This is a genomic window from Hymenobacter coalescens (genome assembly GCF_054783195.1).
Genome location: NZ_BAAGRA010000019.1, coordinates 228881 through 284988 on the forward strand (window position 1 = coordinate 228881; position 56108 = coordinate 284988).

Below are 56108 nucleotides of genomic sequence, written 5' to 3' on the forward strand. Positions count from 1 at the left end.
GCCTGATGCGCCAGCGTCTGCGTCAGGCCCGTACCCAGGGCCGATCCGGCGTTGCGTTCGACCAGATCATGCAGGACGTGCTGCGCGAGTACGACCTGCAGGACGCCTTTGGCCGGCGCCCCTCGCTGCTGTACCGGCTGCTGTCCATTGCGCGCTCGGCCATGCTGGTGCGCCGGGATTTTGCCTCCTTCGAGCCCTTCGTGCGCCGCTGCTACCACCTGATGGAGAAGCGCCACGGCTTCCAGCCCGCGCACCGCGAGTACCAGCTCGGGCTGCTGTACATGATTGCGCACGCGCTGTACCGCAACCGCCGCTTTACGGAATCGGTGCAGTACCTGGAGCAGCTGCACCAGCTCATGAGCACCGGCCCGCGCAGCCACCACAACGAATTCTTCCCCAAGTACACGTTCCTGCTGGCCGCCAACCTGGCCTTTCTGCGGCGCAACACGGAAAGCATCCGGCTGCTGGAGGAGCTGCTGCGCACCCACTCGCTCACGCCCAACGACCAGCTGACGGCCCGCCTCGGGCTGGGCTTCCACTATTTCGCCGAAGGCCAGTACCAGCGCACGGCCCATACCCTGATGGCCATCGGCCGCACCGACCACTGGTGCGAGGAAAAGATGGGTGTGGAGTGGCTGCTCAACAAAAACCTGGGCGAGCTGCTCACGCAATTGGAAATGGGTAACACCGACGTGGCCACGCACCGCCTGCGGGCCGTGGAGCGCCTCGTGCGCGACCGGTTCGGCAACGATGGCGGCGCCTACCGCTACGTGCTGAGCTACCTGGCCCTGGTGCGCGACATCCTCGACGACCCCGCCGCCGCGAGCCGGCCGGCCTTCGCGGCCCGGGTAGCCGAAATGCCGCGCTTTCTGCCCCTGGAGCGCGAAGACCTGCAGGCCATGAGCTTTTACGCTTGGCTGCGCGCCCGCATGGTGGGCCGGCCCTACTACGACGAGCTGGTGGAGCTGGCCGCCGCGCCGCCCGTAGCAACGCCAATTGTTGCGTAAGCAAAAAGCCCGCTCCGGTAACCGGAGCGGGCTTTTTGCTTACGCGGCCCGAAGGCCGGGAAACTACTGCTTGGGCGTTTCTTCCACTACGCCGTTGGCGGGCTGGTCTTTCACCACAGCCGTGTCGCCCTTCTCCGGGGTCGCAACTTCGGCGGCAGCGTTATCGGCGGCGCCTTCTACGGCGTTGCCAGCGGCATCCACGTTGGCAGCGGCGTCGTTAGCAGCGCTTTCAGTGGTGGCTTCGGCGTTTTCCTGGGTTTTCTCGCTGCACGAGGTGGTGGCGAAAGCGGCGAAGGCGGCCACGGCCAGCAGGGTTTTGAAGGTCATTTTCATGGTCGTAGGTTGTTTTGGTGGATTGAACGACCTTTAATGCCGAAACCGGGCCGAGGTAACCCAAGGGCACCTAACGCGGGCCCGGCGCCGCGCGTACAGGGGCGCTGGCCGGGTGTCGGCCCGCTTGCTACTTCACGCGTGATGCTTATGATTTTGGACCGCCTGTTGCCCATCGCCCTCCTGATGAGTTGCCTGGCTGCCTCTGCGGCGGCCCAAACGGCCAACGACGGATTTCTGCGCCGCAACGGCTCTACGTACATTCTGCGCCACGGCCAGCTGCGCCCGCTCACCCGCGAAGCGCACCTGCCGAACGGCCGCACCGTCACCCCCGATGGCTTCGTGCTGCAAGCCGATGGGCGTCGCGTGGCACTGGTGGAGGGCCAGGGCTGCGATTTGCGCGGCAACCCCGTTGGTAGCCAGCAAGGGGCCGGGGGAACTTGGGCCCTGGCGGCGCGGCCTGCGGTCCGTCCGGGCGAAGTACAGCGGGCGGAGCAAGTGCTACGCCTGTCGCCCGGACAACGCAAAAAGTGGTACCGTTTCTTCAAAAAGCGCGGCCGCAAGCACGACGATTGAGCAGCGGGGACTGTGCCGGTAGGCGCCCAGCCGTGAAGTGCCGGAGCGGGCTGGCCAGCGCCGACGACTACTTCAATCCACCGGCTGACCGTCGGTGCCGATGTAAAAACTGCGGCCGTTCTGACGCACGCGGGCTTGGCCATCGGCAAAGTCCGTGGCTTGCTCGTAGCGGCCAAAGGGCTCTGTGTCGGTGCGTGTGGTGTCCGTTAGGTAGTCGGGCGTGATAAAGGTATAGGCGTCGTTTTTGCGCACCCGGGCCAAGCCATTGCGAAACGGATACGCCTCCTGAAACAAGCGCGGCCGGGCGGGCACGCCCGCATCGGGGCCGCTGATGTAGAACCAGCCGCGCCGGTCGAGCACCGCCGCATAGCCCTCGGCGAAGTCGTAGGCGTTGTAGAAATAGTGACTGAACTCCTGCCCGGCCTCGTCAATAAACGTGTACAGGTCGCCGATGCGCACGCGGGCGTAGCCCTCCGCGTAAGGGTTGAGAGCATCGTAGGCGGGAGGTACCACTTCCTGCCCTGCGTCGTCCACGAAGCCGAACGCGCCGTCGCGCTCCACCACGGCGCGCGCGTTCTGAAAGGGCTGTACCGACGTGTATTGGGCCTTCACCACCGGTTCCCCGTCGCGGGCAAATCCCCAGCGTCCGTCTGCTTCATAAGGTTCCGGCGGGCGTTCCTGGAACACCTGGGTACTCAGCCACAGCATGGCGCCTAGCGCCAGCACACCCCCTAGCGCCAGCCACCCCCAATGGTCTGTAGCCGGCAGGGCACGGCGCCACCGCTCCCGCCCGCGGGGCCAATTGGCCAGCTGCACCTGGCGCCACCACTGCTGCAGCCGCGCTGATAAGGGCTGAGCAGGCGGGGGCGGTTCGGTGGTGCTGGTGGATGGCGCGGCGGGTGGTGCCGCGGCGTGGCGCGGCGCGGAGGCGTGCGGGCTCACGGCGGGGGGCAGGTCGGCGGCACCCTGAAGGCGCTGGATCAGTTGCTCCAGGGTGTTAATTTTCGCGTCCAGGTCCTGGTTGCGGCGTTGCCATTCCTGTTGGGCCGCTCGCAGGCTGGCGTCCTCGGCCGCCTTGGCGCGGCTTTCGGCGGCCAAGCGCGCCTGTAAGTCGGCGGCGTTGGGGGCGGCTTGCTGCTGGGCTTGGGCCAGTTCGGTCCGCAGCTGCGCCATGCTTTGCTCCCGGGCGGATTCGCGGGCTTCGATGGCCTGAATCTGCTCGGCAAGCTGTTGCTGCAAGGCCGCTTGCTCGGCCTCCAGCGCGTGTTTGCGGTCTTCGCCCCGGGCTGCCAGCTCGTAAGTATCGGGCGGCAGTTCGTCCAGGTCGTCGGCGCCCAGCCAGCGCCACAGCTGCCGGGCCGTGTTCTGCACTACCGAACCCAGGCTGGCCGGGGCCTCGTCGTCGGCGAGGCCGGAGGAGGGCGCGGGGTGGGGCAGGGCGGCCGGCAGGGCCTCGGCCAATTGCCGAATGTCGGCCGCCGTCAGTTCAATCTCGGGCGTGGCCAGCTGGGCCACGCGCCGTGGCAGGCGCGCCACGTCGGGCAGCAGCTGCAGTTGCCGGGCCTCCGGGGCGGCGGCCATGCTGGCCTCCACATCGGCATCGAAGCGGAGGGGGCCACCCGCCATCCACAGCCCGGTCACGAAGTGCGGATTGACGGCTTCGGGTGGCAACAGGGGACCTAGCAGCTGCAGCGCGGCGCCGCACTGCGCTTGGAATGTTTGGTAAGGGTTGACGGCGTGGTCGGCCGTTGTCACGGGGCGGCCATCGAGCAGCCAGGGTTGGCTGATAAAGGCCGGAATCCGCAACTGTCCACCTGCACCGGGCTGAAAGAGCAGCAGCGTCAGGCTGTGCGGGCGTACCAGTACGGCGTCGAGCGGCGCACTGCCCCGCAGCGGCAGATTGCCGGCCAGCAGCGCGGGGGCTTCAGCAGGTAAACCGGCGCTCAATGACTGGCGAACGGCATCGAACAAGGCCTGCCGGCTGGCATCGGCAAAAGGAGCAGGAAGGAAAACGTGCAGCATCAAGCGGCAAAAGCGGCGCCCGAAGTCGGCAGCCGGTAGTGGTTTCGGCGTAAAGCGTAGCCGGGCACAAAGGTGAGGAATCGGCGGGAGTGTATACGTACGCAGCGGGCGGGTGCGTTGGGACCAGTGGGGCGAGAACAGATTGGAGGCGGGGGCAAGCTGGTAAGGGCTTGTTTCAATGGTTGTTGAGGCGGCGAAAAATAAAATCAAGCCACGGGCGGCGCACGAAGGCCTGGTGGAGAACTTTCGTTCCGACCGCGCTTCGCGGGGCGCACCAAGACGTTCCCAAGGTCGTAGGGGCAAAATCCAACTACGCACTGCGCTGGTCGCTCCGAAGAATGGGCTGCTCGTGCGCAAGGCGAAAAAGCAGGCTGGGCTGGCGTAAGGCCGCCGCCGACCGGCAACGTGAGGAGTTGGGCCACGGGGCCCTCGGCGGCCACCGGCGTGGCCGCCTCAACTTTTTCACTGCCGCCGAAGTATAGCCCAAGAAGCTACCGCCTTTTCGCCTGACCTTTTCGCCTTTTTCCATGGATTCGCTTACGCCCACCCCTGCACACACGCCCGAGTTTCAGCTGCCGTTGGAAGTAACCGATGGCCAGCACTCCGCGCTGATCGACGACACGCTGGCCCTGCTGGGCGACGGCGTCCCGAACGCCGCAAACCAGTACGGCCTGACCGAAATTGACCGTTGGGCCGAGGTGCTGCGCGCCAGTGAAAAGCCGGGCCTGGCCAAAATCATCAAGGAGCTGCAGAACCTGCGCGAGCAGCTGACCAACCCGGAAAGCGAAGCCCATGACGTGGCCGAAACCCTGGCTCTGCTGGGCGCCGAAACCAGCAAAGTGGCCGATGAGGCCTCGGCTGGCTACGGCCCGCCGCTGGCGCAGCTGGGCAAGCTGCTCATCAAGCTCAGCTCTTCGTTGTCGCGCTAGCATTCAGCATCTTACCCCGCAGCGCAGGGTTGCCCGCCGCGGCCGGAAGCTTCCGGCCGCGGCGGGCAACGTATTTTTGCGGCCATGGCAGCTTCCTCTTCGCCCGATCTGACGCTCTACGACCCGTTTGCCCGCATGCAGCTGGTTGCTCCCCATTGTTTTCTGTGCGGCACGGCCCTAGATCCTGCCCTCAACCACGTACCGGTCTTTGCGCCGTGGCTGCTGGAGCGCTACGGGCTGGCCGCCAAGCCTATTCAGCTACTCGACCAGAGCACCAGCACCTTCGGCGAGCTGACCATTCCCTGCTGCCCGCGCTGCCAGCACACGCATATCGAGCCCTTGGAAGAACGGGTGGCGGTGGCTACGGCCGCCGACCCCGCCGGCCTGCGGGAGCTGGACGACCAAACGCTTTTTCTGTGGCTGGGCAAGATGTTCTACGGCATCTTTGTCAACGAGCTGGCGCGTGAGCAGGAGCCGCTCATCAAGCCCCGCTACCCACTGGCCGAGAACCGTACGCTGTTTAGCCGTTTCCGCTCGTTTTTCCAGGTGCTGCAGGCCCTGCGCGTGCCCATGGAGTACGACGACTTCACGCCCGCCTCGGTCTTTGTGCTGGAAGTAAACGTCGGCCCCGACGAGCCGGCCTTCGCGTACGACGATGACTTGGCCACCATGATGTTCAGCATTCGGCTGGGCAACGTGGTAGTTATCAGCTGCTTGCTCGACAACGACATGCTGCGCCACGTGATGCAGCGCGTGTACGACGACGCCCGCACCCGGCCGCTGCACCCGGTGCAGCTGGCTGAGTTCAAAGCCCGGGTGTACTACGGAGCCTACCTCATCAGCGCCATTCCCGAGTACTTCCCCCGCCCCGTAAAGCCCGGCGACGAGGTGCTCGTCATGGATACATTCCTCGACGACGTGACTGGCTCGATCTTCAACCCCTGGGAGAACATGGCTTACGCTCAAACCCTGGAAGAATTGTGGCTGCCCTGGCAGATCAGCCTGCGGGAAATCCTGCAGGATCCGCGCCAGCCGTTGAGCTACCTCTACGACGCCGACGGCCAACCCCGCACGCTGACGCAGTTTCCAAGTAACCTCAGTGGTTAGGCCTTATTCCTCAAAAGCCCGCCCACCCGTCCGTGTCCAAGTGGGGCACGGGAGAGTGGACGGGCTTCTGAGGAATAAGGCAGGCGCTCAGGTGGATAGCAGCAGCAAAACGCCCGCGGCAAGCAGGTGCGACGCAGAGACTGCGCCGCAGGCAGGGCTGATGCGGGCTGCCGTTGGGTGCAGTCGGAAGGCAATGCGGGGCCCTTCAGCCTTCACTTAGGCTGGTTAGAGCGTCGCAAAAACAGGGCGCACGGCAGCAGGCTTCGGGGCCAGGCGAAGCCGGAGGGAACAGCAAAAAACGAGTAGGCAGGCTTAGGCAGACGAAAAGCCGCCAAGCAACCGGGAAAGAGGCCAGCGAAGTATGCTTAGCCGGCTTGCCACTCCGGCTTCGGGGCTTCACGCTCCGGCACCGGGGTAATGCGGACGTCGGTCCAGCGTCCGTAAAAATCTTCGTGTTTGCCCACGAGCAAGTCGATGCCGTGCTTAAAGCGCCGGTTCATCGTGTCGTGGATAATGTACGTGCCGTCGAGCTCGGCGGAAATGCCGCGGACCCGAACAGAGTCGCCGAAGGCGAAAGGGCCGCCCCACTTTGTCAGCAGGTCGCGCGACAGCGCAATCCACCGGGTTTTGCTTGAAGCGTGCGGGGGGATGCGCGAGTTGTCGGCCGTTACCAGCGGCTCGTCATCCGTTTGGCGGGCATCAGCCATGTAAATCGTGGCCGTGACGCGGTAAGTAGGTAGCTTCTTGGGTGGATGATAGGCTACCGGGGCTGGCGAAGGTTTCACTGTCACCACACGCGGCGCCAGATGCGCGGTGGGCAAGTGCCGGGGAACAAGGGGTTGGGCGGGAAGGAAAAGGTACAGCAGAAAAAGGGCGATAGACATGTCGTTTGGGTTCGTGCACTCCCGCTTTCACCTGGGGAGGTTAAGGTCCGACCGCCGCACGGCCGGGAATCATATGAATGAAGAAGAGGCGAATTGCTCTTGCTTGCCAGAGTCCGAGTTGGTGAAGATATTCATTTGATTTGCTTTAATCATAATTATTGGTGTTAAAATTATATAAATAGCCCTCGGGCGTAGACAAGCGGCCTGCAGGGGTCGTCTAAACGGCTGCCTTTTGGGAAAGGTTCAAATCGGGTGCAGGGGTAGGCAGTCGAACGCGCAGACCTCTGGATGCGTAGGTGCTGGAAATCTTGGTTTTCAGCATTACCAATCCGCTTTTATTTCACTGCCAAATACCCACTAATGATGAGCTTCATTTTCCTGCGCTCCTCGCTCATTGCCGGCTCAGCCGTCATCATACTCGGCAGCTGCAACGCCGATAAGGGGAATGCCTCCACGGACGGAACGCCGGCCGATTCGTCCGCTGCCGCAACGCAGATGCCCACGGCGCCGGCCAATTCGCCCCTGCAGTTGGTAGGCGAGCTGCGCGAGCCGCAGTTTGTGGGCGTGGCCGTGCTGCCCGACAACCGCGTGCTGCTCGTGTCACCGCGTTGGGACTACAACCCAGTAAATCCCATTGCCATTCTCGGCCCCGGTAACTCCGTCAAGCCATACCCCGATGCGGGCTGGTGCACGTGGAACGACTCGGTACGCAACGAGCCCGAAAAGCACTGGATCTGCCCGCAGGCCGCCACCGTGGACAAAAGCGGCATGCTGTGGGTGCTCGACCCGGCTGCGCCCGGATTGAAATACACCGTGCCCGGCGGGCCAAAGCTGGTCAAGATCGACCCCAAGACCAACCAGGTGGTGCAAACCATTCGCTTTGATCAGACGGTGGCGCCGCGCAAGTCTTACCTGAACGATGTGCGCATCGACCTGGATAACAACTACGCCTACATCACCGAATCCAGCCAGGGCGGTCTGGTAGTGGTAGACCTGAAAACGCAAAAGGCCCGGCGGGTACTCACCAACCATCCGTCGGTGAAGGCGGAGGACATTCGGCTGAACGTGGAGGGCAACCCCATGCTCGACCCCACGGACAAGCCCGCCAAACTGCACTCCGATGGTATTGCCCTCAGCCGCGACAACCAGCACCTCTACTACCACGCCGTCACGGGCTATACCCTGTACCGCATCCCGACGGCAGCGCTGCGCAACCCAGGGCTGAGCGAAGCCCAACTGGGGCAGCAGGTCGAAAACTTGGGCAAAACGCCAGCTGCCGACGGTCTGGAAATTGATGCGGCGGGCAATGTGTACATCACGGCCATTGAGCAAAACGCGGTGGTCCGTCGCACCCCCGATGGAAAAATGGAGGAACTGGCGAAGGACCCCCGACTGCAATGGCCGGACACCTACTTCCTGACGCCGGATAACACGCTGTACGTGACGGCCTCCGCCATTCACAAAACTCCTACGTGGAACAAGGGAGTGGGCAAGCAAAACCAACCGTACCGGCTCTTCAAGATGAAGCTTCCCCAGTAACAGCCCACAGCGTTGGCAACTCGAGGCCCGCTCAACTTTGAGCGGGCCTTTGCGTTAGCTTAAGTTTTACTTTGGATGGCTGTACTTCTTACAAGGGGGCGCGGGCGATAGGTGATTTGCGTTCATGTTGAAAGTGAGCGATATTTGTGCATGCGAATATGAATTTGTGCTTGCTTTTACAAGCCTTACATTTGTTTTCCCACCATATCCGTTCTCATGGACGCATATTCATATATCGCCAACGCACACGGCGACTACATCGACCAGTTGTACCAGGCCTATAAGGCCGACCCGGAATCGGTAGATTTCGGCTGGCGCAAGTTTTTCGAAGGCTTCGACTTCTCGCAGACTTACCCAGAAGACGGGGCCGAACAGGCTACCGGTACCGGCGTGCTGACCAAATCCGCCTCCACGCTGGGCACGACGGCCATCAGCTCGTCGGATTCAGTATCGGCCGATAAGGAAACGGCGGTGCGCAACCTCATCCACGCCTACCGCAGCCGCGGCCACCTGGTGGCCCGCACCAACCCGGTGCGCGAGCGGAAGGACCGGAAAGCCCGCCTGACCCTCTCGGACTTCGGCCTGAGCGACGCCGACCTCGACACGACCTTTAAGAACGGCGAGCTGCTAGGCCTCGGCGCCTCGGCCAAGCTGCGCGACATCATCGACGCGCTGCAGAAGATATACACTCGGACCATTGGTTTCGAGTACATGTACATCCGCGACCCGCAGGTGCTCGACTGGTTCCGCACCAAGGTGGAGAAGGACTCACTGAGCTTCAACCCCGGCGTGGAGTACAAAAAGCGCATTCTGAGCAAGCTCAACGAAGCGGTGGTGTTTGAGAACTTCCTGCACACGAAGTTCTTGGGCCAGAAGCGCTTCTCGCTGGAAGGCGGCGAAACCACCATTCCCGCGCTGGACGCCATCATTCAGAAGGGCGCCGAGCTGGGCGTGGAGGAAGTCATGATCGGCATGGCTCACCGCGGCCGTCTGAACGTGCTGGCCAACATCATGGGCAAAACCTACGAGCAGATCTTCTCGGAATTCGAGGGCACGGCCGTGCCGGACCTGACCATGGGCGACGGCGACGTGAAGTACCACATGGGCTACAGCTCGGAGGTGGACGCGGCCGGCGGCAAAAAGGTGAACCTGAAGCTGGCCCCGAACCCCTCGCACCTGGAGGCAGTGAACCCGGTGGTGGAAGGCTTCGTGCGCGCCAAGCTGGACCACCAGTACAACGGCGACTTCAAGAAGATCATGCCCATCCTGATTCACGGCGACGCGGCCGTGGCCGGTCAGGGCATCGGCTACGAAGTCACGCAGATGTCGCAGCTGGAAGGCTACAAGTCGGGCGGTACCCTGCACTTTGTCATCAACAACCAGGTGGGCTTCACCACCGATTTCGAAGACGCCCGCTCGTCGATTTACTCGACGGACCTGGCCAAAATCATTGATGCACCGGTGGTGCACGTGAACGGCGACGACCCCGAGGCCGTCGTGTTTGCGGTGCAGCTGGCTACCGAGTACCGTCAGCAGTTCCACGCCGATATCTTCATTGATATGGTGTGCTACCGCCGCCACGGCCACAACGAGTCGGACGAGCCGAAATTCACCCAGCCGGCGCTGTATAACCTGATCAGCAAGCACCAGAACCCGCGCGAGGTGTACAACGCCACCCTGGTGCAGCGCGGCGACGTGGACGCCAAGCTGGCCGAGCAGATGGACCGCGAATTCCGCGACCTGCTGCAGGCCCGCCTGGATCTGGTGAAACAGCAGCCGCTGCCTTATAAGTACCAGCCGCTGGAAAACGAGTGGCGCAGCCTGCGTCGCTCCACCAACGAGGACTTTAACCAGTCGCCCGAAACCGGCATCAGCGAGGACGTGGTGCAGAAAGTGGCCAAGGCCCTGACCACGATTCCGGAAGGCTTCAAGCCCATCAAGCAGATCGAGAACCTGCTGAAGGAGCGCAACAAGATGTTCTTCGAGTCGCGGGTGCTCAACTGGGCCGCCGGCGAACAGCTGGCCTACGGCTCGCTGCTGCTCGAAAACCACATCGTGCGCGTGAGCGGGCAGGACGTGCAGCGCGGTACCTTCTCGCACCGCCACGCCGTATTGCACGACGCCGTGACCTCGGCGCCCTACACCCCGCTTAACCACATCGAGGGCGGGCAGCCGGAGGAGCTACGCATCTACAACTCGCTGCTGAGCGAGTACGCGGTGCTCGGCTTCGAATTCGGCTACGCCATGGCCAACCCCACGGCGCTGGTTATCTGGGAAGCGCAGTTCGGCGACTTCGCCAACGGCGCCCAGACGATGATTGACCAGTTCATTTCGTCGTCGGAAAGCAAGTGGCAGCGCATGAACGGGCTGGTGATGCAGCTGCCCCACGGCTACGAAGGCCAGGGCCCCGAGCACTCCAACGCCCGCCCGGAGCGCTTCCTGCAGCTGGCGGCCGAAAACAACATGGTGGTGGCCAACATCACCACGCCCGCCAACTTCTTCCACCTGCTGCGTCGGCAGCTGGTGTGGTCGTTCCGCAAGCCCTGCGTGGTGATGTCGCCCAAGTCCCTGCTGCGCCACCCGCTGTGCGTGTCGCCGGTAGAGGAATTCACCTCGGGTAATTTCCGCGAAGTGCTCGGCGACACCTACGCCGAAGCCAAGAAGGTGAAGCGCGTGCTGCTGTGCTCGGGCAAGGTGTACTTCGACCTGCTCGAAGAGCAAACCAAGTCGGAGCGCAAGGACGTCGCCATCATTCGCTTGGAGCAACTGCACCCGTTCCCGCAGCAGCAACTGCAGGCCGAGCTCAGCAAGTACCCGAAAGCCGAGCTGATCTGGGTGCAGGAAGAGCCCGAGAACATGGGCTACTGGAACTACATGCTCCGCTTCATGCGCCGCGAGCTGGGCGACGTGGTGGCCCGCAAGCCTTCGGCTTCGCCCGCTACCGGCTACAACAAAGTGCACGTGCAGGAACAGAAGCAGATTGTGGCCCGGGCTTTCCAGAAGCCGCAGGAAGCTGTGGCTGCCCAGAACATCAAGGCCACGGCCGAAACGGCCAAGAAAGACGTACCGGACTAGTAGGGCAGTGGTAGCGCGGGCTTCAGTCCGCGCTACACGCTACCTTCCGCTTCGGCTTTCTAACTTTCCCTTCTCCATCGACATCATTCCCACCAGCTAGTACATGGCTCTGGAAATCAAAATACCCGCCGTCGGCGAATCCATCACGGAAGTGACCATCGCCAAGTGGCTCAAAAAAGACGGCGAAGCCGTTAAGCGCGACGAAGTCATTGCCGAGCTGGAATCGGACAAGGCCACCTTTGAGCTGCCCGCCGAAGGCGACGGCACCCTGAAGATTCGCGTAGCCGAGGGCGAAACCATCGGCATCGGCACCGTCATTGCCGAAATCGGCGGCGACGGCGCAGCTGCGCCGGCAGCTCTTGCCCCCGCGACGGCCCCGGCCAGTGCACCGGCGGCGGCTGATCCGATTACGGCCGGCCAGGAAAACCCGCAGGCCAGCAACCAGTCGGGCTACGGTGGCTCGCAGGCCGGCTCGGCCAACACCCCGACGGCGGCTACGCCCGCTGCCACTCCGGCCGCTGCACCCGCCGCCGGCGGTGCAACCAAGGAAATGAAGATTCCGGCCGTGGGCGAATCCATCACGGAAGTGACGGTGGCCAAATGGCTGAAGCCCGACGGCGCTCAGGTGGCCCAAGACGAGGTCATTGCCGAGCTGGAATCGGACAAAGCGACGTTTGAGCTGCCCTCAGAAGCTGCCGGCATTCTGCGCCACGTGGCCAAGGAAGGCGAAACCATCGGCATCGGCGCTGTTATTGCCCGCATCGAAGGCGCGGGCGCCGGGGCGCCGGCTGCTGCTCCTGCAGCGGCTCCGGCCCAGGCGGCGGCGCCGGCCGCGCCGGCGGCCACCAGCAGCTCGGCTAGCTACGCGTCGGGCGTGCCTTCGCCGGCCGCTGGCAAGATTCTCGACGAGAAAGGCATCAACGCCGCGGGCGTGCAGGGCACGGGCCGCGACGGCCGCATCACCAAGGAAGACGCGCTGAAGGCGCAGCCGCAGGCCGCTGCTCCGGCCGCTCAGCCCGCCGCGGCTCCGGCTGCCCCGGCTCCGCAGGCAGCTCCGGCCGTGGCCGGCGGCAACCGCAACCAGCGCCGGGAGCGGATGTCGAACCTGCGCAAGACGGTGTCGCGCCGCCTGGTGGCGGTGAAAAACGAGACGGCCATGCTCACCACCTTCAACGAGGTGAACATGCAGCCCATCATGGACCTGCGCAATAAGTTCAAGGACAAGTTCAAGGAGAAGAAAGGCGTGGGCTTGGGCTTCATGTCCTTCTTCACCAAGGCCGTGTGCGTGGCCCTGCAGGAGTGGCCGGCCGTGAATGCGCAGATCGATGGCACGGACATCGTGTACAACGACTTCTGCGACATCAGCATCGCCGTATCGGCCCCGAAAGGGCTGGTAGTGCCGGTGATTCGCAACGCCGAGCAGCTCAGCTTCGACGGCATCGAGAAGGAAATTGCCCGCCTCGCCGGCCTGGCCCGCGACAACAAGCTCACCATCGAGCAGATGACCGGCGGCACGTTTACCATCACCAACGGCGGCGTGTTCGGCTCGATGATGAGCACGCCCATCATCAACGCCCCGCAGTCGGCCATCCTGGGCATGCACAACATCGTGCAGCGCCCCATCGCCGAAAACGGGCAGGTGGTGATTCGCCCGATGATGTACCTGGCGCTGAGCTACGACCACCGCATCATCGACGGCCGCGAGTCGGTGTCGTTCCTGGTGCGCGTGAAGGAGCTGCTCGAAGACCCGATGCGCCTGCTGCTGGGCGTGTAAACGTCAAATCTAGCTGCCGCGTAACGCCGCGTCTCCCGTTTGAGGAGCGCGGCGTTTGCTTTTACAGCTGCATTTTTAACTGCCGGATATCAATGGCAAACATGCAATACTAAAAAATAACATTAGGCTGATGATGTGCTGATCTTGAGCTTGGGTTATAATTAAAGAACTAATGATGCTGGCTTTGGGGCACGGTACTGAATATTCCTAAAATGGGAAATAAAACCGCTAGGATTTAATTGAATTTATATAAACTATTGTAGGTACTCAATTCAACTAGTCTGATACACATGAAACAACTCACTACCCCCCCCCCATCTTTTCACTACTGCTGGCAGTAACGCTAGGCTGCAGCGCGTTGGCAGCGCAGGCCCAAAGCACCGGTGTGGGCACCGGCATCGGTAAAGTCCGCATTGGTGTGGCTTATGATAACAGCGCCACGCCCATGGTTATGTACGGCACCGGCTACGTAGGCTTCAACCTGGAAGCGCAGCAAGTCGGCTCTACCTGGCAGTGGGTGTCGGACACGGACACCGGCAACAACGGTGCGTCGCTGATTTACGGCGACGTGGGCGGCGGCATGCGCTTCCTGACCATTCCCTCGGCTGGTCCCGTGAGCAATGGCCAGGCCATTACTAGCCGCAACTTGGTCGATAACTACACCCGCATGACCATCCGCAACGACGGGCGGGTGATGATAGGCGGGCAGCAACCCGACCAAAGCCTCCACGCCGATTACAAGTTGGCCGTAGCGGGCAAGCTGGTCAGCCAATCATTGTACGTGACCCGGCCTACTACCTGGAGCGACTTCGTGTTCGCGCCTACCTACCGGCTCCGCCCCCTGGCGGAGGTAGCCGACTATATCGGCTGCTACCGGCACCTGCCCGACGTGCCCAGTGCCGAGCAGGTGCAACGCGCCGGCTACGACGTGAACGAGATGAACGCGGCCCTGCTGCGAAAAGTGGAGGAGCTGACGCTGTATATGCTGCAACTCAACGAGAAGATAGCGGTCCTGGAGGTGCAGGCCAACTCCACCAAAACCGGGAAGTAGGCCATGCAACGTCTCGTGTTTTTTTTGCTCAGTTGCTGGCTGCTGCTGGGCAATGTAGCTAGGGTGTGGGCGCAGGCACCAGCGGTGCAGTGTACCTCCTCGACTAGTTTCCCTCCGACTAACTACCAAGGTTGGGATTGGGAAATCGGCCCGTTCCAACCAGATTATTGTAGCACTTGGGCAGCGTATACACGAAGTCCAGGGGTTAATGGGTATAGTAAACAAGCTATGGGGGCGCCTTGGGTAGATCCAGGCTCACAAACGTTGGTAGCCATTGGCGAGAAATCGGACTATAAGCGGGCGGATGGCTGGGAACTGGTGCGGCTGGACTTTGGGGGGAACTACGGAACGGAAATGCCAAATTTTATCCTGTACAACAAGTACACGGGTGTTCTGCGGGTATTCGCGTATCTGAACGAAAGCCAGACGTTTTCCAAGGTCATCATGACCATGACCGGGGTGGCGGGCAGCCAGTCCGGCGGGCAGGTATCGGCGGCGGCGGGGCTGGGCCAGCCGCTGGTGAAGGGTGCCGACCAGTACCTGGCGCAAAATCAGGGCGAAGACCTGACCACTTATATCTGTGGCTTTGGCGGCTCCAAAGGGTGGATTATGGGCGAGTTTGCCATGCTATTCGACCCGCACCACACCGACCCTAAGTTTTACGAGAGCAAGCTGGAGTTTAAGATATACGGCATCGTCAGCTCCACACTGGAGCTAAGCGGCGACTTCCGCTTTGTCACCAAGCCGCAGGAAGGCTTTGGCTTCGCGGGTCCGGCCAGCCAGCTCGATGCCTCGCCGGGCAGCGGGGCTAAGCAATTTATTGCCACGGGCAGCAAGTTCCTGGGCAAGTTCAACAGCATAGCCGACCAGGTACTGGCGCTTAACCAAAAGGCTAACGAGGTGGTAGCCAACATCAGCCCCCAAACGCCTGCCGTGCCACTACGCGGCGTGCGTGCCGTAGCGGGCCTCATCAGCGGGGCCACGGGCGGCAGCGAAAAAGGCGGGGGCCTGAAGACCCTATTCGGCGTGGCCAGCCAGGCCGGCGGGCTGTTCAGCATGCTGGGCTCCGTGGCGGCCGTGCTCTGGCCCGACGCCCCGGGCAGCACGGCCCCGGCCCCGGCCCCGCCCACCGTCTCGACGGGCAGCATCCGTCTTACGGGCAGCATTTCCACTTCCACGCTGCTGGGCCAGGCCGTGTACGTGCAGGTGCCGGGCACACCGCACAACTTCAACGGCAGCACCAACGCCAACGTGCGCATGACGCAGCCCTACTACGACTGCCCGATGGGCCTGTTTAATCTGCGAGCCACGCCTCAGATTGACCGCATCGACTACCCGCGGGCCGCTAGGCACAACGGGCCGCGCGGCGCGGTGCCGGAGCAGCAGTACAGCTCATACTCAATAACGGCGGATTTGCAGCCGGTCGTCAATCAGCTGTCGGGGGCGCAGGTGGTATCCATGCGGGCGGCCATCATGCAGAAGGTGAGCCACTACACCCTGGCGGAGGCGTGGCCGGCCAGCCGCTACAACCTGATGTACGCCCAGGTGGCGGCCGGTAATCTGATAGCTGAACCCTACGACGTGGGACCGACGAGCAGCGAGAAAGACAACCTTTACCTTGTGCACACACCGTTCGTCAACGTGGGCTGCTTCCGGGGCATGGCTTTCAATGCCCCCACCGACAGCCTCGACAAGTACCCCGCGTTTGTGCGCGTCATCGTGGAATTGCGCCGGGCTGGGGCCCCGGCCGGCGCCGCGCCTATCATCTTCGTGCAGGACTACGCCATTCGCACGGCCAGCTCCTCGTATCAAAACCGCAGCTACCTGGACGTGGCCGACTATACTCCTTACTGGTTTGGTACCTCTACGCTGGAGCCCCTGGACAAAAGTTATACGGGCGTGGTGTTCAATCCGTATAGCCAGTACTTCAGCGCCCCCAGCGCCCTGAGCTTCGACGGCAGCTCGTCGCTGCGGATGGACGTGGTACGCAACGGCGGCACCCAGGGCTATGGCGGGGGCAGCGGGGGCTTCGCGGCCGGGCTGTCCATCGGTTTTCAGGGTACGCTGGACGTACCCGAGGGCATGAATGTGGAAATGATAACCGAGCGGGAGCGGGGCGCTTACTGCGCCGCGCCCAACCTGGCGGCGCAGGCCGTAGGCAGTTGCAACAACTACAATCCCTGGGCCACGCCCACCCGGCCAGCGCCCGGCGCCCCGCCCAGCGGGCCGCTGTCACCGCCGGAAACAGGCACGGTGCAGCTGACGCTGACGCCCAACCCGGCTACCGGCCGCACCACCGCCCAACTGGCCAGCCCTATGGCCAAACTACCGATAGAGCAGGCGTACTTGCTGGATATGCAGGGCAGGCAGCTGTGGCAGCACGCCGCAACGGCGAAAACCGGCCAGCAGGTCGAAATTCCGCTGCGCGGCTTACCGACCGGCTTGTATTTGGTTAAAGTCGTAGCGGGGCAGCGGCAGTACGTGAGCAAGCTGCAGGTGTACTAAATTCAGATCAGACGATGAAACGCACACTATTCTTTCTGCTAAGCTGCTGGGCGGCAGTGCAACCCGCCAAGGCCCAGGAATTCCGCTGGGTGCAAACCGGCCTCAACGGCACCAGCCCCAACATCCAAAACTACAGCGCGACGGCGGCCATTGCCCTGGGCAATGGCCGCCTAGCGGCGGCCGGTTACTTCCACGAGGAAATGACCTTCACTGGGCAGCCAACAATGGTGGGCATATACCAGCCCCGTACGGCCTTTGCTGGTTCCTGGCAGACGGACGGTACAGCTAACTGGGTACAGCCCGCCCTGAGCACGCGCTTTGGGGAGGCTCAAGCAACGGGCGTAGATGCGGCTGGCAATAGCTACGTGGCCTATTTAGCCACAGGGGATATCAGCTTTGGGGCAACCCAGGTGCCAGTGAGTGGTAGCGGACGGAGCACCGCCACAGTCTTGGTTAAGTTTTCCTCTACTGGGCAGGTGCTCTGGACGCGCAAGTTAGAAGCCAGCTATAGCGGCGCCACAGACCCAACTGTTCTGATTAGCAGCTTAGCCGTTACTGCTAATGGCGGCTGTGTGCTGGGCGGACAGCTATACGGGACATTGGCCTTGGGTGGGCAGCCTACTTTGATAAACAATGCTGCTTATGGACGGCCGATGGGCATTTATCTGCGCATCGAGGCAAACGGTAACTACACATGGGCCCGCGCAATAACCGGTATGGGCTCCGAGGTAAAGGCCGTGGCGTTGGATGCCGCTGACGACTTATGGATAAGCGGGGCCTGTAGTGGCAATACTGATTTTGGAAATGGGGTGATTATAATGCCAGCAAATTATAGCGGTTTCGTCGCCCGTTGCTCGCCTCAGGGTTTAGCTGATTGGGCCCGGGCTGTGGGGGCCTCAACTGATTCTTTCGGAGAGACGGTAAGTGTGGCGCCCGATGCGGCCGGCAACGTATTCGTTTGTGGGCGGTTTGGCAATAAAGGCGGCGACAACCAGAACCATACGGGCGTGTTCGGGCCGCTCACGCTCAGCACCACCGGCAACAGCGGCTACTCCGACAGTTACGTAGCCAAGTACGACGCCCAGGGCGGCTTCCAGTGGGTGCGCACGCTACGCGGGGCCGATACCGAATGGGCGCGGGCTGTGGCCGTGAACCAGCGCGGGGAGGTGTACCTGAGCGGCGCGGCCTACGGCGGCGTGCAGTTCGAAACGACCACGCTGACGGCCAACACCTTCGGCTACCAGGGCTACGTGGCCAAGTACAGCGCCACCGGCGACCTGCGCTGGCTGCAGGGCTACGGAGGCTCGGGCACGCCCTTCGGCGGCAGCAACCTGTACGCCGGCCTGGGCCTGGCCACCGACGGGGCGGGCCACCTTTACGTGGCCGGGGCGTTCATGGGCAACACCTACTTCGGCAACTTCTACGAGTCGGGTCCCAATCAGGGCGTGAACTACCCCTACATAGCGGCCCTGGACGACCTGGAAGTGGTAACGGCCACCGCACCGGTCCGGCCCGATCTGGTGTCGCTGGCAGCTTACCCCAACCCGAGCACCGGGCAGGTGCAGCTGCGCTGGCCAGCCGCGCCGCGCCCGCTGCCGCTGATGGTGCTCGACGCGCTGGGCCGCACCGTGCACACGGCCACGCTGCCGACTGCCACGACCACGGCCACGCTGCAACTCGGTCACCTGCCCAAGGGCGTGTACGTGCTGCGCCTGACCAACGGCGCTCAGGTGATGACGCGCCGGCTGGTGCTTCAGTAAGCCCTGGAGCAGATGACCGGCGGCACGTTTACCATCACCAACGGCGGCGTGTTCGGCTCGATGATGAGCACGCCCATCATCAACGCCCCGCAGTCGGCCATCCTGGGCATGCACAACATCGTGCAGCGCCCCATCGCCGAAAACGGGCAGGTGGTTATCCGCCCGATGATGTACCTGGCGCTGAGCTACGACCACCGCATCATCGACGGCCGCGAGTCGGTGTCGTTCCTGGTGCGCGTGAAGGAGCTGCTGGAGGACCCGATGCGCCTGCTGCTGGGCGTGTAAACGGCCTAGCCGTACAAGCGAAAAGCCGCGCTTCCCAGGTGGGAGGCGCGGCTTTTTTGGTTGGGCTGCAAGACAAAAGCATTGCCGCAGGCGAAATGGCGGCGTATGCCGCCGCTGGGCTAGCGTTCCAGGCGAGCGGCCAGGCTCAGCACCCGGCCGGCTACTTCATCGGCTTTAGGTCCGGCGAAGGTTTCGCGCACGGCCGCGTTGAAGAGGGTGAGCCAGCGCTGGCAGCGTGGACCTTCGGTGGGCAGACCGAGGTTTTTGGGCAGGGCCTGCGCTTTTTCCTGCACCGAGCCCAGAAGCGTGGTGCTCCAGTAGCTGTACAGCGTGAAGAGGTGCTGGGGCCAGTGCAGGCGGGCCGTGGCGTTGAACGCCGGGCCGAGCACCTCATCCTGGTTGACCTTCTCGCAGAAGTTGTCTACGAGCGTTTTGACGTCGGCTTCCCGAACGATGTCGGTGAGGGCGGAGGCAGGAGCAGTTTTCATAGAACAAAGACGCTGGGGCACGGGATACGCTAGCCAGGCAGGCTAGGTTGGGCTAAGGTAGCGCAAACGTTTGCGCGAACCAATGACAGTTGTCAGTAGAGCTTGAAAATCAGTGTTTATTCCTATGAAAAAAATATACGAATCCGGGAAAATGCCCAGCCGCCGGGAAACCCGCATCCAAGTGGAGTGCCGGGGTGGTCAGCCGACGGTTGGGCACTCGTGCTACCGCACTCTGGTCAGGCGCAGCTCGTCCAGCATGGCTTGGTTGACTTCGCCGTGCATGTTCTCGTTGGCCGGTTCCAGGCTTAGCGTAAACGTGTATGTGCCCGGGCTCAGCGTGACCAGCACGGGGTTGGTGTAGCCCCAGTCCGACCACTCATCGACGCCGCGCTGCGGCAGCACCACCGTGCCCAGGGTGCGGCTGCCGGCGCTGAGGGTCCGAATCGCGCACTTGTTCGAGGTGTTGATGGGGCCGTTGCCGTTGGCGTAGCGAAAATCCACCGCGTAAAGACCGGCCGTGGGCACCTGCACGCGCAAGCTCACGCGGCGGTTGCGCGTCTGGCTGATTTCGACGAAGCCTTTGCCCGCGTAGCCCTTGTACGGCAGCTTGGCGGCCGGCGCGAAGGCCTCCACCTGCACGCTGCGCCGGAACCGGGCGGCTCCCACCGGCAGCGGCTCGCTCGCAAAGCTCTCGTAACCTGCGGCGTCCACGGCCACCACCTGGTACTCGGCGTACACAGGGGCGGTGGGCACGGCAAACTCCGGCTCGGTGGTGCGGCCCATGAATTCGCCGTTGCGCAGCACCTGATACGCCTGGGCGCCCTCCACCGCCGCCCAGCGCAGGCGGCCGTCGGCGAAGCGCACGGCGGGCGTCATCGGGGCCACGTGGTGCGGTACCTTGCGCTGCGGGGCGGCGGGCGGCGCTTCGTTCGTCAGCTCGATGCGGATGGTGTGCCGGCCGCCGAGCATGGCGGGCACGGTGGCCTCGGGCAGGGGCTGCCCGTCGAGGGTGATGCTGCGGATGGTGCGTCCGTAGCCCGTCAGCTCGATGTCGAGCAGGGCCTCGCGGTAGCGGAAGCCGGTGAGCCGACGCGTGCCCTGCAACGCCTGCGGCACGAAGGGCCGGAACGTGAGCCCGTCGGGCTGCCAGTCCATGCCGAACAGGCCCTTGTACACCAGCCCCAGCGTGCCCGAAAGGCTCCAAAGCATCACCGAGCTGTTGACCTGCGTGCCGGCGAAGTCGCCGTTGGAGGCCACGAAGTTCTCCTTGTTGGTCAGGAACAGCGCGGCCGGCCGGCTCACGGCGGCCAGGCTTTCCATGAAGGCGGCTTCGTTGCCGACTTTGGCGGCTGCCAGTCCCCAGTAGCTCTGCACGAAGGGCCACACGGCGTTGTTGTGGTAGGGCGGAATGCCCGGCGTCTGCGGGTACACGCACGGAATGCCGTAGTCCATCACGGGCGTGCTGGCCACCACCGTGCGGCTGCGCTCCGTGTCGGCCACGCCGAACAGCACGCTCAGCGCCTCGCCCAGCGCCTCGCTGCGCGGCGACAGCACCGAGGCCAGCCGGCCGTAGCGAAACTGCCCGTAGTAGCCCTTGTCGGGCTGCCAGAGGTAGTCGTTCATGCCCTGGCGGATGGCGGCCGCCTGCTTGCGGTGGCGGCCGGCCAGGTCGTAGTCGTTCAGCTGCTCGGCCATCATGGCCAGCACCTGGTTGGCCTGGTAGTGCACGGCGTTGGTGCCCAGGTTCTGCGACTGGTAGATATCAACTGGCTGCATCCACTTGGGGTAGGTCTGCTCGCGCCAATCCAGAAACGACGACTCGCCGCGCACCAGCCCGGTCAACGGGTCGTAGGCGTTCAGCAAATCGTCTTCGATGGACTTGCGGATGATGGGGCGCACCTGCCACAGCCACTGCCGGTCGCCGGTGTTCTTGTAGATTTCCCAGGCGGCCACGGCCCAGATCAGGCGGTCGGTGGAAACGGGGTACGCCCCGCCGGTGCCGGTGTCCTGGATGATGCGCCCGTCGGCCGTCACCTTGCGCAGCAGGCTGTTCTTGGCCACTTCGGGCTGCAGCGCCGCCTGCGCCAGGATGATGCTGTAGCTGATGTCGCGCGTCCAGACGCCGGCCCATTCCTGTCCGGTGCGGAAGGTGCTGTCGGGCTCCACGGCGCGCTTGGCTTCCTCCAGCGCCAGGTTGTAGAGCGCGTCGAGCAGCGGATAATCCGACTGGTACTGCGGCAGCCCCGACACGTCGAGGCTGGCTTTCCAGGCGTGGGCGGTGGTTTTGGCGTCGGAGTGGGCGTTGAGCGTGACGGTGGTTTCGTAGATGCCGTCGCCGTCCGGGTCGCGCAGCTCCAGCCCCGGCTTGCTCACGAGGTTGTCGAAGTCCCAGCTCAGCGGCGCGGTGTTGCCGGCCACCAGCACGTGCTTCAGGTCCTGCTGGTAGAGGCGCTGCCCGTTGTAGAGCTGGTAGTAGCCCTGCTGCTTGAAGGCGGCCAGCACCGGGCGCAGGTCCAGGCGAATCTTCAGCGGGGTGTTCGGCGCCAGGTACGTATCGGGCGGTACCGGCGTCGGGTCCACGTACTGCTTCCCAAACACGATGGGCGGCGTTTCGAGCTGGCCGCCGCCGGGGCGGGGCACGGCCACGAACACGTGGTCCTGGCCGGGCTGCATCTCGTTGTCCTTGCCGTTGAGGCTGAACTTAAAGCTCACCTGCGGGCTCTGAAACGCATTGGCCGGGCTCTGGTAGTTCGAGGTCAGTTCCGTACGCGAGAGGGCCCGCGCCACGTGCCGGCCCTGCACCACGGAGTCGCGGTAGAGCGTGTAGGCGGCCGACTGCCACACCGGGGCAGCCGGGGTCGGCGGGCCGGCCACCGGGGTTTGAGTCGTTGATTTAGGCATTTGACAGGAGCCGGCCAGCAGCAGCGGCGCAAGCAGCAGGCCCAGCGGGGAAGAGGGGCGACACTTCATAAGCAATGACACAAAAAGCCGCCGTGAAACTACGCGAAAGGGCTGGTTTCGGCTGATCAGGCAGCGGCGGAGCCCAAGGGCGTCACCCGCCGCTCCCGAATACCCGTAAGCTTTCCAATATCCATTCACTCTGCTTTTTCGCTATGGCCTCCTCCCCCTTCTGGCAAACCCTCGGCCTCGGTGCCGTCGCCGGCATGCGCAGCATGACGGCCCCCGCCCTGCTCAGCAGCGCCCTGCGCGCCCACCCCTCCGGCCGGTTGGCTCATTCCTCGTTTAGCTGGCTGCAATCGAAAGGGGCGGCCCGCAGCCTGAAGCTGCTGGCCGGCGCCGAAATGGCCAGCGACAAGCTGCCCGGAATGCCCGACCGCACCGTGCTGCCCGTGCTGACGGGCCGGGCGCTGTCGGGCGCGCTGGTGGGGGCGGTGCTCTACAAAACCAACCGCGGCAGCCTGTTCCAAGGCGCTGCCGTGGGCAGCCTCGGGGCCGTGGCCGGCTCGTTTGCCGCGCTGTACCTGCGCAAGCTCGCCTCGCGGCGCACTCCGCTGAAAGAGCCCTGGGCCGGGTTTGTGGAGGATGCCCTGACCGTGGTCACCGGCAAAGCCCTGCTTAGCGGCCACCAGCCGGGGCACTAAGCCGGCCTTGGTTTCCGGTCAATATCAACGGCCCGTGCGAGGAAGCGCTGCTTCGCCGCACGGGCCGTTGGGGTAACATAAGGCACTAGCAACAGGATAAAAACCGCTGGGGCGGGTATCAGCCGGCCACGGCGTAGCCGCCGGGGGCCGTGCGCCGCAGCTCGTGCGGGAAGTAGGTGCAGTAGCGCAGCGGCGAGTCGCGCAGCTCCTCGATGGCGTCGGGCGCCGCAAACCACAATTCCCGGAAATCGTCCCGGCGGACGATGTCGGCCAGCGCATCCGTGGGCACCTGCCCGAAGCTGCGGGCGTGGCGCAGGCAGTTCTTCACCAGGCCCGTGCGGCTGATGCACACCCGGCCGTTGTAGTAGGGGTTGTGCCGCTGGGCTTCGGCGAAAAACTGCGTGTTGACCACGTAGCGCGGCTCGGGCGGGGCCGCCGCGCCCGGGCGCCACGGCGTGTAGCTCAGGGCCGGGAGGTCGGCGTCGGGGCCGGTGTGCGGGGCCGAGTGGCAGATGATGCGGCTGAGCTTGGGGTGCGCCGCGTGCAGGGCGCGCAGCTCGGCGGCCGATACGGCGGCCGTGTATTCCAGCAGCACCGTTACGGCGCGCAGCGTGGTGCCGGCGAGGCTGTCGGCCAGCCGGGCCAGGCGCGCCGGCGTGGCGTGGGTGAGCCGCAGCTCCAGGTGGCGGCAGCGCAGCGCGTCGAGCTGGGCGGCCACCGTAGCGAAATCGTAGTGGCGGAAATCGTGCTCCACCACGGCGCTGGTCAGCTCGTCGGGGCAGTGGTGCTCCAACCGCAGCTTGGGAAAGGCCGCCTTGTTGTCGGTGAAAAAGCCCAACTCCTTGCGCTGCAGAAACGCCATGTATTGCCCGAAGCTGGCCGCGTCGTAAGCGTAGGCAGCCTGCACGTCGGCGTAGGGCTGCTGGTCGAGGGCGGCGAGGATGTCGTACAGCACGTTCGGGATGAACGTGACTTGGGCGTTGTGCAGGTCGTAGATGGCGCTACGGTCGCGGCCGCGCACCGGCACCTGGTGGGCGTAAAGCTGAAAGTGCATAGCGAGGAGAGAAGTAGGGGCGAGGAAAGCGGCCGGGCCGGGCTCTAGGAACGCAGGGCGGGCCCGGCCGGGGCCGGCGCGGGCCGGACCGGTTCGGCGGCGGGGGCCTCGTAGCTGAGCAGCAGCGCGTAGTCGAGGTCCGACACGGGCTTGTAGAGCTCCTGCTGCCGGTAGTGGCCCGACTGGTGCTGGCGGCTGTCGCTGAACCGGACGCCGGCGCCCAGCTCGGCCACCTGCGTCACCGCGCTGCGCCGCATGTAGCGGAAGTGCACCGGCAGTGGCCGCAGCTGCTCCGCCGAGAAGATGTAATCAGGCATGGGGCCGAAGAGGAAAGGTGAAAGGGAAGGACGAAAAGCGCTCAGGCCAGGTAGCCCGCCGCGGCTGGCTCGGGCTGCTCGGCGGCCAGCGTGGCGGCGTGGTCGTGCTCCACCAGCCAGCGGGCAATTTTCTGCTCCAGCTGGTAGTGGCAGCGGTAGGAGGGCGAGAGGTACTGGCCCACCGGGTTGACTTCGATGAACACGTACTCGCCGGCGTGGGTGCGGATCAAATCGAGGGAGCCGGTGCGCAGGCGGGCGGCGCGCATGAAGGAGGCCACGCGCAAGGCCACATCGGCGGGCAGCTGGTAGGGCACCACGTGCGTCTGCGGGCTGGCGTACACCAGCTTCACGTCGGCGTAGGGCTGATCGGGGCCGGGAGCGGCCGGCGGGGTGAGAATGGCGGTGGCGTAGCACTGCCCGTCGAGGTAAAACACGCGCAGCTCGTAGGCGGCGTCCACCTGCTGCTGAAACAGCGTCGGGAAAAATGTGTCGGGCAGCTCGGCCACCAGCTGCTCGCTCACGCGGGTAGTGAAGGCCGTGTAGGCGTCGCCCTGCTCCAGGTAGTAGCCGCAGAAGTCGATGGGTTTGGTGATGAGCCGGCCGCCGGTTTCGGCCAGCAGGGCCAGCAGCTGGGTCTTGGTGGTGAGCACCTGCGAGCGGGGCGTGGCCAGGCCGCTGCGCTGGGCCAGCTGCAGCAGCAGTAGCTTGTTTTTGGCCTGCTGCATGGCGCCATAGTCGGGCAGCCAGAGCTTGTCGTGCAGCACCCCGAAGAGAAACTGCGCCAGGTGGGTGGTTTCGTTTTTGATGTCGCCAGCCACCTGCCCGCCGTGCGCGCCCAGCCGCTGCAGCGCCGCCCGGTCGAAGGGGTCGAAGAAGCGGCGGTACCACACCACGTGCACCTGTTCGCGCAGGCTCACGCCGTCGACCACGATGTCGCCGCGGTTCACGTCGATAACCCAGTTGCGGGGCGTTTCGACCAGGTCGCGGCTGCTGATTTTCAAAAAGGGGGCGCCGTAGGCCAGCAGCCAGTCGAGCACCGGCTCGGTGCCCTGTTCGTGGTCGGCGTGGGAGAGAACGAGAATCATGAGGCGAAGAGCGGCGGCAAGTGCATGAACCTAGACCGCGTCGGCGGCCGCTACGACCACCTGCCGGCGCCACAAATCCTGGAACAGCGGGGCGGCGGCGAAGCGCTGCTGCACCTCGGCGGGCAGGCCCGCGAGCTGGCCCAGCAGGGCCGCCAGCTTGTCGGAAATGCCGAAGGTCTGGTAGGTGGCCAGGTCGAAGAGCTGCGGGGCGTCGGCGTGCCAGAAGAGGCCGTAGCGCGCTGTGTTGAAGGCCAGCCGGGCGGGCAGCGCGGCGGGGAGGGCCACCGGGGCGTACTCCTCCCGCAGGGCCGGCAGGTCCACGAAGTGGTTCATGTACAGCCAGCCTTCCCACTGCTCGGGGAAGCGGCGCAGCACCGGCTCGAACAGCTCAAAGATGTGCCGGGTGGTGGCCACGGCAAATTCCTCGCGCGGCAGCGCCGACTCGGTCGGCACGACGGGCGGGTAGAAGCGGGTTTCGAACGCGTCGTCGGCGTGGCGGAAGGAGAGCAGCGGCACGATGGGCGCCTTGGTGACGTGGGCCAGAAAGGCAATGCCCTTGCGGGCGTACAGCTGCCGGGCCAGGAACGGAATGCGGGTGAGCTTTTCGTCCTGGCGGTCCATGCCGCCCACGCCGGTGTTGCCGTCGATGTAAAACAGCAAGCTGCGGCCCGACTTCACCTCCCGGATCATCTGCAGCCCGATACTCGGCGACTCCGCGTTCAGGATGCGCATGCTGCCGCCGCTGTAGGCCTCGTTCTGGGCCGACAGGTCCTGAAACTTGTCGCCCTGCTGCTGCAGCGTCACCTCATCGACCACCAGCGTGTAGTGCACGTTGTGGCGCAGCAGGAAGTGGTGGATGGCGCGGTAAGAGCCCAGGTGGAAGGTGCAGAACACCCGCGGGCGGGTGTGCACGTCGGCCAGGAAGGACGTGTCGCCGGTGTACTCCGTGAGAAAGTGCACCTGCTCCTCGTGCTCGTCCATGGCGGCCCAGTCGCGGTAGCCGAGCACCCGCTCGTAGAACGCGGCGTCGGAGCCGGGGTACTCGGGCAGGTAGTTGCGGCGGTTGGCCGCGCACAGCAGGTAGCCGTGGGTGGGCGTGCCGTGCGGGGCTTGGCTGCGGGCGCCGGCGGCCCGCTCCTGCGAGCGGGTCCGCGTGGCGGCCACCCGCGCCAGGTAGCCGGCGCGGCGGGTCGCATCGGCCGTTTCGGGTTGCGCGTCGAGCAGGAGGTCGGCGGCCGGCGAGGAAAGCGTAGCAGTTGTCATAGCGCAGAAGGGCTGGGAAGGCGTTAACGAACGAAATTGAGCAGGTTCAGCAGCAGGTTGGCGGCCACCTGCAGGGTAATGCCGGAGGGGTCGCGCTGCGGGTTGACTTCCACGAAATCGAGGCCGACCACCCGCGCGTCGCCGAGCAGGCGCTGCAGCAGGGCGCAGGTTTGGGGGTAGGAGAGGCCGCCCACCACCGGCGTGGCGGTGCCCGGCGCCACCTGCGGGTCCAGGAAGTCGATGTCGAAGGTGAGGTACACCGGCAGGCCGGGCTCCAGCACGGCGGCCGTCGAGTCGGCCAGCAGGCCGGGCAGCTCATCGGCCCAGAAGATGTGCTGCTTGGGGTGCTTGTGGGGGCGCGTGTTCACCAGCCCGCGGATGCCCAGCTGCGACACGCGCCGCAGCCCGTCGAGCTGCAGGCAGCGCGTCATGAAGTTGCCGTGGTGCGGGGCCGAGGCCGGGTCGTGAAACGCCGCTGACTCGTTGGTTTGGTAAGCGTCGATGTGGGCATCGAAGTGCAGCACCTGGAAGGCGGGAAACTGCTCGCTGCAGGCCAGGATGAGCGGCCAGGAAATGGAATGGTCGCCGCCGAGGAAGAAGGGCACGTGGCCGCGGCCCAGCAGCTGCCGCGCCGCCTGCGCAATGCGCCGGTGCACCGTGTCGCGGCTTTCGCCGGGGCCCACGTACAGGTCGCCCCAGTCGCGGTAGCGGCCCGTCTCCAGGCCGCGGCGCAGGCGCTCGAAGTCGGTGTCGGCGCTCAGGAAGCGGAAGTCGATGGCATCGATCTGCTTGGTGAGCGTGGCGTGCTGCCGGCCCAGCTGGTGGCGCAGGTGCAGCGGAAAGTGGCGGCAGTTGTTGTCGTCGGCGTTGCCGCCGCCGTACGGAATGCCGCAGAACACCACCAACGATTCCGCGGCGGGCGCGGTGGGCTCGTAGGCAGCCAGCCCAAACAGCGGGTTTTTCACCGGATGCACCACGAAGGTTTCATCGGCCTCCGGGGGCACCAGCATGCGGTGCTGCTCCAGGAAGGCAAAGGTGGTCAGCACTTCCTCGCGGCGGTAGCGCAGGCTCATCGCGTCGATGGCTTCCTCGCGCAGGCGCGGCTGCCGCAGCGAGTCCAGCAGCTGGTACACGTCGCGGGCCACCACGTACTTCTTGCCGATGAGCCGGTGGGTGATTTCCACCCGGCCGTTGGGCTGGGGCTGGAAGTCGAGGCAACGGGAGGTTTTCAGGGTAGTACTCATAGCAGCGCAGAAAATCGGGGAGAAAAAAGCCGGCGGCGGGCACAAGGCTGGCAGGTGCTCCGAAGATGGACGACCCGGCGCCCCGGACCCGGCGGTTTCTGTTGAATTCAGGGAAAAACGGGTTTAATCGGGCGAAATCAGCCCTGAGCGGATGGGTGACGGGTGTGGGTTGTTGGTTGTCAGTTGTCGGGACCTTACGGGCCCCTCGGGGCACGCCCCTCCCCAAAAGCGAGGGGGAGCCGGACGAATTTGACATCAGCTGATTTCCCTCACGCGGCACCAGCCCTACCGACAACCAACACCTGACAACTCACAACCATCACCCCAGGCGGCGGCGCACCCAGGCGGGTCCGGCCAGCAGCACCAGCGCCAGCCACGCCAGGCTGATCCACTCGTGCGGGGCCAGCGCGGCGGGCACCAGCAGGGCCGGGCCGTCGGCCGCGAAGGTGCGCCAGGTGAGCAGCGGCGCCCCGTAGGGCAGCAAGTCGGCGTGGGCGATGCGCAGCACCGTGAGGGCCAGCACCGTGCCGGCCAGCCCCACGGCCACGGGCACCACGAAGGAGCGCCACGCGAGGCTCACCACGTACTGCACCGCCAGGATGCCCGCCGTGCCGGCGTAAATGCGCAGCAGCGCCGTGCCCACCGCGGCCAGCGGGGCCGCGTGCAGCTGAAAGCCCAGCTCGGGCCGCAGCAGGCCCAGCAGCCAGCCCGTGAGCAGCAGCAGCCCCGCGTGCAGGGCCTGCGCCAGCAGGCTCAGCCCGAGCAGCACCAGCAGCTTGCCCACGAACAGCGTGCGGCGCGGCACGGGCTGCGTCAGCACGTGCTTCCAGGCGGCGGCGCGGTGCTCCACGTGCACCACCAGGCTGGTGAGCAGCACCACAAACAGCGGCAGCAGCAGGGTGGCCTCGGTGCGCCAGGCGTTGTGCAGGTAGGGCACCCAGGGGCTTTGGCCGGCTTCCAGCAGCGTGGCGCCGCGGAAGAAAAACACCAGAAAGATGATGAGCACCGGCACCACGGCCAGCCCCAGCGCGAGGCGCAGCGCAGCCGTGCCGCGTAGTTTCAGAACTTCCGCCGCCAGCGTGCCGAGCAGCTGACCCGGCCAGGAAGTGGGGGCGAAGGAGAGGGGGCGGGCGTTCATGCGCGGGCGGTGGTCAGGTGCAAAAAGGTTTCTTCCAGGCTGGGCTGGCGGCAGGCAATCTGGTACAGGGGCTGGCCGGCGGCCACCAGCTGCCGGGCCAGCGCCGCCACGCGCTCGGGCGAGCGGAAGGGCAGCCGCAGCGTGCCGCTGCCCGTCACGTGGGCGTCGTGCAGCTCGGCGGGCAGCAGCTGCCGGCAGGCGGCCGCGTCCTGGGTTTCGATGACGATGTGGGCCTGATCGGCCTGGCGGGTCTGCAGCTCGGCCAGGCTGCCCTGGAAGCGCAGCTCGCCCTGCTGAATGACGCCTACGTGTGAGGCCACGCGCTCAATCTCGCTGAGCAGGTGACTGGAAATCAGGATGGTTTTGCCGTGCGCCCGCTGCAGCGTAAGCAGCAGCTCGCGCAGCTCAATGATGCCGTTCGGGTCGAGGCCGTTGGTGGGCTCGTCGAGCAGGAGCAGCTCGGGGTCGGGCAGCAGGGCCAGCGCGATGCCCAGGCGCTGGCGCATGCCCAGCGAGTATTGGCGGGCCGGGCGGTGGGCGTCGGCCGTGAGGCCCACCAGCGCCAGCACCTCGGCGGTGCGGTGGCGGGGCAGGCGGCGCAGGCGGCGCGTCACTTCCAGGTTGTCGTGGCCGCTGAGGTGGTCGTACAGCGAGGGGCTTTCGATCAGGGCCCCGACGCGGCTCAGGGCCGCTTCGCGCTGGCGGGCCAGGTCGTGGCCGAAGAGGCGCACGCTGCCGGCCGGGGCGGGCAGCAGGCCCAACAGCAGGCGCAGGGTAGTGCTTTTGCCGGCGCCGTTCGGCCCCAGAAAGCCGTAGATGCTGCCGGATGGCACCTGCAGGCTTACGTCGCGCAGGATGCGGGTGGGGCCAAACTGGAAGGCAAGTTGCCGGGTCTCGATTAGTAAATCAGCGGAGGCGGACATGGCAAGGCGAGGCCGGGCCAGCCGCAAAAGCGCGGCCGGCAGGTGAAACAAGGTGATACAGCGAGGGGCGAAGCAGCGGGCGGCCGGCAAGGGGCGCGGCCCGGTTCGGGAAAGTCGGTAGGAGCGGCTCAGGCCGTGGCCAGGGCCGGGACCGGCGCGGCGGCTTCCTCGTCCAGGGCGGTGAGGCGGGCCTGCTTGCGGCGGTAGTTGCGGTAGTTGCGCCAGAAGGAGTACACGGTCATGTAGAGCATGAAGCCGTAGAAGCCGAAGGTTTTCAGCAGGAAAAAGGAGTTGTCCCAGGTCAGCAGGTTGTGCGGGAAGTCGGCGTGGCCGAACAGGGCGGTGAGCCGGGGCACGAGGGTGTAGGTGCTGTAGCCGTAAAACAGCCGCAGGAAGTAGAAAAACAGCCCGTAGTTGGCCACCGAGTACGTGAGCAGCGGCAGGTCTTTGGGAAACGAGAAGGTGGTGGGCACGGCGCGGTTTTCGGGCGCCACCAGGCCCAGCAGGCGCCAGGGGTAGAGCACCGAGCGCGACATCAGGTTGGGCACGTCGAAGAAGTCGGAGTACACCCAGTAGCCGTCGTTGCGCAGGAAGGGATTGAGCGAGTACAGCACCACGAACACGTTCATGCTGATGATGGTACCCACGAGCGTGCGCAGCAGCCCGAGGTGGGCCGGCACGAGGTAGAACACCCCGATCATGAGCACGCAGAACAGGAGCTGGAAGTACACGCCCGCCAGGTTAATCATGATGCGCGGCCGCTTGCCCAGCGTCCACACGTTGGTTACGTCGGCGAAGAACACCGGAAACAGCAGGTAGAAGCCAAAGCCGATGGCCTTGGGCGCTACCCCGAAGCGGGCGGCGGCCGAGGCGTGGCCCAGCTCGTGGCAGAAGATGCCGAGCACCAGCCCGATGTAGGCACCGATGATGCACAGGAGCGTTTCCTGCGACACCAGCCGGAGCACAAACGTGCCCCAGGTATGCACGAAGGCCGCCGTCAGGAGCCCGGTGAGCAGCAGCAGGCCCACCATCAGCGGCGGGCGGAACAGGCCGCGCAGCGGCTGGCAGAGGCGCAGCAGCGTGGTTTCGCCCACCAGGTCAAACTTGGTGTGCAGGTAGCTGGTACGCTTCACCTGCAACTCGGCCGGCACGGCCAGGTACTTGCGCAGCACCAGGTCCACCTCGGCTTCCTGCAGCGGCACGGGGCCACGCTGGCGGTAGTCGGCGCAGATGGCGGCCAGGCTCTCGCCGCGCTGCAGCCGCCCGATCACGCCGTAGAGCAGCTCGCCCACCAGGTATACCCGGCCGGCAGCCAGCAGCAGAAAGCGGTTGTCGGGGGTGTGTTGCAGCTCGGCCGTGGCCAGCACGGGGTACGCTTCGGTGGGAGCAGCGGCAAAAGAAGGCGTCATGGGACGACAGGAGTGAAGGCGTAGAAAATAAAAAAGGCCGCAGGCAGCGCCCGCCGCCGACAAGCCGGTTGGTCCGGGCGGGCCGCCACTGGGGCGGCCCACCCGGAACCAAGGGGTGGCTTACAGCTCCACGTCGCAACGCTCGCAGGCAGCAGCGGCGGCAGCGGCGGTGGCCAGCTCCAGGCGCTCCTCCAGCTCGAGGACGAACAGGCCTTCGGTCAGCTCCGGCTGGTTGGCTACTACTGCGGTTTCGGCGGGGGTGTTGATGTTGTTCATGATGGTTGGAATGGTTGAGATAAGAAAATGGGGAGAGGTGCCTACTCGGTTGACGGGTTTTCGGCGCGGCCCGGGTGAAGCGGCCCGTTGCAGCGGGCCAGCAGTGGCGAAGGCAACGGCCGAATTAGTCGGTCACGTCGCAGCGGCGGCAGCTCTCGGCCGCCTCTACGGCTACAGTGGCCAGCTCCAGGCGCTCTTCGAGTTCGAGAACGAACAGGCCTTCGGCCAGGTCCGACTGGTGCAGCGACTCGGACTGGATGCCCGATTGGTCTTGTGCAGGGTACATAGTGGTAAGGAAGAAGAGAAGGTGCCTACTCGGTTGCGGGTTTTCAGCGTCGCCCGGGCCTTGAGGGCCAGTGAGGGAAGTGGGCTGGGCTTACAGCTCCACGTCGCAACGGTCGCAGGCGGCGGCGGCGGCGGCGGCCGTGGCCAGCTCCAGGCGCTCCTCCAGCTCGAGGACGAACAGGCCTTCGGTCAGCTCCGGCTGGTTGGCTACTACTGCGGTTTCGGCGGGGGTGTTGATGTTGTTCATAATGGTACTTTGGTGATTTTGGATTGCCTACTCGGTTGGCGGGTTTTCGGCGTGGCCCGTGTTTGTTTCTGAAGCAAAGGAGGGGGGTTTAGCAGCGACTCGCAATAGGAATATGTTCTCAAATTGCTGATAATCAATTTATTTGATTGTTGATAATGCGCTGACTAAAGGGCAAGCGGCGCCAGCACTGGCTAACGGTCAGGCTGATTAAATAATGGTGTTTTTTTAAGAGGTTTCGATGCGGGACGGGCCGGCGGGCAGGGGCGTGGGCGCCCCGGGCAGCGCCGGCCATGGGCAGGCCGACGCTGGGAAAAGCCGGTGTCGAAACGAAGGGCGGGCCCGGAAGATCGGGCGGGCCCGCTCGGCGACGGAAGGCCGAGGGAGGCGCCACGGCAGGGCGCACGGAGCCGGGCCGGGTCGAAAACCGACGCCCGAGGCAAGGAAAAGTCAGGAAAGCAGGCGCTGCCCGGGGGCTACGCCGGCCTTAGCAAACCGGCGGCGTCTGCGTCGGGTCCAGGCACTTAATCACGGCTACCTCGACGGTCGAGAATTCCAGGCGTTCTTCCAGTTCCAGGATGAACAGGCTGCTGGCAGCGTCGACTTGGGCCGTAGAGGTAGCGGTACTGAAGGAGGCGTCGAGGTGTTGCATAATGGTATTTTGGTGGTGGTGGTGGGCCTACTCGGTTAGGGGTTTTCGGCGTCGCCCCGGCGTTGATTTCTGAATTAAAGGACCGAAAATTCGGCGGATAATGCAATAGGAATTTGTTCCTAATTTGCTGTTTTATAGCCTATAATGCGGATAAAAGGGCCGGATGGTCGCGCAGCGCCAGGGCTACGGTCAGCAGGTCGCGGCCGCTGGCCATGGCCAGCTTGCGGGTGATGTTGGTTTTATGATTTTTTATAGTGTGGGTGCTCACGAAGAGCTGCTCGGCCATCTGGCCGCTGCTCAGGCCGCGGCCGATCAGGGCCAGCACTTTGCGCTCCTGGGCGCTGAGCACCGCCAGCGGATCGGGGGCGGTGGTGGCCGGAGCCGGGTGGGCGGGGGCGGCGGAAGCGGCGTGGCCGCCTTCGAGCACGGCCACGCAGCGCAGCAGCGCTTCCAGACCATCGGCGCGGGTGAGGTAGGCGTGCAGCGCGGTGGGTGCTTCGCCGGCGTCGGTGTAGGCGACGGTCTTGGTGGGCAGGTTGTGCTCGTAGATGCACTGCAGGGCGCAGGCTCCCTGGGCACTGACGCGGCCGGTGCGCAGAATCACCAGGTCGGGGCGCTGGTGCAGCAGCTGGGCGCGGATTTCGTGTTCCTCCTGACCGATATCGAGCACCGCATAGTTTTGCTGGGCCAGAAAGTACGTGGAGGCGTCCCGGAAAAATTCATCATCAGTAATGACGGCAACGGTGCTGATTTTTTTCATGACACGAAGCGGGAGAAGAGAGCAGTGAAAGCGTAAGCATTGGGGCGAGGTAAGCCGAGGCGCCGGTGGGGCGCGGGAAACACGAGGGAAGGCGGGCGGCGGGGCGGCTTAGCCCTCCAGCCACTTGCGGAACTCGGGCGTCTGGGCCGTGCTGGTCACCAGGGCCGTGTCGCTGTGCTTCATTTTCACCGAGAGGCGGTTGTTGAAGTACGGCTCCACTTTCTCGACGAACTGGATGTTGACCAGCTCGGAGCGGTTGATGCGGAAGAAGCGCCCCGGGTCGAGCTGGCGTTCCAGTTCGGTGAGGGTGCCCGTGAGCGGGTAGCGCATGGCCTGCTTGTCGGTGGCAAACACCACCCCTTCGTCGGCCTGCAGAAACATCACGTCGTCGACGGAGAGGATGTAGAGGCTGTTGCGCATGCGCACCGAGAAGCGCTGCTTGTAGGAGCGGTTGTTGTGCTGCAGGGCCCGGCTGAGCTCCTGCACCACGCTTTCGTGCAGGCCGCCGGCCGGCGCGGCCGCGGCGCTGGTCTGGGCAAAGCTCGTGCGCAGGGCGTCGTACTTGTCCAGGGTAATCTTGAACTGCGCCCCGTCGAAGGGCTTGAGCAGGTAGGCAATGCCGTTGACGCGGAAGGCCTGCAGCAGAAACTGGTCGTAGGCGGTGATGAAGATGATGGGGCAGGTGATGCGCACCTGGCTGTAGAGCGTGAACACGTTGCCGTCGAGCAGCTCGATGTCGGAGAAGACCAGGTCGGGCATCGGGTTCTGCCGAAACCAGTCGAGGGCCTTTTCCACGCTCTTGAGCACGGCCACCACCTGCGCGTCGGGGGCGTAGTCGCGCAGGAACTGGGTGGTTTGGCGGGCCGACCACTCTTCGTCTTCGATGATCAGAACATTCATGGCAGCGGGGGGCAAGCGGGACGGGAAGAAAGCGGGAAGCGGCGCAGCGAAGCTAGTTCCACTCCTTGATGACGGGCACCAGCACTTCGAAGAAACCGTCCTTGTAAATCTGCATTTCCTTGTTCGAGAGGATTTTGTAGCGCTCCTTCAGGTTCAGCAGCCCGGTGCCGGTCGACTCCACCGGCGTGAGTTTGGGCCGGATGCGGTTGCTCACCGACACCGTTTCGTCGCCCACGCTGATGACGATGGCCAGCGGGTTGTCCTCGTCGCCGCGGTTGTGCTTGATGGCGTTTTCCACCAGGATCTGCAGCGTCGCCGGCACCACGAAGCGGCCGTCCAGGCTGGCCTCGGTGAGCATCACCTTGTGGAAGCTGTAGGCCTGCCCGAAGCGGTGGTGGAGCAGGTAGATGTACTCATCCACGAACTTGAGCTCCTCGGCCAAGGACACGAAGTCGTCGTCCTTGTGGCGGATCAGGTAGCGGTACAGGGCCGAAAAGCAGCTGAGGTAGTGGCTGGCAATCTGCTTGTCTTGCTGGATGAGCGCGTAGAGGATGTTGAGGTTGTTGAAGAGGAAGTGCGGGTCGATCTGCGCCTTCAGGTTCTTCAGCTCGCTTTCCGTCTGGGCCTTGTGCGCCAGCAGCAGGCGGCGCTGCATGTCGAAGTAGCCCTTGCCCACCAGCATGATGCCGAGCACGCCGTAGCTCTGCCCGTGGCGGATGATGCTGCTGATGAACTGCGCCGGCGTCCACACGATGGTTTCGCCCAGGATCAGCCCGTAGCCGACTTTGTAGAGCCCGCCGCTCAGCAGCAGGAAGGTCGGAATCAGCAGCAGGGCCAGCAGGCGGGTGCGCTGCTCCATCACCAGCGGCAGGAACACGAACACGATGAAGTACACCGCCGCCGTGTCGAGCACGATGTTGTAGCCCATGGCCACCACGGCCCGCAGCCAGCCGAATTCGACCACGTAGCTGGGGAATATCACCAGCAGGGCTACCAGCCAGTAGGTGGCCACCACCAGGATGTCGGAACGGAGCGGACGGGTCAGAAAGGTTTTCATCGTCATCGGGGCGCGGCACACCGCGCTGGTAAGTTACTCTTTGTCGGACTTCACGCGGCCGCGCTCTTCATCCAGGCCGGTGGCGCGCTTGCGGGCGGCCTGCAGGCGCTGGTTGCCGAACTTGTAGCTGAAGCTGGCACGCACCTGCTGCGTTTCGCTCTGGGTGAAGAAGCGGATGTTCATGTCTTGGTAGCGCACCGTGCCGCGCTGCTTGTTGGTGAAGAGCACGTCGGAGGCCGAGAGGCGCAGCTGGGCTTGGTCTTTCCAGAACGACTTCTGCAGGCCCACCGTGGCCGAGCCGAAGGGGCGGAAGGCAATCAGCCCGTTCAGGCCGGCCGAGTGGTAGTAGCCCGACAGCTCCAGCAGCACGCCCTGGGGCAGGCGCACCTTGCTTTGCAGGTACACCATCGTCGAGAGCTTGCCGCGGCGGTACTCGCCGCCGAGGTACTGGCTGCGGTACTGGTTGTAGAACACGTTGGTGCCCCCGAAGCCGCTCACGCGCTTGCCCAGGCTGAGGGGGAAGTTCAGCGTGGCGCTGTAGTTGTCGAGGTGGCCCAGGTTGGTGGTGGTCGAGTACAGCACGTCGCCGCGCTGGGCCGTCACCAGGCTGATGGCGTTGTTGGTGCGGTTGTAGGCCAGTTGGAGCACGGGCTGCTTCTGGTAGGTCACGGCGGCCTTGTAGGCGTTGGTGAACTGCGGCCGCAGGAAGGGGTTGCCGTACTGCTGGGTGTAGGGGTCCAGGTACACCACGCTCGGGTTCAGGTCCTGGTAGCTGGGGCGGTCGATGCGGCGGCCGTAGCTCAGGTTCACGCCGAGTTTCTGGGTCAGCGGCTTCTCCACCGAGAGGCTCGGAAACAGCTGCAGGTAGCTGCGGCGCACGGTGCTGTCGAGGGCCAGGGAGCGGGCCACCGAGTGGGTGTGCTCGGCGCGCAGGCCGGCCTGCACCTGCAGGCCCGCCACGGCCTTGTCGAGGCTCACGTAGGCGGCCGAAATGCGCTCCTCGTAGCGGAAGTGGTCGGAGCGGCCGGGCACGGGCAGCCACGCATTCTGGGCGAGGCGGGCAAAGTCCAGGCGGCTGTCGATGTCCACGTCGCTGATTTTGGCGCCGGCGTCGAGCTTGGTTTTGGCCCCGAGCGGGTGGTGGTAATCGGCCTTGAAGGAGCGCAGCCGGATGTCGGTTTGCTGCTCGAAGCGCAGCAGCTCCAGGGCGGGCCCGTCGCTGGCTTCCAGGGCGTTGGTCAGGCGGCTGTCGTTGCCGGAGCTGTAGCGCGAGTAGTCCGCGTCGAGCACCAGCTCGCGGCCCAAGGAGTCGAGGGCCAGCTTGTAGTTGAGGTTGCCGGCGTAGCTGTCGGTGCGGCGGCGGCTGTTGTTGCGGGTGGTGGTACGCGCCAGCTCGCCGGCCTGCGTCACGTCGATGCGGTTTTCGGCGTTGACGTCGGTGCGCGTGGTGTAGCCGTTGAGCAGCACGCCCAGGGTCTGGCGGGGCGAGAGGGTGAAATCGGCGCCCACGCGGGCCGTGTTCACGTGCGAGGCGCGGGGCTGGTAGCTCTGCTGGGCGTAGCTCACGCGCTGGCCGTTCTCGTCCACCACGCGGTCGGTGTTGAGCTGCTCGTAGGTTTTGCGGTAGTTGTAGCCGTAGCTGCCAAACACGTTGGCGGCGCGGGTGCGGTGGTTTACGTCCACGGCGGCGCCGCCCTTGGCGAAGCGGCCGTAGCCGGCCGTGAGCGTGGTGCTGCCGTTGGTGCCCATGTCGGCGTTTTTCTTCAGCACGATGTTGATGATGCCCGCCGAGCCGGCCGCGTCGTAGGCGGCGCCGGGCTGGGTGACCACCTCGATGCGTTCGATGTTGCTGCTGGGGAAATCCTTGAGCACGCTCACCACGTCGGTGTAGTGGGTGGTGCGCCCGTCGAGCAGAATCACCACGCCCTCGCGCCCGGCCAGGCTGATGCGGTTGTTGAGCACGGCCACGCCCGGCACCTGCTGCAGCACCTCGATGGCCGAGGCACCGGCCGCGGCGGGGCTGCTGGCCACGTTCATGATCATCTTGCCGTTGTGCATCTCCAGCACCGGCTTCTGGCCCACTACTTCCACGCCCTTCAGCTGCCGGGCCACCGGGGCCAGGCGCACCAGCGGCAGCTGTACCGCGCCGTCGGCCACGCCAAACGGGGCCGAGCGGTGGGCCTGGTAACCGAGCATGCTCACCACGAGGCGGTACTCCCCGGCGGCCACGCCCTGAAAGCCGTAGCTGCCATCGGCCTTCGACAGCTCCACGCGTACCCGGCTGGTGTCGGCCGTGGCCTGCAGCAGCACCGTGGCGAAGGGCAGCGGCTGCTGCCGCTCGTCGAGCAGGCGACCGGTTACCGAGCCGGCCGTCTGCGCCTGGCTGAGAAACAAGGGGGCGGCGGCCAGGGAAAGAGTAAGCAGTGTTTTCATGGCGTCGGGGAGAAGAGAATCGGAAGACGCCCAAAACAAGGAAGACCCGGCCCCGAAGCCCGGCAGAAACTGGTGAAGTCGGGGAAAAACCGGATGAACACGGGGGAATCGGGGTTGAGTTCGGGCCCTTCCGCGGCCTAAGCACAGTGCCGCGGGCCGGACCGCCCCGTCGTCGGCGGCATGACCAGCCGCGTTTTTACGACCTGCGCCCGGCCCCGAACCGCGGATACAGTTCGGAAACCGGGCGCAAAGGAACCGGGAAAGGCACGTGGGATTTTCGGGCTTAATCCTCCACGCTGGCCAGGGCCCGGTCGCCGGCCGGCGCGGGCTGCGGCGCGGCCGTGCGCCTTCCGCCCAGCACCACCAGCATCACCGCCAGCACGATGAGCACCGCGCCGCCGCTCATCTGCGCGTTCAGCGCCTCGCCCCCGAAGGCCCAGCCCAGCAGCACGGCCACCATCGGGTTGACGAAGGCGTAGGTGCCGGCCAGGGCAGGCTCGGTCACGCGCAGCAGCCAGATGTAGGCCGAAAACGCCAGCCACGAGCCGAACGTAACCAGGTACGCCAGGGCTACCCACTGCTTGGCGCCCACGCCGCTCAGGTGAAACTGCGGCGCCTCGCCGCGCAGCAGGCCGGCCACCAGCAGAAACGTGCCGCCGCAGAGCATCTGCATGCCCACCCCAAGGAAGGGCGAGCCGCCCACCGGCTTCTGCTTCGAGAACAACGAGCCCACCGACCACATAAACGAAGCCAGCAGCACGGCCGCAATGCCCAGGGACGCATGGCCGGGCTTGAGCACCGCCGTGGCGCCGTTGGTACTGGCCAGCAGGTACATGCCCGCCAGCCCCAGCAGCAGGCCCGCCACCACCTTCGCCGTGGGGCGCGGGGCCAGGCCGCTCAGCCAGCCCAGCACCGCCAGGAACATCGGTACCGAGGCCACCATCAGCGCGGCCTGGCCCGAGGGAATGTACTGCTGCGAAAACGTGGTGCCGCCGTTGCCGAACAGCAGCAGGCAGAAGCCTACCACGGCCGCGCGGCCCCAGTCCTGGCGGCTGGGGGCGGGCACGCCGCTCAGGCGCACGGCCGCAAACTGCACGCTGCCCGCCACCAGGAAGCGCATGGCCGAGAGCAGCATGGGCGGCCAGGCGGCCAGCGCGGTTTTGGTGGCTAGGTACGTGGAGCCCCAGATCAGGTAAATGGCCAGCAGCGCCGCCCCGATGAGCAGGGGCGAGGGGCGGGCGGCAGCGGAAGAAGCAGGCATAAGCAACAGCGCGAAACGACGGCACAAGGCAATGCAGCCTTCTACGGGGCCGCAAACCTAGCGGCCGCCCCGCCGGCATCCAACCCGGAACTTGCGGCGGCACGGCCAACGCTTGAGCGGCCGAGGGTAAGCCCGCGGCTGTTACCTTGCTGCTCATGAAGTTTCACCGCCTGGTTGTCTGGGTCACGGGCGCCTCCGCCGGCATCGGCGAGGCCCTGGCCAAAGCCTTTGCCCGCGAGGGCGCCCGCCTCGTGCTGTCGGCGCGCAACGAGGCCGAGCTGCACCGCGTGGCCGCCGCCTGCGCCCCGGCCGAAACGCTGGTGGTGCCCCTGGACCTGGCCGATAGCGCCGCCCTGCCCGCCAAGGTGCAGCAGGTGCTGGCCCACTACGGCCGCCTTGACGTGCTGGTGAACAACGGCGGCGTGAGCCAACGCTCCCTGGCGCTGGAAACCGCCCTGGACGTCGACCGCCGCCTGATGGAAGTGAACTACTTCGGCACGGTGGCGCTGACCAAGGCCGTGCTGCCGCAACTCGTGGCGCAGCGCAGCGGGCGCATCGTCACCATCAGCTCGCTGGTGGGCAAGTTCGGCACGCCTTACCGCTCGGCCTACGCCGCGAGCAAGCACGCGCTGCACGGCTTCTTCGACTCGCTGCGGGCCGAGCTGCACGGCACGGGCGTGGGCATCACCCTCATCTGCCCGGGCTTCATCCGCACCGGCGTGTCGGTCAACGCCCTCACCGGCGACGGCCGCGCCCTCGGCACCATGGACGACGCCACCGCCAACGGCCTCGCGCCAGCGGAGTTTGCCCGCCGCGCGCTGCCCGTCATTGCGCGCGGTGAAAACGAAGCCTACCTTGGGGGCAGAGAAACGCTCGGCGTGTACCTGAAACGCCTGGCCCCCGGCCTCTTCGCCCGGCTGCTGACGCGGGCCAAGGTTCGATAGGGTGCTCTGTAAACTGGTTTACTTTGTTGCTGGTAATAAAGTTTACTACATCAATGGCTGCGTTCAACAAGACTTAATGCCTCCTCTCCCGTCGCCGCGCAGCTTCGGCGGGCGCGCCGGTGTGTTTGCTCCCATGTCGTTACTCCGTCTGATTTCCGGTCTGTGCCTCGCACTGGCCGTGCTGGCGCTGCCGCGCCGCGCCGCGGCCCAGCTGCTGCAGGCCAAGGCCGCCTTTACCCGCGCCGATTCGTTGCGCGGCACGCTCACGCCGCTGCGTTCCTGCTACGACGTGCGCTACTACCACCTCGACGTCCGGCTCGACGTGGACAAGCGGCACCTGAGCGGCTCCAACCGAATTCGCTTCACCGCCACCCAGGATTTCTCGCGCCTGCAATTCGATCTGTTTGCCAACCTGCAGGTGGAGCGTGTGGAGTACCGGGGCAAAAGCCTGCCCTTCACCCGCGAGTTCAACGCCGTGTTCGTGACGTTTCCGGAGCCCATCCGGCAGGGCGCGCCGGACGAATTCACCGTTCACTACGCCGGCCACCCCACCGTGGCGCAACGCGCCCCCTGGGACGGCGGCTTCGTGTTTACGGAGCACGGCAAGGGCCAGCCCTGGGTGGCCACGGCCTGCCAGGGCGTGGGCGCCAGCATCTGGTGGCCCTGCAAAGACCACCAGTCCGATGAGCCCGACTCCATGCTGATCAGCGTGACGGTGCCCAAGGGGCTCACGAACGTGTCCAACGGCCGCCTGCGCAACACCACCCGGCTCAAGGGCGGGGCCACGCGCTTCGACTGGTTTGTTTCGAACCCCATCAACAACTACGACGTGGCCCTGAACGTGGCCAACTACGTGCACTTCGCCGATACGTACCCGGGCGAGAAGGGCCCGCTGACGCTGGATTACTGGGTGCTGCCCGAAAACCTGGCCAAGGCCCAGCAGCAGTTCGGGGCCAACGTGAAGCCCATGCTCAAGGCGTTTGAGCACTGGTTCGGGCCCTACCCGTTCTACGAAGACGGCTACAAGCTCGTGGAGACGCCGCACCTGGGCATGGAGCACCAAAGCGCCGTGGCCTACGGCAACAAGTACCAGAACGGCTACCTGGGCAAGGACCGCTCGGCCACCGGCTGGGGCGACAAGTGGGACTTCATCGTGGTGCACGAAAGCGGCCACGAGTGGTTCGGCAACAACATCACGAGCAAGGACATTGCCGACATGTGGATTCACGAGTCATTCACCTGTTACTCCGAAGCCCTGTTCACCGAAAGCCAGTTTGGCAAGCCCGCGGGCCAGCAGTACGTGCACGGGCAGCGCCGCAACATCCAGAACGACCGGGCCATCATCGGGCCCTACGGCGTGAACCGCGAAGGCTCGGGCGACATGTACGACAAGGGCGCCAACCTGCTCAACATGGTGCGCACGGTGGTAAACGACGACCAGAAGTGGCGGCAGATGCTGCGCGGACTCGGCCAGCAGTTCCACCACCAGACCGTCACCGCGGAGCAGATCATCGGGTACCTCAACCAGCAGAGCGGCCGCGACTTCACCCGGGTGTTCGACCAGTACCTGCGCCACCCGAGCCTGCCGACGCTGGAGCTGCGCTTCGACGACGGCCGCCCCGTGGCGCGCTGGATCAGCAGCGTGCGCGGCTTCGACCTGCCGGTGCGCGTGCGCTCCAAAGGCGGGGAGTGGCGCTTCATCCAGCCCACTACCACGTTTCAGCCCATCGACGTGCCCGGCCTGACCCGGGACAACCTGGAAGTCGACACGTTCAACTACTACATCGGCGTGCTGGTGGAGTAAGGGCGCTGTACGTTTGCGCCCTGATTAACTCTTCGCAGCTCCCACTCCAGCCCTTCAGCTCTTTTTCACGGGCAAAGGCCGCCATGGCGTTCAGGAAAGACTCGTACTACACCAGATTATAGCAGTAGTAGCGGCCCCGCAAAAGTGCCCCGCTGGCCGCGGTTAGCGTAGTGCTGCTCGGTACGCTGGCGCAGGTTGCGGGTAACGCCGATGTAGAGGACGGTTTTAGCGGGGTTGGTAAGAAGGTCCTTCGGCTGCGCCTCAGGATGACAGAATAGCCATCCGCCGCCGCAAAACCGGCCCCGCAGCGGCTCCCGCCAACCTCGGCCGGGCCGTCCGTGTTTTCTCCCCGGCGCTGGGTATTCTGCCTTACCTTTGCCCGCAAGCGCTTCATCAACCCGACTTTCAGCATGAACCAATACGACGTTACCGTCATCGGCTCCGGCCCCGGCGGCTACGTGGCGGCCATCCGCTGCGCCCAGCTCGGCTTCAAAACGGCCCTCATCGAGAAATACCCCACCCTCGGCGGCACCTGCCTGAACGTGGGCTGCATCCCGTCGAAGGCCCTGCTCGATAGCACCGAGCACTTCCACAACGCTGGCCACACCTTCAAGGAGCACGGCATTGAGCTGAGCGAGCTGCGCATCAACATGAACCAGCTCATCGACCGCAAAAACGGGGTGGTGAAGGCCAACACCGACGGCATCCAGTTCTTGATGAAAAAGAACAAGATCGAGGTGCTGCGCGGCGTGGGTTCGTTCGTGGACAAAAACCACATCAGCATCACGCCCACCGAGGGCGGCGAGGCCCAGCAGATCGAAACCAAGTACACCATCATTGCCAGCGGCTCCAAGCCCACGGTGCTCCCCTTCATTGCCCAGGACAAGGAGCGCATCATCACCAGCACCGAGGCCCTGAACATCCGCGAGGTGCCCAAGCACATGGTGGTGATTGGCGGCGGCGTTATCGGCCTGGAAATGGCCTCGGTGTACGCCCGCCTCGGCGCCAAGGTGTCGGTGGTGGAATACACCGACTCCATCATCCCGACGATGGACGGCGCGCTGGGCAAGGAGCTCAAGCGCGTGCTCGGCAAAATTGGCATCCAGTTCTTCCTGAGCCACAAAGTGACCGGCGCCACCCGCGAGGGCGACACCGTGACCGTGACGGCCACCAACCCCAAGGGCGAGGAAGTGAAGTTTGAGGGCGACTACTGCCTGGTGGCCGTGGGCCGCTCGCCCTACACCGCCGGCCTGAACCTGGAAGCCGCCGGCGTGCAGTTCGAGGAGCGCGGCCGCATCAAGGTAGACGAGCACCTGCAAACCACCACGCCGGGCATCTACGCCATCGGCGACGTGATTCGCGGGGCCATGCTGGCCCACAAGGCCGAGGAAGAAGGCGTGTACGTAGCCGAAACCCTGGCCGGGCAGAAGCCGCACGTCAACTACCTGCTCATTCCCGGCGTGGTGTACACCTGGCCCGAAGTGGCCGGCGTGGGCTACACCGAAGAGCAGCTCAAGGAGCAGGGCCGCGCCTACAAAACCGGCTCCTTCCCCTTCCGCGCCTCGGGCCGCGCCCGCGCCTCCATGGACCTCGACGGCTTCGTGAAAGTGCTGGCCGACAAGGAAACCGACGAAATCCTGGGCGTGCACATGATCGGCCCGCGCATCGCCGACCTCATTGCCGAAGCCGTGACGGCCATGGAGTTCCGCGCCTCCGCCGAGGACGTGGCCCGCATGAGCCATGCCCACCCCACCTATGCCGAAGCCATGAAGGAAGCCTGCCTCGCCGCCACCGAGAACCGGGCCATCCACATGTAATTCTTACTGCCTAGCAGTACAAACGCCAAAGCGGCCGAAGCTTCATCAGCTTCGGCCGCTTTTTATTTATTCCTTATTTGAGTCAAGATGCTTGGTATTTCATCGTGATTTTCAACCCAAATAACATTGATGCCTAAGTTTCGCAATAATTTTTCTTCTAATTGTTTGAAGACTGTAGCAAGTTTTTGGCCTTTGTCAGAAAGTTTCCTTGCTGATGAGCTCTGCCAGTGGTCTTTCATTATAGCATAGTGGTTAACAGAAGGATTTTTCTTTGCTGTAATCTCAAGCAGACGTCTGTGGTTTGGGTCAGTTAAGCTTATGCCAATAAATAAGCATACATTATTGCGCAAGAGATTGAGCTGAGTAATATTTGTCCATATAAACGGTTCTGAAAATTGGGTGTGGTATGCGTCTTCAGTTAGTACTAATGATTCTTTATGGATAGATTCTAGTTCTATAGATCTTGGCAGGTACCCGTGTACATGATATATTGGCAAATCACTCGATATTATCTTGCTTCCTTCGGATAGAACGGAGCAATGAGATATGCCTTTTTTACTAAGTTCTTGTTCAAGTAAGTCGTCAAAATTATAATTTACTACAGCGACAATGCCCGTTTTGTCTCTTCTAGGCATGCATATTTTTCCTAGCTCTTCTAATAATGGTGATGTACGGCTGCTTTCAATGTTTTCGTATAATGCCTCTCGAACCGATTCGGTAAATTCGTCTTTCAAACTATTTTGCAGTAATCTTGCTACAATTAATGGAGAAGCAGGAACCTCTTTCTCGAAAAAAGTCTGCACTTCTTCACGTTCTGGTTCTGAAAGCGGAGAGCCAGCATGGTTGTCAAACACTTTTGCAGCTACTCGTCTAACAAGTTGAGGCCAATCAGGTAACCCTGCTGACCTTGATAAACCAGCTCCTATGAATAAAGCTAGTTTGTCGTCGTTATAAGCCGCTCTTAATGCGGCTATATGTTGCTTATTTGTCGGAGTGGAGGTTACGTCTAAACCTGATAGTTGAACGTAATTAATTTTTGCTTTCTCAAATAGTGATTTTATATAATCATGAGGTGAAGTATTATTGGTTGCTTCTTTTGGGTTTAACCTTTCAAGTTCGTATTTTGTTAATATCTTGACGTTGATATTGGGAAATGATGTTTTGATTCTTTCAAGAATTCTTGGTCTGCTTTGTTCAACTTCTTGTGCTATCAACAACGCACTTTTTATTCTATCTGAATATCTTTCCAAGATAGTTTCAAAGCTTCGTGAAGTTTCGGTATTAAAAATTCCTCTTATATCAATAAGGCATGGCCCTTATAAATCAAATATGCCTAATGGAGCATACGCATCAACCAGTTCTAAACTTTTAGGTAGTTCATTTCCTGTAAGTAACGTTTTGTTCTCTTCAATAACTTGCTCTCTTAAGACATTTATGACATAGCGTTCGAACATACTTGTTTCTGAAAAGCTGATTTTGGACTTCATGCTCATATAGATTGTTGTTTTTGCAATAATAATCGAAATGAGTTCTAAATCAGCTGCACTTAATAAAAAACCCGCCCGCCACAACGTGGCGGGCGGGTTTAGTTTCCAACAGTAGCGGCGGGAGCCTAGCTGGGCAGCGTGGCCCGGTGGGCGGCGATGCCGGCTTTGATGGTAGTGAGCAGCGCGACCTGGGCGGCGTTTTGCTCGTCGTCCACGTCGGCGAGGAACTCCTTGAGGCCGGTGGCTTGGCGGGCGCGCTTCTGCAGGCGCTTTTTCTGCATTTGCAGGGCTGCCACCGCGTCCGTGTGGGTTTCGAGGGTGTCGTCGATACCGGCGGCGAGGATGGACTGTTCGATGTGACTTGGTACCAGAAAATAGCACGGGGCTGAAGCTTCCGCCGCTTTTGCTATTGAAGTTGTTGGTCTACTTCAATGATGTAGTATATCATCTTGAGCGTAGTGAGTGAGGGACATTATCACGTTGGGTTACTTAAGGTCCTTCGCTACGCTCAAGATGACAGACCACTTCCATTCTCAGAAGCTCTGATCAGCTGCCCCGATAAGTGGAATAACCGAAAGGGGACAGCGTGATGGGTACGTGGTAGTGGGCGCCGTCTTTTATCTCAAACACCACATCGATGTAGGGGTAAAAAGAAGATCGTTTCTGAGCCTCAAAGTAAGGCTGGGTCAGAAACGTGAGCTTGTAAATGCCCGGATTGCCAGTTTTGCCGGCAGCTGGCAGGAAGTCACCGATGCGACCGGCACCATCCGTTTTCTTCTCGCCGATGGTGGCCCAGGCTTTCTTGGCTGAATCAAACTTTTCGAGGCGCACTGTAACACCGGAGGCCGGTGCGCCAGTGCTGATGTTGAGAATGTGAGTGCTAAGCTGGTGTTGCGGGCCTTGAGCCAGGCCCAACAGGGGCAACAGGCTGAGCAGGCCGATGAGAAATGCTTTCACGGGGCAACTTGATGGGTGGGGAATTAGCTGCCCAAAACAAGGGGCAGCACAAATGCTATGACAACCAGTAGGCCCGTTGAATGTTGGCGCTTACGCCCTCCCAACGGGCGCGGATCAGCAAAAACGCCAAAGCGGCCAGTCCATTACCAACCCGCCGAGCCGCCCCAGCACCCCGCTACTTCACCACCTCCCGCAGCTCCTTGAGCTGGAAGCGCGAGTCGTACTGGGCAAACTCGCGCAGCATGGCTGTGTGGGCCGAGCCCGCCAGCACTAGCACGCGCTGGTCGGCGGGCTCCACGGTTTTCTGCACCACCGAGTACATGTAGAGGTTGCGCCGGTACCACTCCGACACCAGCCAGGACCCGGCGAAGCTGCCGATGCTGCCGGCCTTGTTGAGCAGATCCAGGTACACGCCCTTATCCTCGCGGATGCTGCCCGGCGCGTTGAAGTCGAGCAGGAGCTGGGTGAGGGTGAGGGTGCTGAGCTTCCGGTTCTGCTCGGCCTCGACTTTCTGGAGGGTTTCGCCCACGCGCTGGATCAGGGCGCTCTGTTGCGCCTGCTGCATGGCCTTTTGCACGCTGTCGAACGGGAAAGTGGTTTTGGTGTAGTCGAAGGCGTACACCCGCGGCAGGCCGGCCTTTTTGGCGGTGCGGAAGGCTAGCTGGATAATCTCGTTTTTCAGGTAGAAGTCGCGCTGCCCGGGCTTGGGGTACCTGGCCACGATGGCCTGCTCGTACTGCCCGCCCAGGTACAGCTGGTAGAGCGCGTCGAGCTCGGCCTGATTGCTCCAGTCCCACTCCACGAACACCTTGTCGGGGCGCCACTGGCTGAGGCGGCCGGTCATCGTCTCCAGCTCGGCCTGGGCCTTGGGCGCCAGCACGTCGAAGGTCTTGGTCTTGACGATGTCGGCGCCGGGATTATGGAAGTGGAACGTGCCAAGCAGCAGCAGCTCGGCGGGCTTGGTCTGGGCGGCGCAGCTCAGCGCGGCCAGCAGGCCGCACAGCACCAACAATGCGTTTCTCATAACGAAGGATGAAGAGGTAAACCAGGCCGGCGCGGGCTGTCCGCCCCATGGGGCTTAGATACAGCCGGCTGCGGAAAGGTTGCCCAGGCCATGCCGGCGAACGGAAAGTGGGCAAGGCCAGACTTTACACAGGCGCGAGCCGGTAGCTCGCGCTACCCCTGCTGTAGATGTTGTGCCCCGCTGTCACCGAGTGACAACAGGGGCAGCACTACATACCGCGCGACTGCTCCTCGGGCGTGGCCGTCAGGCCAACACACGCGCCACTGGCTCGCGCGGGTGTGAACCGGGCTTGTACACACGTGTTCGGAACCCTATGGGCAAAAACGCAGCAGCGGCCGAAGCTACCAGAGCCTCCGCCGCTGCGCTGGGGTGAAGCTGGTCGGTTACGAACGCTGCGGCTCGTAGTGCTGCACCATTAGGCCGCCCGAGAAGCTTATGGCCTTCACCAGCCTGAGCGGCAGATGCTGCGTGGGCTGCCCGAAGGGGCTCCGGCCGTGGCCGATGGCGGTGGGGTTTACAAGCAGGTGGTACTCGTCGACGAGACCGTGGCGGATCAGCTCCGCGACAAACGTAGCGCCGCCGTACGCCATGATGTCGCCGCCGGGCTGCTGTTTCAGGCGGGTGATTTCCGCGACCAGGTCGTGCGCGGCCAGGCTGGTGCGCGGCCACGGCGACTCGGGGAGCGTGCGGCTGAACACCACCTTGGGTGTATCGGTGAATTTCCGGCCGGCGGCCGCTTCTTCGGGGTTGCTGGTATCGGCTGCGGCGGCGGCCCAGTGCGGAATAAAGCCCTCGGCCAGCTTGCGGCCCAGCACAATGGTGTCCACCGGCGCGGTGAGGGCCGTCACGTACTGGTCCAGGTCGGCGGGCCAGGGACAAGCCATCCAGTCCATTTCGCCCTGCGGGCCGCACATGAATCCGTCGATGGTCAGCTGAACCTGAAGCTTGAGTTTGCGCATGGTAGAAGGAGACTGCCTATTCGGCAAGCTGTTTTGTGGTGATGAAGAACGTCAGGCGAAGCAAGGACGAATTGGAACAAGCCGTAAGCCCAGCCGCTCCGCTGCCTCGCTGATCGGTAACGCGGCTCCGACGGGCGCCGTAGGGCGTAGCGCCCGCGTTTCCGCAAGGCCTTTGGGAAGTCGTCTGATTGAGCAGGTCATTAGCCGACGAACAAAGGCTACCTTGTGAGGCCGCAAAGCCCCCGCGTTACTACCTATTTCGCATGCCCGATACCGATCAGCTCCGCTTTGTCAATGCCGTAGCGGAGGTGCAGGCCGACCCCGAGGGCTTTGCCTACATGCGCTGGCAGCCCGGGCCGCGCCTGCTGGTCGATTACCAGGAGGCCATGAACGCGCTGCTGCGGGTGATTCGCACGCTGGGCACGGGCAAGGCCCTGGTCGACCACATGAATATCACGCCTGTCACCGCCGAGGAGCAGCACTGGGTGACCAACCACTGGCTGCCGCGCGCCGTGATGCAGGGCAATTACCGCTACGCGGCCCTGCTGAGCCGGCCCGGAACCATGGCCTGGATGAACAAGGTCGACCAGCGCCTGCTCGACTGGCCCCTGGCGCCGGTATTCCGGCACTTCGCCGATGAAGGCGAGGCGCGGACCTGGCTGCGGGCGCAGATCGTGCTGAAGTCGCAGATATAAGGCGGCCCACCCCCGGCCGTAGCAGGAGGGCGCGGCGGTGCCCACCGCCTCCGCTAGCATCGAGAGGGCGGTAGCCGGCGCCTACTTCACGGGCAGCGGACGCACCTCGCCGGTCAGCTTATCGATCTGGAAAGCGGCCCGGTTCGGCATGCGGCCCACCCAGTCGGTACGCGGCACCAGGGCCTGCCACTGCGCATCCACCTCCACCAGGGCGGCCGAATCGGCCACGTACAGGTCGGCCTGGGGCTGGTTGCGCAGGTACTCGCGCAGCACGGCGCGGGCTTCGCCCTCGGTGCCCGCGCTACGGGCCGGTGGGGCGGGGGCCGAGCGCACCACGGGCGTACCGGTAGTTTGGGCGGCTGGCTGGCAGCAGGTGAGCAGCGCGGCGCAGGGCAGCGCCAGCACGAGGAGTTGTTTCATGGTGAGAAGCGGCGTCAAGAGCCGGCTTACGTGTGTACGGCGTACCGGCAAAAGCAGCGCCCGGGCGCCGCACAGGACCTTTTTCGGAATTGGAAACCAGGTCTGAAAACGCCAGGCGGCGGTTTCCCGCCTCGGGGCGGCTCCCTGCGCCGCTAAACGGCTGCGGCCGGGCTTGGTACCCCGCCGCGACCGTTCCAAAAGTTGGCGGCGCCCCCTACTGAACCTCGGCGGCCGCGGGCTGCTCTTGCGGCACGGCGGCCGGGTCCATGTACATTACCTCCCAGAGGTGGCCGTCCGGGTCCTGGAAATTGCGGGCGTACATGCATTCCATTTCCTGCAGCGGCTTGGTGGGCCGGGCCCCGGCCGCCATGGCCTTATCGACCAGCGTGTCCACGTCCTCGCGGCTATCGGCCGACAGGCAGAGGATGACCTCCGTGGACCGGGTGGCGTCGGCAACGGTCTTGGGCGTGAAGGTCTGGAAGAAGGGCTGTACCAGCAGCATCACGTAGATGTCGTCGCTGATGACCATGCAAGTGGCGTTTTCGTCCGTGAACTGCTGGTTGAAGCGGAAGCCGAGCTGGGTAAAAAACGCGATGGAAGCGTTCAGGTCCCGAACCGGGAGATTGACGAAGATCTTGGTTGCCATGGCTAGTGCGGTTAGAAAGTGTATGCCAAATATATTAGCATTAACCGGGGCCGGCAGTGGGCAAATGCGACAATCTGCGGGGGCGTTTGCGACAGCGCCACCGCCGTGGGGAAGCGGTCATCAACGCCCCGAAGCGTGGGGGTGCGGAGCCCCGGGCCGGGACTCCGCGCACGGGCTACTGAGCCGGAGGCTGCTGGGCCGGGGGCGTCGGGGCCGACCAGCGCCGGGCGCGCCACTCCTGGCGCTGCGTCTCGTCGAGGAACGTCCAGGCCACCACGCGGCTGATTTTTTGGCCCTGCGTCATCTGAATGGTGCGCACCTCGGTGGCCTGCAGCTTCTTCAGCGACTTGTAGAGGCCCGGCAGCGTCTCTTTCTTCGAGACCAGGGTGGTAAACCAGTAGCAGTTCTGGCGCAGGTGGGCGCTTTCCTCGGCCATGCGCCACAGGAAGGTGGCCTCGCCGCCGGGCGTCCACAGCTCGTTGGGCTGCCCGCCAAAGTTCAGCGTCGGCTTGGGGCCTTTGGCGGTGCCCAGGTGCTGCTCCTTGCGCCGGCTGGCGGCTTCCGCTTCGGCGGCCGAGGCGTGGAAGGGCGGGTTGCACATGGTCAGGTCGAACAGCTCCGTGGGCTTTACCACGCCGCTGAAAATCTCGGCGCCGGAGGGCTGCAGGCGCACGTCGACGGCTCCGGTGAGCACCCGGTTGCCGGCCACAATCTGCTTGGCCATGCGCACGGCCACCGAATCGGCGTCGGTGCCCACGAAGCGCCAGCCGTACTCGCGGTGCCCGATGATGGGGTAGATGCAGTTAGCCCCCACGCCCACGTCGAGCACCCGGATGCCCTTGCCGCGCGGAATCACGCCCGCGTTGCTGTCGGCCAGCAGGTCGGCCAGGTAGTGCAGGTAGTCGGCGCGGCCCGGAATGGGGGGCGCGAGGTAGCCCGGGGGCACGTCCCAGTTGTCGATGCCGTAAAAGTGCTTGAGCAGGGCGCGATTCAGGGCCTTCACGGCGGCCGGGTCGGCAAAGTCGATGCTGGCGTCGCCGTAGGCGTTGTCGGCCACGAAAGGCTGCAACTCGGGCGAGCTGCGGCTCAACTCCGCAAACTCGTAGCGGCCGCGGTGGCGGTTGCGCGGGTGCAGGCCTTCTTTGTCGGCGGCAAAATCCTTGGGCGGCTGATTCATGGGAAGCGGGGCTGGGGGCGCGGGGTCGGGAGTAGGCCGCCTTCGCGCTACCAAAGCTAGCCAGAGTTGGGGCAATACGCCCGGCGGAGGCCGGCGCTGCTTAAACCGGCAGGGTGCGTTGCAGCTGCTCGAAGGCGGCCCGCGTCAGTTCCCACAGCTGCACCGGCTGCTCGAAATTGAGGGCGCCCGGCGTGGTCACGTGTTCCCGCACGAAGCGGAAGCCCAGGCGCGCCAGCGTCCGGTTGGGGGCCGGGTTCAGGGCGTACGGCTCGCAGTAGAGGCGCTGCAGCTGGTAGCGTTCGAAATAATAAGGCAGCGTCAGGCGGATAAGCGCCGCGCCGTAGCCCTGCCGGCGCTCCGGCGCGTGCCACAAGTGCAGGTGCATGTAGGCCTGCTCGCCGAACCGGATCTGGTTGATGTTGGAGTGGCCCACGGCCCGCCCATCGACCTCCCAGATCAGGCAGTAGGATTTCTTCTCCGGTAGCGGCGTGCGCAGCTGCTCGGTGAGCATGGCCGTCCACTCGGCGCGGGTGAGCATCTTGCGCAGGTCCACGCCCAGGCTTTGCAGGTAGGCCGGCTCCGACTGCAGCCAGTAGTCAATCAGGGGCTCCAGGTCGGGGAGTTGCAGCTCGCGGACGGATAGGGAAGGCATGGCAGGCGAAATTCGACTTCAGGCAGGCGCACGACTGGCCGCTGCCGAACCGGGCAAAGGTGAGCGAGTCTGCCCGTCCGGACAAGCCCCGCGGCGGCCCCCAAACGCGCAGAGGCCAGCGCGGCTCGCCGCGCTGGCCTCTGAGGCTGCGACGCTGGTGGGCGCTGGGCCCACCCCGTCTGCTTCCGCTGGTGCTTAAGCCAGCTTAACCGATACGGCGTTCGGACCCTTGTGGCTCATTTCCACCTCAAAAGTCACTTTGTCGCCTTCTTTGATCTTGGTCGTGAGCCCGTTGGCGTGCACGAACACGCTTTCCTGGCTTTGCTGATCCTTGATAAAACCGTAGCCCTTCGACTCGTTGAAGAAGGTCACCGTGCCGGTGCGGATGGCCTCCAGCGGGTCCATCTCCTCGCGCTTGTGCGCGCCGAGCTGAATGTCTTCGGTCTTGATTTCCTTCTTTTTCTTGGGGTCCGGCGGGGTGGCCGAGATGTTGCCATTCTCGTCCACGTACGCGAGCATATCCTCCAGGCTTTGGCCTTTTTTGGCGTTGGCCTGGCGCTCCTCGCGCTTCTCTTCCTTGTCTTTGCGCTTGCGCTGCTTTTTCTTCTCGTTTTCCTTCTTACCGAAGGTTTCCTGTGATCTGCCCATGCGTAGTTCTGAGGGATGATGTCTGCTTTGATCGGTATAGCCAGGAATCAAAGGCAGAGGTATGCAATGAATATAAAGATAATAAAAAATAATTTGAAATTTTCCCATGATTATTTCAGCGCGCACCGGCGGGCCGCGGGGAGTGCTCAGGCTATGCGAGTTGCGTGCTCCAGACCAGTACGGGCGGGCTGCTGCGCTGGCCGACAACTCCGGGGGGGCGGCGGATTTCCCACGAGCCCGTACGGCTTGGGGCTGCGGTACTTTGCCGGGATAAAAGCTGCGAACAGAGGGCTGCGCGGACCCGCTGCGCAGCAGCGGTGAGCTACCAGCTGCTGCCCGCGCCGCCCCCGCCCGAAGAGCCCCCGCTGCTACTGGAAAAGCTGCCCGACGAAGAGGAGCCCGACGAGGAAGAACTGCTTGACGAATCGGAGAGGCGCGCGATGGTGTACTTTTTCTGGGTCTGATGGTTGCAGTGGCGGCAGCGGGCCAGCTCCCAGCCCCAGCCCTCCGTCGAACGGGTGGCCTGCTGCACCACCCGCCGGCCCTCGTCGAGCAGGGTTCGGTGCTGGCAGGCGGGGCAGGGCCTGGCGTCGGTGCCGGGGTTCTGGTAATCGAGCACGAGCGTGTGCTGGCACGGCTCGCAGCGCCACACGTCGTAGTCGACGGACTGCACCGTCTCTTCCACCTGCTGGCCCGATCGGAGAAACGCGTCGTCTTCCTGCTCGCTCAGCCGGCGCATGGGGCGGGCGCAGTGGGGGCAGGCGTAAGGCGCCTCGCGCAGCTGCAGCAGCTGCCGCCGGTGCCGGGCCCAGTGGCCAGCCAGCAGCGGAAACACGTAGCGGCTGAAGCCCAGGCCGTGGTGCGCCTGCGCCAGAAAAGCGTACTGCGCGTGCCGGGTCTGTTCGGCGTACTCGGCGGCAAAGGTGCGCCCCACGCGCCGGAAGTAGTACAGCAGGTACAGCAGCGGCAGCAGGTACGCCACCGCAAACAGCAGCCAACCGCTGACCACTTCCGGCGCAAAGAACCCCAGCAGAATCAGGCCGAAGGGCAGCAGCACGGCGAAGCCCAGCGCGTTGCGGTGGGGCTGCTCCCGTGTGGTGAAGTGCCAGAGAGACGAGTAGAGCACCAGGGCCGCCATGCCCACGAGCATCGTGCCGAACAGCAGCAGCAACGAGTCGTCCGACGGGGCCGACGCAGCTAGTTCCTGGCTCACGTCCGGCGCGGCCGCGGGCTCCAAAAAACCGGTATCGGGCGTGGCCAGGGAGTCATCGGCGGTCCGCAGCGAGTCCAGGCCCCCGGTGGTGAGCTGCCGGATGACGGCCGCCACGCCCTGGCGCACGGCTGCGTCGTACTGCCCGGCGCGGGCGGCCGGCACCATGTAGCGTTGCTGAATGCGGTAGCAAAGCGCGTCGGGCAGGTCGGCCTCCAGCCCGTAGCCGGTTTCGAACTCGATGCGGCGCTGATCGAGCACCAGCAGGATTAGCAAGCCGTTGTCGCGCGCCGCGTCGCCGACTTGCCAGCGCCGAAACAGCTCGTAGGCCGCCGTCTTGGGCACCGCCTCGCCAATGCTGCGGGCCACGGCCACGTCAATGTGCGCGCGGCCGGCCTGGTCGAGACTGCGCAGCGTCGCGTTCAGGTCGGCGACGGTGGCCGGACTCAGCACCTGGTCCGGGTCGCTGACGTAGGCTTCGCCGAGGGTTTCCGGGTCGGGGATGGCCGTGAGGTAGTTCGGCTGGCCGGCCGCAGCCTCGTCGGAGGAAGAACTGCAGGCCGTGCCGGCCACAAGCAGCACGAAGAGCAGGCAGCGAAGAAAGAAGCAGTAGCGCATCGGGCGGCGAAACATGGTCGCGCCGAAGATAGGAGCCTTGGTATATTCAGCCGCCGCGCCCGGGAAGGACGCTAGCGGGCGGCTACCGACTCGGGCAGCGGGAAGCCGGCCACCTCCCGCACCGCGCCGGGCGCCAGATCGGCCAGCCACAGCTCGCCGATGCGCACGCGCACCAGGCGCAGCGTGGGAAAGCCGGCGGCGGCCGTCATCTTGCGCACCTGTCGAAACTTGCCCTCCGTGAGCGTAATCGACACCCAGCTCGTGGGGCCGTGCCGTTCGTCGCGGATGGGGCGGCTGCGCGGGGGCAGGGCGGGAGCGGCGTCGAGGCGGTGGGCGCGGCAGGGCGCCGTCTGGTACTTCACGTCGCGCAGCCCGATGGCCACGCCCTGCTGCAGCCGGGCCACGGCTTCGTCGGTTATCAGCCCGTCGACCTGCGCGTAGTATTCCTTTTCCACGCCGCCGTTGCGGATTTGCTCGCTCAGGCGGCCGTCGGTGGTGAGCAGCAGCAGGCCTTCGCTTTCCTCGTCGAGGCGGCCGATGGCCATGGTGCCGGCCGGAAACGCGTGGAGCTCACCCAGGAACCGTTTTTTGCGGGCTTCGCGCGCGTCTTCGCTCACAAACTGGCTGAGGTAGCCGTAGGGCTTGTGGAGCATAAAGTGCCGGTGCGTCGTCATGCGGTCAGGAGCGGGGAAAGAGGCTGGGCCGGCAACCGCGTGCGGCCGCGTTTGGTGCCCGAACAGCCCGCGAAGCTACGAAGGCCGCGGGTCTCAGAGCGCGCCCACGCGGCGAAAAAAGCCCTCGGGAGTGACTTCGTAGCGGCTGCGGCCCACGTTGATGACGGCGCCCGGCGGCAGCTGGCTCAGGTCGGTCAGGTCGTTTTCGAGGGTGTGCAGCGAATAGCCCAGGCGGCGGGCCAGGGTGAGGTAGCGCGGGTTGATGTAGCTGGTGGCGCCGCACAGGATGATGCGCACCGGCAGGCGGGTGCCCTGCAGCAGGCGGGTGTCGCGGGGGAAGGTGTGGTTATCGGCCACCCAGATGATTTCCGTGGCGTCGGGGGCCAGCTCGTGGGCGTGCAGCAGGGCTTCAGCGTCGTTTTCGGGGGCGTCGCCGCCGCCGCCGGCCAGCATGGCTTCCAGCACTTTCTGCTTGATGCGGGCGAAGTCGGTGGTGCGTACCGCGTACAGCCCGCCGGTGCGCCCGACGACCTTGGCGCGGTCGGCCGCGTCGTTGCCGTCGTTGAAGAACACGAGCGTGCGTGCTTGCTCGGCCGGGCTCAGCTGCAGCCACACCAGCAGATCGGCGGTGTAGGGATACATGCTGCCGGTCACGTCGGCCACCACCACCTGCTTGCGCCAGTCGGGGTGGCGGTCGAGCACCCGGGCCACGGCGTTGGGGTCGGGGGTGGGAATGGGCGACTCTTCATCGGGGTCGCCGGGGCGCAGCAGCCGGGCCTGGCAGCCGTCCTTGCTCAGGCGGATGCGGTGCTTACGCATGAGCGAGTCGTTCAGGAAGAAGCCGGTGAGGCGCAGTCCCTGCGGCCGCACCGGCAGCGCCACGCGGCCCGTCACCACGAAGGGGTAGCGGTTTTTGCCCAGGGCGAAGCCGCTGGCGAAGCTCAGCCCCTCGCCGATGGCCGCCGTCAGCTCCTGGGGGCAGGGCGGCGCGGGGTGGGCCGAATCGGGCAGCAGCTGCACGCGCTGCACCGTGCCCTGGTGGTCGACGTCGGCCCGGAAAGCCACGGTGCCGGACGGCGGGTTGTTGTCGGGGCAGCGGTAGCCGCGCTTCACGCGCTTGGCCATGCGGCGCAGCTTCTCG

At 64.5% G+C, this 56108-nt stretch carries 51 protein-coding genes and 1 pseudogene (2 of these 52 running past the window's edge); 16 read left to right on the plus strand and 36 right to left on the minus strand.

Annotation, left to right across the window (positions count from 1 at the left end; translation table 11 throughout):
* Positions 1-1007: the 3' portion of a tetratricopeptide repeat protein gene (locus ACYVKQ_RS17450; protein WP_460676633.1), read on the plus strand. The gene continues 541 nt to the left of window position 1, outside the view; the window shows 1007 of its 1548 coding nt (coding positions 542-1548); its start codon lies off the left edge, out of view; it ends in the stop codon at positions 1005-1007.
* Between the two features lie 63 nt (positions 1008-1070).
* Here ACYVKQ_RS17450 and ACYVKQ_RS17455 read toward each other — a convergent pair whose 3' ends face one another.
* Positions 1071-1340 carry a hypothetical protein gene (locus ACYVKQ_RS17455; RefSeq protein ID WP_460676634.1) on the minus strand — a complete coding sequence of 90 codons (270 nt, stop codon included), beginning with the start codon at positions 1338-1340 and terminating at the stop codon, positions 1071-1073.
* A 141-nt stretch (positions 1341-1481) separates the two neighbouring features.
* On the opposite strand from ACYVKQ_RS17455, the gene ACYVKQ_RS17460 reads away from it, so the two are divergent.
* The gene (locus ACYVKQ_RS17460) at positions 1482-1913 is read left to right on the plus strand and encodes a DUF6799 domain-containing protein (protein WP_460676635.1); all 432 of its coding nucleotides are present in this window, start codon (positions 1482-1484) and stop codon (positions 1911-1913) included.
* A gap of 72 nt (positions 1914-1985) precedes the next feature.
* On the opposite strand, the gene ACYVKQ_RS17465 is transcribed toward ACYVKQ_RS17460, so the two are convergent.
* Positions 1986-3935 (minus strand): WG repeat-containing protein, encoded by a 1950-nt coding sequence (locus ACYVKQ_RS17465; RefSeq protein ID WP_460676636.1) that lies wholly within the window; start codon positions 3933-3935, stop codon positions 1986-1988.
* Between the two features lie 527 nt (positions 3936-4462).
* On the opposite strand from ACYVKQ_RS17465, the gene ACYVKQ_RS17470 reads away from it, so the two are divergent.
* Together ACYVKQ_RS17470 and ACYVKQ_RS17475 are read left to right on the plus strand one after the other, a co-directional pair.
* Positions 4463-4864 carry a hypothetical protein gene (locus tag ACYVKQ_RS17470; RefSeq protein ID WP_460676637.1) on the plus strand — a complete coding sequence of 134 codons (402 nt, stop codon included), beginning with the start codon at positions 4463-4465 and terminating at the stop codon, positions 4862-4864.
* Between the two features lie 84 nt (positions 4865-4948).
* Complete coding sequence (locus ACYVKQ_RS17475; protein WP_460676638.1) at positions 4949-5971, plus strand: hypothetical protein; 1023 nt, start codon at positions 4949-4951, stop codon at positions 5969-5971.
* A gap of 365 nt (positions 5972-6336) precedes the next feature.
* On the opposite strand, the gene ACYVKQ_RS17480 is transcribed toward ACYVKQ_RS17475, so the two are convergent.
* The gene (locus tag ACYVKQ_RS17480) at positions 6337-6855 is read right to left on the minus strand and encodes a hypothetical protein (protein WP_460676639.1); all 519 of its coding nucleotides are present in this window, start codon (positions 6853-6855) and stop codon (positions 6337-6339) included.
* A 360-nt stretch (positions 6856-7215) separates the two neighbouring features.
* On the opposite strand from ACYVKQ_RS17480, the gene ACYVKQ_RS17485 reads away from it, so the two are divergent.
* The 7 genes and pseudogenes from ACYVKQ_RS17485 to ACYVKQ_RS17515 all read left to right on the plus strand — a co-directional run.
* Positions 7216-8394 (plus strand): L-dopachrome tautomerase-related protein, encoded by a 1179-nt coding sequence (locus ACYVKQ_RS17485; RefSeq protein ID WP_460676640.1) that lies wholly within the window; start codon positions 7216-7218, stop codon positions 8392-8394.
* A 216-nt stretch (positions 8395-8610) separates the two neighbouring features.
* Positions 8611-11469, plus strand: coding sequence for a 2-oxoglutarate dehydrogenase E1 component (locus ACYVKQ_RS17490; protein ID WP_460676641.1), 2859 nt, complete (start codon positions 8611-8613; stop codon positions 11467-11469).
* Positions 11470-11572: 103 nt separating this feature from the next.
* The gene (gene odhB / locus ACYVKQ_RS17495; protein ID WP_460676642.1) at positions 11573-13243 is read left to right on the plus strand and encodes a 2-oxoglutarate dehydrogenase complex dihydrolipoyllysine-residue succinyltransferase; all 1671 of its coding nucleotides are present in this window, start codon (positions 11573-11575) and stop codon (positions 13241-13243) included.
* A 418-nt stretch (positions 13244-13661) separates the two neighbouring features.
* Positions 13662-14294 (plus strand): hypothetical protein, encoded by a 633-nt coding sequence (locus ACYVKQ_RS17500; RefSeq protein WP_460676643.1) that lies wholly within the window; start codon positions 13662-13664, stop codon positions 14292-14294.
* 354 nt (positions 14295-14648) lie between these two features.
* The gene (locus ACYVKQ_RS17505; RefSeq protein ID WP_460676644.1) at positions 14649-16799 is read left to right on the plus strand and encodes a T9SS type A sorting domain-containing protein; all 2151 of its coding nucleotides are present in this window, start codon (positions 14649-14651) and stop codon (positions 16797-16799) included.
* Positions 16800-17725: 926 nt separating this feature from the next.
* A complete protein-coding gene (locus tag ACYVKQ_RS17510) occupies positions 17726-18559 on the plus strand; it encodes a T9SS type A sorting domain-containing protein (protein WP_460676645.1) in 834 nt (277 codons plus the stop codon).
* Positions 18560-18844, plus strand: a pseudogene (locus ACYVKQ_RS17515) (2-oxo acid dehydrogenase subunit E2); the annotation flags it as partial. It lies immediately after the preceding gene.
* A gap of 119 nt (positions 18845-18963) precedes the next feature.
* On the opposite strand, the gene ACYVKQ_RS17520 reads toward ACYVKQ_RS17515, so the two are convergent.
* Both ACYVKQ_RS17520 and ACYVKQ_RS17525 read right to left on the minus strand, forming a co-directional pair.
* Positions 18964-19332 (minus strand): group III truncated hemoglobin, encoded by a 369-nt coding sequence (locus tag ACYVKQ_RS17520; protein WP_460676646.1) that lies wholly within the window; start codon positions 19330-19332, stop codon positions 18964-18966.
* A 222-nt stretch (positions 19333-19554) separates the two neighbouring features.
* Complete coding sequence (locus ACYVKQ_RS17525) at positions 19555-22302, minus strand: MGH1-like glycoside hydrolase domain-containing protein (RefSeq protein ID WP_460676647.1); 2748 nt, start codon at positions 22300-22302, stop codon at positions 19555-19557.
* Positions 22303-22445: 143 nt separating this feature from the next.
* On the opposite strand from ACYVKQ_RS17525, the gene ACYVKQ_RS17530 reads away from it, so the two are divergent.
* Positions 22446-22934, plus strand: a complete 489-nt coding sequence (locus ACYVKQ_RS17530; protein ID WP_460676648.1) for a DUF4126 family protein — start codon at positions 22446-22448, stop codon at positions 22932-22934.
* Between the two features lie 118 nt (positions 22935-23052).
* On the opposite strand, the gene ACYVKQ_RS17535 is transcribed toward ACYVKQ_RS17530, so the two are convergent.
* The 17 genes from ACYVKQ_RS17535 to ACYVKQ_RS17615 form a co-directional block, all read right to left on the minus strand.
* The gene (locus ACYVKQ_RS17535) at positions 23053-23988 is read right to left on the minus strand and encodes a hypothetical protein (RefSeq protein ID WP_460676649.1); all 936 of its coding nucleotides are present in this window, start codon (positions 23986-23988) and stop codon (positions 23053-23055) included.
* A gap of 44 nt (positions 23989-24032) precedes the next feature.
* Entirely contained in the window at positions 24033-24305 is a 273-nt protein-coding gene (locus ACYVKQ_RS17540) for a hypothetical protein (protein WP_460676650.1), read from the minus strand.
* 41 nt (positions 24306-24346) lie between these two features.
* The gene (locus ACYVKQ_RS17545; RefSeq protein WP_460676651.1) at positions 24347-25390 is read right to left on the minus strand and encodes an ATP-grasp domain-containing protein; all 1044 of its coding nucleotides are present in this window, start codon (positions 25388-25390) and stop codon (positions 24347-24349) included.
* Positions 25391-25420: 30 nt separating this feature from the next.
* Positions 25421-26653 carry an LpxL/LpxP family acyltransferase gene (locus ACYVKQ_RS17550; RefSeq protein ID WP_460676652.1) on the minus strand — a complete coding sequence of 411 codons (1233 nt, stop codon included), beginning with the start codon at positions 26651-26653 and terminating at the stop codon, positions 25421-25423.
* 23 nt (positions 26654-26676) lie between these two features.
* On the minus strand, positions 26677-27897 hold the full coding sequence (locus tag ACYVKQ_RS17555; RefSeq protein ID WP_460676653.1) for an arginase family protein: 1221 nt from the start codon (positions 27895-27897) through the stop codon (positions 26677-26679).
* Between the two features lie 319 nt (positions 27898-28216).
* On the minus strand, positions 28217-29035 hold the full coding sequence (locus ACYVKQ_RS17560) for an ABC transporter permease (protein ID WP_460676654.1): 819 nt from the start codon (positions 29033-29035) through the stop codon (positions 28217-28219).
* Entirely contained in the window at positions 29032-29958 is a 927-nt protein-coding gene (locus ACYVKQ_RS17565) for an ABC transporter ATP-binding protein (protein WP_460676655.1), read from the minus strand. Before ACYVKQ_RS17565 ends, ACYVKQ_RS17560 begins: the two co-directional genes overlap by 4 nt.
* Before the next feature lie 128 nt (positions 29959-30086).
* Positions 30087-31367 (minus strand): hypothetical protein, encoded by a 1281-nt coding sequence (locus tag ACYVKQ_RS17570; protein ID WP_460676656.1) that lies wholly within the window; start codon positions 31365-31367, stop codon positions 30087-30089.
* 120 nt (positions 31368-31487) lie between these two features.
* Complete coding sequence (locus ACYVKQ_RS17575) at positions 31488-31643, minus strand: hypothetical protein (RefSeq protein ID WP_460676657.1); 156 nt, start codon at positions 31641-31643, stop codon at positions 31488-31490.
* A gap of 124 nt (positions 31644-31767) precedes the next feature.
* The gene (locus ACYVKQ_RS17580) at positions 31768-31929 is read right to left on the minus strand and encodes a hypothetical protein (RefSeq protein WP_460676658.1); all 162 of its coding nucleotides are present in this window, start codon (positions 31927-31929) and stop codon (positions 31768-31770) included.
* Positions 31930-32019: 90 nt separating this feature from the next.
* Positions 32020-32175: a hypothetical protein gene (locus tag ACYVKQ_RS17585; RefSeq protein WP_460676659.1), complete on the minus strand. Its 156-nt coding sequence runs from the start codon at positions 32173-32175 to the stop codon at positions 32020-32022.
* A gap of 484 nt (positions 32176-32659) precedes the next feature.
* A complete protein-coding gene (locus ACYVKQ_RS17590; protein ID WP_460676660.1) occupies positions 32660-32824 on the minus strand; it encodes a hypothetical protein in 165 nt (54 codons plus the stop codon).
* Positions 32825-32963: 139 nt separating this feature from the next.
* On the minus strand, positions 32964-33584 hold the full coding sequence (locus tag ACYVKQ_RS17595; RefSeq protein ID WP_460676661.1) for a helix-turn-helix transcriptional regulator: 621 nt from the start codon (positions 33582-33584) through the stop codon (positions 32964-32966).
* A 108-nt stretch (positions 33585-33692) separates the two neighbouring features.
* Entirely contained in the window at positions 33693-34484 is a 792-nt protein-coding gene (locus ACYVKQ_RS17600) for a LytR/AlgR family response regulator transcription factor (protein WP_460676662.1), read from the minus strand.
* 52 nt (positions 34485-34536) lie between these two features.
* Complete coding sequence (locus ACYVKQ_RS17605) at positions 34537-35541, minus strand: sensor histidine kinase (RefSeq protein ID WP_460676663.1); 1005 nt, start codon at positions 35539-35541, stop codon at positions 34537-34539.
* Between the two features lie 33 nt (positions 35542-35574).
* Positions 35575-37974, minus strand: a complete 2400-nt coding sequence (locus tag ACYVKQ_RS17610) for an outer membrane beta-barrel protein (RefSeq protein WP_460676664.1) — start codon at positions 37972-37974, stop codon at positions 35575-35577.
* Positions 37975-38257: 283 nt separating this feature from the next.
* Complete coding sequence (locus tag ACYVKQ_RS17615; RefSeq protein ID WP_460676665.1) at positions 38258-39235, minus strand: EamA family transporter; 978 nt, start codon at positions 39233-39235, stop codon at positions 38258-38260.
* A gap of 155 nt (positions 39236-39390) precedes the next feature.
* On the opposite strand from ACYVKQ_RS17615, the gene ACYVKQ_RS17620 reads away from it, so the two are divergent.
* From ACYVKQ_RS17620 to lpdA, 3 genes are all read left to right on the plus strand, one after another.
* The gene (locus ACYVKQ_RS17620; protein ID WP_460676666.1) at positions 39391-40179 is read left to right on the plus strand and encodes an SDR family oxidoreductase; all 789 of its coding nucleotides are present in this window, start codon (positions 39391-39393) and stop codon (positions 40177-40179) included.
* Between the two features lie 133 nt (positions 40180-40312).
* Positions 40313-41983 carry a M1 family metallopeptidase gene (locus tag ACYVKQ_RS17625; protein WP_460676667.1) on the plus strand — a complete coding sequence of 557 codons (1671 nt, stop codon included), beginning with the start codon at positions 40313-40315 and terminating at the stop codon, positions 41981-41983.
* A 410-nt stretch (positions 41984-42393) separates the two neighbouring features.
* A complete protein-coding gene (lpdA, locus tag ACYVKQ_RS17630) occupies positions 42394-43800 on the plus strand; it encodes a dihydrolipoyl dehydrogenase (protein ID WP_460676668.1) in 1407 nt (468 codons plus the stop codon).
* Between the two features lie 62 nt (positions 43801-43862).
* Here lpdA and ACYVKQ_RS17635 read toward each other — a convergent pair whose 3' ends face one another.
* From ACYVKQ_RS17635 to ACYVKQ_RS17660, 6 genes are all read right to left on the minus strand, one after another.
* Positions 43863-45050, minus strand: coding sequence for an SIR2 family protein (locus ACYVKQ_RS17635; protein ID WP_460676669.1), 1188 nt, complete (start codon positions 45048-45050; stop codon positions 43863-43865).
* A gap of 66 nt (positions 45051-45116) precedes the next feature.
* Positions 45117-45287 (minus strand): hypothetical protein, encoded by a 171-nt coding sequence (locus tag ACYVKQ_RS17640; RefSeq protein ID WP_460676670.1) that lies wholly within the window; start codon positions 45285-45287, stop codon positions 45117-45119.
* 125 nt (positions 45288-45412) lie between these two features.
* Positions 45413-45583 carry a hypothetical protein gene (locus tag ACYVKQ_RS17645; RefSeq protein WP_460676671.1) on the minus strand — a complete coding sequence of 57 codons (171 nt, stop codon included), beginning with the start codon at positions 45581-45583 and terminating at the stop codon, positions 45413-45415.
* Positions 45584-45833: 250 nt separating this feature from the next.
* A complete protein-coding gene (gene uraH / locus ACYVKQ_RS17650) occupies positions 45834-46244 on the minus strand; it encodes a hydroxyisourate hydrolase (protein ID WP_460676672.1) in 411 nt (136 codons plus the stop codon).
* A 175-nt stretch (positions 46245-46419) separates the two neighbouring features.
* The gene (locus tag ACYVKQ_RS17655; protein WP_460676673.1) at positions 46420-47268 is read right to left on the minus strand and encodes a DUF5694 domain-containing protein; all 849 of its coding nucleotides are present in this window, start codon (positions 47266-47268) and stop codon (positions 46420-46422) included.
* 383 nt (positions 47269-47651) lie between these two features.
* Entirely contained in the window at positions 47652-48227 is a 576-nt protein-coding gene (locus ACYVKQ_RS17660) for a dihydrofolate reductase family protein (protein ID WP_460676674.1), read from the minus strand.
* Between the two features lie 263 nt (positions 48228-48490).
* On the opposite strand from ACYVKQ_RS17660, the gene ACYVKQ_RS17665 reads away from it, so the two are divergent.
* A complete protein-coding gene (locus ACYVKQ_RS17665) occupies positions 48491-48922 on the plus strand; it encodes a hypothetical protein (RefSeq protein ID WP_460676675.1) in 432 nt (143 codons plus the stop codon).
* An 81-nt stretch (positions 48923-49003) separates the two neighbouring features.
* On the opposite strand, the gene ACYVKQ_RS17670 is transcribed toward ACYVKQ_RS17665, so the two are convergent.
* The 8 genes from ACYVKQ_RS17670 to ACYVKQ_RS17705 all read right to left on the minus strand — a co-directional run.
* Positions 49004-49342: a hypothetical protein gene (locus tag ACYVKQ_RS17670; RefSeq protein WP_460676676.1), complete on the minus strand. Its 339-nt coding sequence runs from the start codon at positions 49340-49342 to the stop codon at positions 49004-49006.
* 214 nt (positions 49343-49556) lie between these two features.
* Positions 49557-49988 carry a VOC family protein gene (locus ACYVKQ_RS17675; protein WP_460676677.1) on the minus strand — a complete coding sequence of 144 codons (432 nt, stop codon included), beginning with the start codon at positions 49986-49988 and terminating at the stop codon, positions 49557-49559.
* A 175-nt stretch (positions 49989-50163) separates the two neighbouring features.
* Positions 50164-51165: a 23S rRNA (adenine(1618)-N(6))-methyltransferase RlmF gene (rlmF, locus tag ACYVKQ_RS17680; RefSeq protein WP_460676678.1), complete on the minus strand. Its 1002-nt coding sequence runs from the start codon at positions 51163-51165 to the stop codon at positions 50164-50166.
* 100 nt (positions 51166-51265) lie between these two features.
* Complete coding sequence (locus ACYVKQ_RS17685; RefSeq protein ID WP_460676679.1) at positions 51266-51817, minus strand: GNAT family N-acetyltransferase; 552 nt, start codon at positions 51815-51817, stop codon at positions 51266-51268.
* A gap of 195 nt (positions 51818-52012) precedes the next feature.
* Complete coding sequence (locus tag ACYVKQ_RS17690) at positions 52013-52465, minus strand: cold-shock protein (protein ID WP_460676680.1); 453 nt, start codon at positions 52463-52465, stop codon at positions 52013-52015.
* A gap of 322 nt (positions 52466-52787) precedes the next feature.
* Positions 52788-54308 (minus strand): TPM domain-containing protein, encoded by a 1521-nt coding sequence (locus ACYVKQ_RS17695; RefSeq protein ID WP_460676681.1) that lies wholly within the window; start codon positions 54306-54308, stop codon positions 52788-52790.
* A gap of 56 nt (positions 54309-54364) precedes the next feature.
* Positions 54365-54967 carry a pseudouridine synthase gene (locus ACYVKQ_RS17700; RefSeq protein WP_460676682.1) on the minus strand — a complete coding sequence of 201 codons (603 nt, stop codon included), beginning with the start codon at positions 54965-54967 and terminating at the stop codon, positions 54365-54367.
* Positions 54968-55060: 93 nt separating this feature from the next.
* On the minus strand, positions 55061-56108 hold the 3' portion of the coding sequence (locus ACYVKQ_RS17705; RefSeq protein WP_460676683.1) for a hypothetical protein. Its footprint extends 575 nt past the window's final position; 1048 of the gene's 1623 nt are visible here — the last part of the coding sequence; its start codon lies off the right edge, out of view — the gene reads right to left on this strand; the stop codon is at positions 55061-55063.

Excerpts from the sequence above, each read along its gene's own strand:
- ACYVKQ_RS17640 (WP_460676670.1), bottom strand. The coding sequence starts at position 45,287 with ATGAAGTCCAAAATCAGCTTTTCAGAAACAAGTATGTTCGAACGCTAT.
- ACYVKQ_RS17670 (WP_460676676.1), bottom strand. The coding sequence starts at position 49,342 with ATGAAACAACTCCTCGTGCTGGCGCTGCCCTGCGCCGCGCTGCTCACC.
- ACYVKQ_RS17565 (WP_460676655.1), bottom strand. The coding sequence starts at position 29,958 with ATGTCCGCCTCCGCTGATTTACTAATCGAGACCCGGCAACTTGCCTTC.
- ACYVKQ_RS17700 (WP_460676682.1), bottom strand. The coding sequence starts at position 54,967 with ATGACGACGCACCGGCACTTTATGCTCCACAAGCCCTACGGCTACCTC.
- ACYVKQ_RS17695 (WP_460676681.1), bottom strand. The coding sequence starts at position 54,308 with ATGTTTCGCCGCCCGATGCGCTACTGCTTCTTTCTTCGCTGCCTGCTC.
- ACYVKQ_RS17595 (WP_460676661.1), bottom strand. The coding sequence starts at position 33,584 with ATGAAAAAAATCAGCACCGTTGCCGTCATTACTGATGATGAATTTTTC.
- ACYVKQ_RS17560 (WP_460676654.1), bottom strand. The coding sequence starts at position 29,035 with ATGAACGCCCGCCCCCTCTCCTTCGCCCCCACTTCCTGGCCGGGTCAG.
- ACYVKQ_RS17625 (WP_460676667.1), top strand. The coding sequence starts at position 40,313 with ATGTCGTTACTCCGTCTGATTTCCGGTCTGTGCCTCGCACTGGCCGTG.
- ACYVKQ_RS17690 (WP_460676680.1), bottom strand. The coding sequence starts at position 52,465 with ATGGGCAGATCACAGGAAACCTTCGGTAAGAAGGAAAACGAGAAGAAA.
- ACYVKQ_RS17555 (WP_460676653.1), bottom strand. The coding sequence starts at position 27,897 with ATGAGTACTACCCTGAAAACCTCCCGTTGCCTCGACTTCCAGCCCCAG.
- ACYVKQ_RS17580 (WP_460676658.1), bottom strand. The coding sequence starts at position 31,929 with ATGTACCCTGCACAAGACCAATCGGGCATCCAGTCCGAGTCGCTGCAC.
- ACYVKQ_RS17685 (WP_460676679.1), bottom strand. The coding sequence starts at position 51,817 with ATGCCTTCCCTATCCGTCCGCGAGCTGCAACTCCCCGACCTGGAGCCC.
- ACYVKQ_RS17675 (WP_460676677.1), bottom strand. The coding sequence starts at position 49,988 with ATGGCAACCAAGATCTTCGTCAATCTCCCGGTTCGGGACCTGAACGCT.
- ACYVKQ_RS17660 (WP_460676674.1), bottom strand. The coding sequence starts at position 48,227 with ATGCGCAAACTCAAGCTTCAGGTTCAGCTGACCATCGACGGATTCATG.
- ACYVKQ_RS17610 (WP_460676664.1), bottom strand. The coding sequence starts at position 37,974 with ATGAAAACACTGCTTACTCTTTCCCTGGCCGCCGCCCCCTTGTTTCTC.
- ACYVKQ_RS17600 (WP_460676662.1), bottom strand. The coding sequence starts at position 34,484 with ATGAATGTTCTGATCATCGAAGACGAAGAGTGGTCGGCCCGCCAAACC.
- ACYVKQ_RS17485 (WP_460676640.1), top strand. The coding sequence starts at position 7,216 with ATGATGAGCTTCATTTTCCTGCGCTCCTCGCTCATTGCCGGCTCAGCC.
- ACYVKQ_RS17615 (WP_460676665.1), bottom strand. The coding sequence starts at position 39,235 with ATGCCTGCTTCTTCCGCTGCCGCCCGCCCCTCGCCCCTGCTCATCGGG.
- ACYVKQ_RS17475 (WP_460676638.1), top strand. The coding sequence starts at position 4,949 with ATGGCAGCTTCCTCTTCGCCCGATCTGACGCTCTACGACCCGTTTGCC.
- ACYVKQ_RS17655 (WP_460676673.1), bottom strand. The coding sequence starts at position 47,268 with ATGAGAAACGCATTGTTGGTGCTGTGCGGCCTGCTGGCCGCGCTGAGC.
- ACYVKQ_RS17605 (WP_460676663.1), bottom strand. The coding sequence starts at position 35,541 with ATGAAAACCTTTCTGACCCGTCCGCTCCGTTCCGACATCCTGGTGGTG.
- ACYVKQ_RS17620 (WP_460676666.1), top strand. The coding sequence starts at position 39,391 with ATGAAGTTTCACCGCCTGGTTGTCTGGGTCACGGGCGCCTCCGCCGGC.
- ACYVKQ_RS17545 (WP_460676651.1), bottom strand. The coding sequence starts at position 25,390 with ATGATTCTCGTTCTCTCCCACGCCGACCACGAACAGGGCACCGAGCCG.
- ACYVKQ_RS17455 (WP_460676634.1), bottom strand. The coding sequence starts at position 1,340 with ATGAAAATGACCTTCAAAACCCTGCTGGCCGTGGCCGCCTTCGCCGCT.
- ACYVKQ_RS17535 (WP_460676649.1), bottom strand. The coding sequence starts at position 23,988 with ATGCACTTTCAGCTTTACGCCCACCAGGTGCCGGTGCGCGGCCGCGAC.
- ACYVKQ_RS17575 (WP_460676657.1), bottom strand. The coding sequence starts at position 31,643 with ATGAACAACATCAACACCCCCGCCGAAACCGCAGTAGTAGCCAACCAG.
- ACYVKQ_RS17490 (WP_460676641.1), top strand. The coding sequence starts at position 8,611 with ATGGACGCATATTCATATATCGCCAACGCACACGGCGACTACATCGAC.
- ACYVKQ_RS17665 (WP_460676675.1), top strand. The coding sequence starts at position 48,491 with ATGCCCGATACCGATCAGCTCCGCTTTGTCAATGCCGTAGCGGAGGTG.
- ACYVKQ_RS17470 (WP_460676637.1), top strand. The coding sequence starts at position 4,463 with ATGGATTCGCTTACGCCCACCCCTGCACACACGCCCGAGTTTCAGCTG.
- ACYVKQ_RS17590 (WP_460676660.1), bottom strand. The coding sequence starts at position 32,824 with ATGCAACACCTCGACGCCTCCTTCAGTACCGCTACCTCTACGGCCCAA.
- ACYVKQ_RS17585 (WP_460676659.1), bottom strand. The coding sequence starts at position 32,175 with ATGAACAACATCAACACCCCCGCCGAAACCGCAGTAGTAGCCAACCAG.
- ACYVKQ_RS17525 (WP_460676647.1), bottom strand. The coding sequence starts at position 22,302 with ATGAAGTGTCGCCCCTCTTCCCCGCTGGGCCTGCTGCTTGCGCCGCTG.
- ACYVKQ_RS17540 (WP_460676650.1), bottom strand. The coding sequence starts at position 24,305 with ATGCCTGATTACATCTTCTCGGCGGAGCAGCTGCGGCCACTGCCGGTG.
- ACYVKQ_RS17530 (WP_460676648.1), top strand. The coding sequence starts at position 22,446 with ATGGCCTCCTCCCCCTTCTGGCAAACCCTCGGCCTCGGTGCCGTCGCC.
- ACYVKQ_RS17460 (WP_460676635.1), top strand. The coding sequence starts at position 1,482 with ATGCTTATGATTTTGGACCGCCTGTTGCCCATCGCCCTCCTGATGAGT.
- ACYVKQ_RS17505 (WP_460676644.1), top strand. The coding sequence starts at position 14,649 with ATGCCAAATTTTATCCTGTACAACAAGTACACGGGTGTTCTGCGGGTA.
- ACYVKQ_RS17465 (WP_460676636.1), bottom strand. The coding sequence starts at position 3,935 with ATGCTGCACGTTTTCCTTCCTGCTCCTTTTGCCGATGCCAGCCGGCAG.
- odhB (WP_460676642.1), top strand. The coding sequence starts at position 11,573 with ATGGCTCTGGAAATCAAAATACCCGCCGTCGGCGAATCCATCACGGAA.
- ACYVKQ_RS17550 (WP_460676652.1), bottom strand. The coding sequence starts at position 26,653 with ATGACAACTGCTACGCTTTCCTCGCCGGCCGCCGACCTCCTGCTCGAC.
- rlmF (WP_460676678.1), bottom strand. The coding sequence starts at position 51,165 with ATGAATCAGCCGCCCAAGGATTTTGCCGCCGACAAAGAAGGCCTGCAC.
- ACYVKQ_RS17480 (WP_460676639.1), bottom strand. The coding sequence starts at position 6,855 with ATGTCTATCGCCCTTTTTCTGCTGTACCTTTTCCTTCCCGCCCAACCC.
- ACYVKQ_RS17520 (WP_460676646.1), bottom strand. The coding sequence starts at position 19,332 with ATGAAAACTGCTCCTGCCTCCGCCCTCACCGACATCGTTCGGGAAGCC.
- lpdA (WP_460676668.1), top strand. The coding sequence starts at position 42,394 with ATGAACCAATACGACGTTACCGTCATCGGCTCCGGCCCCGGCGGCTAC.
- ACYVKQ_RS17570 (WP_460676656.1), bottom strand. The coding sequence starts at position 31,367 with ATGACGCCTTCTTTTGCCGCTGCTCCCACCGAAGCGTACCCCGTGCTG.